Genomic DNA, 41,097 nt, shown 5'->3' with positions numbered 1-41,097 from the left:
CCGCAGGCCCACCCTGGTGCTGCCGCCCGGCAGTTGCGACGCGCACTGCCACATCCTCGGCCCCGCCGCGGTCTTCCCCTACGCGCCCGAGCGCACCTTCACCCCGCTCGACGCCCCCAAGGAACAGGTCGCCGCCCTCCACACCCACCTCGGCCTGTCCCGGGCGGTCGTCGTCCAGTCGTCCTGCAACGGCCATGACCACCGCACACTCCTGGACGCCCTCACAGCAGGACATGGCAGGCTGCGCGGAGTGGCCCTCATCGGCGAGCGGACCACCCGGGCGGAGATCGAGGAACTCCACCGGGCCGGAGTCCGCGGATTCCGGCTCAACTTCCTTCCGCACCTGCGCACCGCGCCCACCAGGGAGGAGATCGACTCCGTGCTGGAGCGCGTCGACGGTCTCGACTGGGCGGCCGAACTCCACCTCACCGGCGCCGAGGTGGCCGATCACGAAGCACTCGTCCGCGCCCTGCCCGGCCGCGTGGTGATCGACCACCTCGCCCGGGTCGACCTCGGTGACGGACCGCACAGCCCCGCCCTGCGCAGCCTGCGCCGCCTCCTCGACACCGGCGACGTCTGGCTGAAGGTCAGCGGCGTGGACCGGGTCTCCCGGCAGGGCCCGCCCTACGCGGACGCCGTGGCACTGGCCGCGTCGTTCGTACGGCAGGCTCCCGACCGGGTCGTATGGGGCACCGACTACCCCCACGTGAACATCCGGGGCGCCGCTCCGGACGACGGCCTGCTGGTGGACCTGCTGGCCGACATCGCCCCCGACCCGGCCCACCTGCGCCGGCTCATGGCCGACAACCCGGCCGAGCTCTTCGACTTCCCGCCGGCTCCGACAGTCCCGGCCGACCCGCACGTGGAGCAGACATGACCGACTTCGACGGCACCTTCCTGACCCGGGGCGCCCCCGGTTACGAGGAAGCGCGGCTCGGCGCCGTCTGGAACCTGCGCAAGCCCGACCGCCACCCCGACGCCATACTCCTCGCCGCCGGCGACCGTGACGTCCAGGAAGGAGTCCGCTGGGCCGCGGCCCGAGGGGCGAATATCTCCGTCCGCTCCGGCGGGCACAGCTGGATCGGCAACGGGGTACGCGACGGCGGCCTGCTGATCGACCTCTCCGCCCTGGACGAGGTCGTCATCGACGCGCCCCGCCGTCGCGCCACCGTCCGCCCCGCCGTCCGGGGCAGCCACTTCAACGCGCTGCTCGCCGCCGAGGGACTCGTCTTCCCCAGCGGCCACTGCCCCTCCGTGGGCGTCGGCGGATTCCTGCTCGGCGGCGGCTACGGCTGGAACTCCCGCGCGCTGGGCCCGGCCTGCTTCAGCGTGGAGGCGGTCGACGCCGTCCTCGCCGACGGCACCCTGGTGCACGCCACCGACGAGACGCACCCGGAGCTCATGTGGGCGGTGCGCGGTTCGGGTCCTGGTTTCTTCGCGGTGGTGACACGTTTCCACCTGCGGGTGTATCCGGCGTACGACCAGATCCTGCGCAGCGCCTACGTGTTCCCCCACGAGCTGCGCGACGAGGTACTGGCCTGGACCTACGAGGCCGTGCCCGGGATCTCGGACTCCCTGGAGATGTCGGCGAAGGTCGCCCACACCCCGGGGGTGCCGCGGCCCACCACGATGATCACGGCGGCGGCCTTCTGCACGCCGGGGGAGGGGCCGCGGATGCTGGAGCCCCTGGAGAAGGCGCCCTTCCTGCGGCACGCGCTGCGCAGGACCGAGCGGGTGCCTTCGACACTGGACGACCTGTACGCCCTCTCCGACGGCCTCACTCCCCAGGGTCGGCGCTACGCCGTCGACGGGGTGTGGACGGACGCGCCGGTCCAGGACGTGCTCGACGCCGGCCGTGAGGTGCTGGACGGGCTGCCCAACCGCGACAGCTTCCTGCTCTGGATGCTGTGGGGCGGCCAGGCGACCCGGGAGAACGCCTGCTGGTCCACCCAGGCACGCCTGTACTTCTCGCCGAACGCGGTGTGGCACGACCCCGCCGACGACCTGCGCAACGAGACCTGGGCCCATGAGGCGCTGCGCGGCATGACGCCGGTCGCCCGCGGCACCCAGTTCGCCGACGCCAATCCCGCCGACCGGCCCGACCACGGCCTTGAGCCGGAGCAGACCGCACGGCTGGAGCGGCTGCGGCGCCGGTACGACCCCCAGGGGCTGTTCCACTCGTATCTGTCGCCCGACGAGTCGACCACGGCCCTGGCCGCACACCGGCGGCACGAAAACTCACCTCTAGTGTCGACAGAAAGCCGAAATTATCGACGTACAGCCCCTTGACCTCCGTTTTGTGTCGACAGTACCGTTCGGAATGTCTGCACCACCCAAGGAGCCACACTTGTCCAGGACGTCTGATCCCCATCCTGCCCCGTCTCTGCGCGGAGCTCTCGTCCGCCGTGACGATGCGAACTATGAGGAGGCCCGTCTCGGCGCCGTGTGGAACGCGCGCAAGCCGGACCGGTTCCCCGACGTGATCGTCGTCGCCGAGGACGAGCGGGACGTCGTCGAGGCCGTACGGATCGCCAGGGCCGAAGGACTGTGCGTCTCCGTCCGGTCCGGCGGCCACAGCTGGGTCGGCAACGGCGTACGGGAGGGCGGACTGCTGGTCGACCTCTCCCGCCTCCAGGAGATCACCGTCGACCCGCACGCCCGCACCGCCGCCGTCCAGCCGTCGGCCAAGGGGCCCGCGATCCAGCAGGCCCTCGCCCCGCACGGACTGTTCTTCCCGACCGGCCACGCACCCACCGTCGGCATCGGAGGCTTCATCCTCGGCGGCGGCTACGGCTGGAACTCCCGTCACCTCGGGCCCGCCTGCCTGAGCATCCGCGCGATCGACGTGGTCCTCGCCGACGGCACCCTGGTGCACGCCACCGACGAGACCCACCCCGACCTGCTGTGGGCGGCACGAGGCAGCGGCCCCGGGTTCTTCGGCATCGTCACCCGCTTCCACCTGGACGTCCACGCACGCCCGACCGAGATCCGGCGCACGGTGCACAGCTATCCCGTCGCCCTGCGCGACGAGGTGCTCGCCTGGTCGTACGACCTCCTGGAACGGCTGCCCAGCACCGTGGAGTTCTCCGCCAAGGTCGGCTTCACCCCCGGTCTCGGCACCCCGTCGATCTCCCTGACCGCCACCGCCTTCTGCACCCCGGAACAAGGCCCCGAAACCCTGGCTCCGCTGGAGGACGCACCCTTCCGCGACCAGGCCCTGCGCGCGGTGGTCGCCGAGCCGACCACCATCGAGGAGCTGTACGACATCGCGGACCGGCTCAACCCGGAGGGCCTGCGCTGGGCCGTGGACGGTGTGTGGGCGGACGGCACGGCCCAGGAGATCATCGGCGCGGCCCGTCCCGTACTGGACACCATCCCCGACGGGACCAGCTTCGTGCTGTGGATGCTCTGGGGCCACTACCCGCCGCGCCCCGACGCCTGCTGGTCCACCCAGGCCAAGGCCTACCTCTCGCCCAACGCCGGCTGGCACGACCCGGCCGAGGACCTGACCCACGAGAACTGGGTGCACGGCTCACTGTCCGCCGTGCAGCACCTGTCCCGGGGACTGCAGTTCTCCGACAACAACCTCGCCGACCGCTTCGACCTCGGCCTCAGCGCCGAGAACGCCGAACGGCTGGAGAAGCTCCGCGGCGTTCACGACCCCGACGGGCTCTTCCGCACCTACATGACCCCGGCCGAGTCGACCACCGCCTACGCGGTCGCCGGCCGCGCGTAACACCGGACTCGGCGCTTACGGCCTCGGCGGCGCCCCATCCCATCCCATCCGTGCGACCGCGTCGACCGCTTCACCAAGAGAGCCGCATCCGCCCGTGGCCGTATCCACGGGCTGCCGCAACTGTGCAAAGGAGCACACCCTCATGCCGAAGAGCACGAGAAGCACGAGAAACCCGTTCGGTCGCCTGGCCATCGGCGTGGTGACGCTCGTCGTCGCCGCCCCGGTCGCCGCCTGCGGCTCCGGCGACTCCACGTCCGCCGGCAGCGACGGATCGGCGAAGATCACCGTGCTCCGCTCCAACGGCGCGCTGTTCGAGCCGCTCTACATCGCCGAGCAGCAGGGCTACTTCGAGGCGGCGGGTCTCGACGTCACCATCAAGGCGGGCGCCCAGGACACCTCGCAGAACGCCCCGTCCGTGCTCAACGGCGAGGCCCAGTTCGCGATGACCGACAGCTCCGGCTTCCTCAAGGGAGCCGCGAAGAACATGCCGATCCGCATCGCCACAGGGCTGGTGTCCGCCACCACCAAGACCGATCCCACCGACGGCCTGCTGGTCAAGAAGAGCAGTTCCGTCGACGGCTTCGCCGACCTGGAGGGCAAGACCGTGGGGCTGCCCGCCCTCGGCGGCACGATCCAGTTCATCGTCGAGTACCTGGTCGAGAAGGACGGCGGCGACCCGGGCAAGGTCAAGTTCGTCTCCCTGCCGGTCACCTCCCTCAGTGACGCCGCGACCTCCGGCAAGACGGACGCCGTCTACTCCTTCGGAGCCTTCTACTCGGCCGGCAAACAGGCAGGCCTGCGCACCGTCGGCAACGGCATGAACGACCTGCCCGGTATCAGCCAGGGCGTACTCTTCGCCACCCAGAAGTACCTGTCCACGAACGCCGGCACGGCGAAGAAGTTCACCGACGCCGTCGCCAAGGCGATCACCTACGCCAACGCGCACCCGGACGCGGTCAAGGCGATCGACAAGAAGTACACCCAGCTGTCCCCGGACTACATCGAGAAGTCGCAGATCGCGTACTACGACAAGAGCGTCAACACCACGGTGATGCGTACCGTCATCACGAAGATGCACGAATACGACCTGCTCAGCAGCACCCCCAAGGACGACGCCATCTACTGGGACAAGGCTCCGACGGTCACCGCCGGCAGCTGAGAACGGCAGAGGTACACCATGGCCATTTCCACGACGGACCGGCGGCCGGCGGCCCCGGACCGCAAGCGCCGCGCCCGCCCCGCCCGGCGCACCCGGGCCGGGGGACCGGGGCGCCGCGTGCTCCTGTTGCTCCAGCTCTCCGCCGTCCTCGCCGTCCTCCTCCTCTGGGCGGCGCTCGCGGCGGCCGGGCTGGTGAGTTCCACCGCGCTGCCCGGACCGACGGCGGTGTTCGGGACGTTCCCGGAGCTGTTCGGCACCTCCGCCTACTGGCAGGCGGTGGGGGACACCCTGAACGGGGCCCTGACCGGCTTCCTCGCCGCCGCAGTGATCGGCGTTCCGCTGGGCCTGGTCACGGGCACCTACGCGGCGGCCGAGCAGTCGTCCCGCCTGCTCGTCGACGTCCTGCGGTCCTTCCCGGTCATCGCCCTGCTGCCGGTCTTCCTGCTGGTGCTGGGGTCGACGCCCACGACGAAGACCACCGTCGTCTTCCTCGCCTGCGTCTTCCCCGTCTTCCTCCAGGCCCAGTACGGCGCCCGGTCCGTGACCCCGATGATCGCGGAGACCATGGACAGCTACCGCGTCCCCCGGCACCTGCGCTTCCGCAAGGTGATCCTGCCGAGCGCAACGCCCTCGGTCATGACCGGGCTGCGGCTGGCGGCGACGACCTCCGTGCTCGTGGCCATCGGCGTCGAGGTACTCACCACACTGCCCGGGATCGGCCACGAGGTCGTCCTTGCGCAGCAGGGCGGCGCGGCGGCGCAGGCGTACGCCTACATCATCACCGCGGGCACGATCGGCTACTCGATCAACCTGCTGTCCCAGTTCGCCGAACGACGTCTGCTGCGCTGGCGTCCGCCGGCGCACACCGACTGAGGAGGGGAGGCATCATGTCCACGCGTACTCCGGGCGCTCTCTGGAAGCCCCTGCTCAAGCAGTTGTGGCTGCCGGTCCTGTGTGTCGCCGTCCTGCTGGTCGCCACCGCCGGCAGCACCAGCTTCTACTTCCCGCCGGCCACCGACGTGCTCGCCACCCTGTGGCGGGAGCTCCTGCACGGCGGACTCGTCGGCGACCTGCTGTTCTCCCTGCGCAACATCGCACTCGGCCTTGGCATCGCCACCGTCGTCGGAGTCGGCGCGGGCCTCGTCATCGGCGAGGTCGACCTGCTGCGGCAGGCGACAGGACCGCTGCTGGACTTCGCCCGCGCCACCCCGACGGTGGCGTTCGTCCCGGTCATCATCCTGACCCTGGGCATCGGCTCGGGCCCGAAGGTCTTCCTCATCGCCCTCGGCTCGGTCTGGCCGATCCTGCTCAACACCGTCAGCGGCGTGCACGGCATCAACCCGGCCGTGCACGAGACCGCCCACAGCTACCGCATCCCCTGGCGGCTGCGGCTGCTGAAAGTGGTGCTCCCCGGCGCCCTGCCGCAGATCTTCGCCGGCATCCGCGTGGCCCTCTCGATCGCGGTGGTCCTCATGGTCGTCAGCGAGATCTACGGATCACCCGTGGGCCTGGGCAACTTCATCCTGCAGAGCGGCTCCAGCTTCGCCGTCCCGGAGACCTGGGCCGGCACCGTGCTGATCGGCATCCTCGGCTACGGCCTGAGCGTGCTCCTCCTGGCAGCCGAGTACGCGCTGCTCGGCTGGTACCACCAAAGGCCGCCGCGTGCCCGGCGGTCCCTGTCCCGGAACGAGGTCTAGACATCATGCAGCGACACGCGAAGACGGGCGGATCCAGCCTGGTCGTGGAGGACGTCGGCAAGACGTTCGGCCACGGCACGGACGAACACCGGGTGATCGAGGGCCTGTCGCTGCGCGTCGACCCCGGTGAATTCGTCTGCATCGTCGGCCCGTCCGGCGCCGGCAAGACCACCCTGCTGCGCTGTCTGTCCGGTCTGATCAGGCCCACCTCGGGCACGATCCGCTACGGCGACGAACCCCTCACCCGGCCGCACGCCGACATCGCGGTCGTCTTCCAGGACTACCGCGGCTCCCTGCTGCCGTGGATGCGGGTACGGGACAACGTGGCCTTCCCGCTGGAAGGGATGGGCGTCAAGCGCGCCGAACGCAACCGGCGGGCCGAGGAATGCCTGCACGCCGTCGGCCTGGCCGACGTCGGCGACAAGTACCCCTGGCAGCTGTCGGGCGGCATGCAGCAGCGGGTGGCCATCGCCCGCGGACTCGCCTACGAAGCGCCCGTGCTGCTGATGGACGAGCCCTTCGGGTCGGTCGACGCCCAGTCCCGCTTCGACCTGGAGGACCTGACGCTCTCGCTCCGCGCCGACCTCGGCATCACCGTCATCCTCGTCACCCACGACATCGACGAGGCCGTCTACCTGGGTGACCGCGTGGTCGTCATCGGCGGCCGTCCGACCACGGTCGTCGACAACCTCCAGGTCGACCTCGGCACCGACCGCGACCAGATCACCACCCGCGCCGACCACCGCTTCACCGACCTGCGGACCCGGCTCCTGACCAGGATCCGCGAGGCACAGGCACCGGCCGAGCGGACTCCGGCGCGCCCGGAGCCGAAGCCGGCGCCGGACGAGACCCCGAGCGGCGGCACCGCGAAGGACGGCATCCCGAAGGACAGCCCGGCCCGGGAGAAGACCGCGCGGGCGGTGCGCTGACGATGACACGCTTCGACCACGTGGGCATCTCCGTGCCGGACCTGGAGGCGGCCACCTCCTGGTACTGCGACGCCCTGGACCTCACCGCGGCCCCGGTGTTCGCCATCCCGGGCACCGACCTGCGCGGGGTCATGCTCCTGCACGAGAGCGGCTACCGCATCGAACTGCTGCACCGCCCCTCGGCCAGCCCCGGCCCGACGCCGGACAGCGCCCTCGACGCGGCGGGCACCCACGGCTTCGGCCATATGTGCCTGTGCGTCGAGGACGTGGCGGCGGAGTTCGCACGGCTCGTCGAGGCCGGCGCCGGGGTCAGCATGCCTCCGCAGCCGGCGCCACGCCCGGGAGCGAGCATGGCCTTCGTCACCGACCCCTACGGCAACCTCATCGAACTGCTGGACCGCGCCTGACACGAAGACTCCGCACGCACTCCGCACGACAGGCTTCCACTCCCAGGCACGTCCGCTGCCGGCGAAGGAGCGGCTCTCGATCCGGTCCGGCTGCTAGAACTTGACCGTGAATCAGACGACGCCTTCCTTCGAGGAACTCCTGACCCTGATCGAGGACCGCTCCACCGCGCTGCGCAAGGCGGCCGACGCTGCCTCCGGGCTCGGTGTACGTGTTCCCAGTTGCCCTGACTGGTCGCTGTGGGACCTGATCGCGCACCTGACCGAAGTGCAGCACTTCTGGGCCGCTGCCGTGGCGGCCGGACCGAGCGAGCAGCCGCCGACTGTCGACGAGCCCCCGACCGAGTTGCCCGCGGCGACCGAGGCACTGGTCGCCGCGTTGCGCAGGTCCGGGCCCGAGTCGGGGTGCTGGACCTGGTGGGGTGGATCCGGGGCACCCATGACGGCCGGCGCGGTGGCCCGCCACCAGGTTCATGAGGCCGCCGTCCACGCCTTCGACGCCCAACTGGCCGCGGGAGTCCCGCAGCAGGTGCCCACCGTGGTGGCGCTGGACGGCATCGCGGAGTTCATCAGCGTGCTTCACGGTTCCAGCGGCGCCTGGCCGCACGACCCCGCCCGCATAGGCCTGCACACCACCGAGGGACCGGCGTGGCTGATCGGCCTCACCCCTGCCGGCGCGCGCCTGCTCGACGACTCGTCACCGACCGACGGGTGCCTGCGGGGTTCGGCGAGCGACGTGCTGCTCACTCTCTACGGCCGCCTCCCGCTGGACCGCTTGCGCACGGAGGGCTTTGCCCTGTCCGGCTACTCGTCGGACGAACCCGGCTCCGACCGCTCCGCCCACACCCGGGCCGCCAACGCGTCCGCGTCCTCCTGCGACGTGCCCGCCTTCACCAGGATGATCCCCCGCGACCCGTCCGGGAACGTCACCTTTCGCATCGCTGTACCCAACGGGCCTCCCGGCGTCGATTCCTCCGGCATGGCGGCTCCTCTCGATGACGAAACCCCCAGGTTAGCCGTCACAGACCCAGCGGTCGCCGTTCTCCGTCACCGAGTCACCGAGTCACCGAGTCACCGAGTCACGGCGCCCGGGCGTCCTTGCCGGGCCTCCGGGCGCCGCGGGATTCAGCACCCGTCGCGGACGACGATCAGCAGCGGGTCGGTTTCGGTGTGCTTGCCGTCGGTGGCCCAGATCTCGGCGGTGTACTCGCCGGCCGGTGCCGGTGCGATCGACAGCCCGACCAGGCCGTTGATGACGAGGGCGCCGTCGGGGGTGCGTTCGTTCGTACCCGGGTAAATGGCGCCGCCCGTGCTGGACGAGCCGGGCGGCAGGTTCCGGACCCCGGTGTGGATCAGGGTCGACCAGCTTCCGGTGACGGGGGAGAAGGCGTAGGTGTTGGGCCACCCGTGCTGCGGGCTGACGCATATCCGCTGACCGTCGGCCTCCAACGTCCATGTCGAGGCCGACGCCGAGACCGGGGCCGCGCCGACGAGCATCAGGGTGAGAGCCGAGAACAGACCGAGGAGCAACCCGGCCCCGCGGTGGCTTGTTTTCATCGATACCTCCTGGTGGGGGAGCCCGAGGTAGTACGAACCCGAGGTAATACGGAAGAGTCTCCCGGCCGATTCCGCCGACCGGCAGCCGTCAACGAGTGTCACTCGGGCAACAGCCCGTGAACAAGGGGTAGTTGCACTCTCAAAGACCTGTGTCCTGATGTCGCCGCCCGTTGTCTCGTTGTCCCGAAGGCACGAAGACCTCGGAGTCCGTTTGAACCCGGAGTGCCCCGCACACGTACGGTCCACTGAGGGCTGCGACCTGCACTCCGCGGTCCACGTCTCCCTCGTTCTCGTTCCAGCTGATTCCGTAGTGACACTTTCGAGGAGTACCGATGACCACTCCGCCCGTCGGCGACTGGCTCACGACACGTCAGCCCTTCGTGCTGGGCCTGTTCCGTATCGTCCTTGGCCTGTTGTTCACCTCCGAGGGCGCTGCCACGGTCTTCGGAGTGCTGGACCGCAAGGCCAGTTCGACGGGCGACTGGCCCTTCTGGTACGCCGGGGTGATCGAGTTGGTGTGCGGCGCCCTTGTTCTCCTCGGGGTCGCGACCCGCGGCGCGGCGTTCGTCAGCTCGGGCATCATGGCGTTCGCCTACTTCACGGAACACCAGCAGGACGGCCTCTTCCCCCTGCAGAACGGCGGACTGGCCCCGGTGCTCTTCTGCTGGGGATTCCTGCTCATCGTGTTCTTCGGCCCGGGTGCCTTCACCCTCGCGGGCCTGACCGCCGGTCGTGAGCGTGGCGCGCGCCCTGCCGTCGGCCCGGTGACCGAAGAGTCCCGGTGAGTGAAGGGGTCTCGATGAGGTGAGGGAAGGGCTCCGCTGAGTGAAGGAGTTCCGGTGCGCGAAGGTTTCGGTGCGCGAAGGGTTTCGGTGACCAGACCCTGATGTGCCGTCAGATAGGAGCCAACTCCCCTGCCCCTAGCCCCAGTTCCGTTTCCGCGACGGCCCGGGCCAGGTGGACGATCGGAGCCCCGCGGCGGTCGGCGCTGGTGTTGATGTAGGCGCTGGCTCCGTCGACCGCGACCAGGATGCGCAGCGCCGACGCCCACGCGTCGGCGCAGGAGAAGTCCCCCGACTCCGTACCGGCGGTGATCGTCTGCTCGACGCGCCCGCACCAGAGCAGCTCCTGCGCCACGACGTGGTCGCGCAGTTCGGGGCGGTAGCGCGACAGGTGCCGCGCGTTGAGCCAGAGCCGGCTCACGTTGTCGAACTCGGTGCTGGACGTCAGCGTGAAGAACCGCCGCAGGACCGCCCGCGGGGTGTCGTCGCCCCCGGGGCCGTCCGGCCGCTCGGGAAGCAGCGAGTCGAGGTCGGCCATGGTGGCCGCGGTGAAGGCCTCGGCCACCAGCGTGTCGGCCGCCGGGAAGTAGTGGCCGACGAGTCCGGGCCGGACGCCGAGCTCGTCGGCGACCCGGCGCAGAGTGACGCACTCCAGTCCCTCGGTGAGGCCGACGTGCGCGGCGGCGGCGACGATCTCGTGGCGGCGCTCGGCAGGGGCCTTGCGGACCCGCTTGCTCGGACCTCTTGACGTCATGCCGTGAATGCTATTGAGTATGCGACCAATAAGCAATTGGTCATGCGCCCAATAAGCGTTGCCGTCCGAAGAACGCCGACCGCGGTCCGAAAACCGTCCCTCGTCGAGCCCCACGGCCCAGGGCTCACCCCACCCGTGATCCGCGACACGCGGACCGGGACGGCCGCACGCGCAGCACTGTCAGGAGACGAACGTGGACGACACCCGCACCGATGCCGGTGAACTCGCCGAGTACGGCTATGAGCAGGAGCTGAAACGGACCCTGTCCGCGTGGGCCGTCTTCGCGATCGGGTTCGCGACGATCTCGCCCGTGGTCGGCATCTACGCCGTCGTCCAGCTCGGTTTCGCCTTTGCCGGCCCCACCTGGATCTGGGCGGTCGTCGTGGCCTTCCTCGGCCAGCTGCTGGTCGCCGTGGTCTACGCCGAGCTGTCCTCCCAGTTCCCGATCACAGGAGGCGTCTACCAGTGGGTGCGCCGCCTGGGCGGGCCGCGCCTGGGCTGGCTGGTGGGCTGGATCTACCTCGCCTCCGCCGTCGCCTCGCTGACGACGGTGGCCTACCTGGGGGCGACCTGGCTCTACATGCTGGCCGAGGACGGTGTCCCCTCGGCCGCCGTCCACGTACTCCTCGGAGTGGTCTTCGTCGCCGTGGCGCTCGGGATCAACCTCCTCGGGGTGAACCCCGTGAAGCACTTCCTGAACGCGGGCATCGTCGCCGAGGGCGTCGCGTCCATCGCGGTGAGCCTCATCCTGCTGCTCTTCGTACGCCACAACGGCTTCGGGCTCCTCTTCGAGACCCTGGGCGCGCAGGACGTCTCGGGCGGATCCGTGACGGCCGGCCTGCTGACCTGCCTCGCGGTCGCCGGCTGGGCGTTCCTCGGGTTCGACGCGACCACGCAGGTGGCCGAGGAGACCGAGCAGCCCCGGCGCAGCGTGCCGCGCGCCCTGCTGCGCGCCTACCTCTTCGTCGCCTTCACCGTCCTGCTGACCGGCCTCGCCGTGACGCTCGCGCTGCGCCGGCCCGAGGACGCCGTCTCCGGCGCGATCGTCGACCCCGTCTTCGAGGCCGTGACCCAGGGACTCGGCGGCTGGAGCGAGAAGCCGTTCATCGTCGTCGTCCTGATCGCGTTCTTCGCGTGCGCCGTCTCCATCCAGACCTACATCGGCCGCGCCGTCTACGCCTTCGCCCGCGACCGCCAGCTGCCCTTCTCCAGGACGCTGGCGACCGTCGGCCCGCGGCAGATCCCGTACGTCTCCCTCATCGCGACCGCCGTCCTCGCCGGGCTCGGCCTGCTGCTGGGGCTGAACGGCAACGCGGCGGCCACCCTGATCGCGTTCGGCTCCGGCGGGTTCTACTTCGTGTTCCTGGCGGTCGCCGTCGTCGCCCTCGTCGCGCGGCTGACCGGCCGCTGGAACCCCGCCGCCGGACAGCTGAGGCTCGGCCGAACCGGGCTCGCCGTCAACGTACTCGCCGTCCTGTGGCTGCTGTTCGAGGCGGTCAACATCGCTTGGCCGCGCACCGAACTCGCCCCCGTCGACGGCAGTTGGATGCAGGTGTGGGCCGTGATCCTGGTCTTCTCCGCGCTCTTCGTCATCGGCCTCGTGTACGTCGTCGTCGCCAAGCCCCACACCGAGCTCGCCCCGAACCCGGCCGCAGCAGACCCGGCCGCGGGGAGTTCGACCGCGGGAAACCCGACCGCACAAGAAACGAAGGCCTCCTGATGTCGTCGAAGCTCTCCCCGGCCGTCGTCTTCGACCCCGAGGCGGGGCTCGGCACCCGCGAGGTCTCCCTGCGGGCCGCCGGTCCGGGCGAGGTCGAGATCGAGGTCCGCGCCGCCGGTGTGTGCCACTCGGACCTGCACATCGTGTCCGGCGACTGGCCCACCGACCGGCCACTCGTCCTCGGGCACGAGGCGGCAGGCGTGGTCACCGGAGTCGGGCCCGGCGTCACCTCGGTCCGGCCCGGCGACCACGTGGTGCTGTCCTGGTTCGCGCCGTGCCGGCGCTGTCGCAAGTGCGTGGCGGGCCAGGGCTGGCTGTGCACCGGGACCAAGGCCGTCGCCAACACCCTCCCCGACGGCACGACCCCGTTCACCGACGCCGACGGCGAGGCGGTCTGGCCCTATCTGGGCCTCGGCGCCTTCACCGACCGCCTGGTCGTCCCGGAGACGGCCGCGGTGCGGGTCCCCGACGAACTGCCGTTCAGCATCGGGGCGTTGCTCGGCTGCTCCATCACCACCGGGGTCGGCGCCGTCGTGAACACCGCCGGGGTACGGCCCGGCGAGTCCGCGGTCGTCATCGGCACCGGCGGCGTCGGGCTCTCCGTGGTGATGGGCCTCTCCCTGGTCGGCGCCGACCCCATCGTGGCCGTCGACCTCTCTCCCGAACGCCTGGCCGCAGCGAAACGGTTCGGCGCCACCCACACCCTCGACGGCGCCCGCGACGACGTGGCCGCCTGGTGCCGGGACGAACTCGGCGGAGTGGACTACGCCTTCGAGGCGATCGGCAGCCCGAAGGTCGTCGAGACCCTGCCCGCCATGCTCACCTCCGGAGGCGCCGCCGTCCTCGTCGGCATGGCAGCCACCGGCGCCACCGCCGCGTTCGACCTCTTCGACCTCGCCGACCAGGGCAAACGCATCCTCGGCTGCAACTACGGCTCCAGCGTCGGGGAACTCGACATCCCGAAGCTGGCCCGCCTCTACCTCGCGGGCCGGCTGCCGCTGGACGACCTCGTCGGGAAGGTCCGCCCGCTGGGGGAGGCGGCGCAGGCCCTGGACGACCTCCGGTCGAACACCGGCGTGCGGACGATCCTCGAACCCTGACGGCGCCGCCGGTCCCGTACCACGCACGCGGGCCGAGCGCCCCGCCCGCCCCTTACGCAGCACCACCGACCCGTAGCACCTGGAGATCGCATGTACGCCGTCACCGACCCGGCCACCGCAGAGGTCGTCGCGACCTACCCGACCGCCACCGACGCCCAGGTCGCCGCGGCCGTCGACGCCGCCCACACCGCGGCCGCGTGGGGCCGCGCCACTTCCGTGACCGAACGGGCCGCCCTGCTGCGCCGCCTCGGTGACCTGCACGCCGAGCGCCAGGACGAACTGGCCGCGAGCATCGTCCGCGAGATGGGCAAGCCGCCCGCGGAGGCCGAGGGCGAGGTCGGCTTCTGCACGGAGATCTACCACTACTACGCCGACCACGCCGAGGAGTTCCTCGCCGACGAACCGCTCGACGTCACCTCAGGACCGGGCGGCGCCGTCATCCGACGCGGCCCGGTGGGCGTGCTGCTCGGCATCATGCCGTGGAACTTCCCCGCCTACCAGGTCGCCCGCTTCGCCGCCCCGAACCTCGCGATCGGGAACACCGTCGTCCTCAAGCACGCCCCGCAGTGCCCCGCCACTGCCGCCCTGCTGGAGAAACTGTTCGCGGAGGCCGGCTTCCCGGCCGGGGCCTATGTCAACGTGTACGCCACCAACGAGCAGGTCGCCGACGTGATCGCCGACCCGCGCGTCCAGGGTGTGTCGCTCACCGGCTCGGAGCGGGCCGGCTCCGCCGTCGCCGAGATCGCCGGCCGTCACCTGAAGAAGGTCGTCCTCGAACTCGGCGGCTCCGACCCGTTCGTCGTGCTGTCCACCGACGACCTGGACGCGGTCGTCGACTCCGCCGTCGCCGCCCGGCTCGACAACACCGGCCAGGCCTGCAACGCCGCCAAGCGCTTCGTGGTCGTCGAGGAGCTGTACGAGCGGTTCGTGGAGAAGTTCACCGCCCGGCTCCTCGCCGGCGAGACCGGCGCACCCCTGTCGTCCGTGGCCGCCGCCGAGAACCTCGGCCGGCAGGTCGACGCGGCTGTCGCCGAGGGCGCGACGCTGCACAGCACCGGCCGGCGGCACGGGGCGTACTTTCCGGCCGGGGTCCTCACCGGACTCACCACCGGGCACAGCGCCGCCCGGCAGGAGCTGTTCGGCCCGGTCGCCATGGTCTTCGCCGCCGCCGACGAGGACGACGCCCTGCGCATCGCCAACGACACCCCGTACGGCCTCGGCTCCTACGTGTTCACCACCGACCCGGCCCAGGCCGAGCGGGTCGCCGACCGGATCGAGGCCGGCATGGTCTTCGTCAACGGTGTCGGGGCCGAGGGCGCCGAACTGCCCTTCGGCGGCATCAAGCGCTCAGGCTTCGGACGCGAACTCGGCCGCCCCGGCATCGAGGAGTTCGTCAACAAGAAGCTGATCCGGACCGTGGCGTAGCGGAGCGCGCGGCGTTCCGGTCCGCGTTCCGGTCCGCGTCCCGGTCGGCGTGGCCCGGAACCCGTCGTGCTCGCGCTCACGCTCCGATCATGTTGTAGCCGCCGTCGGCGATGAGGAATCCGCCGGTGATGTGGTGCGCGTCCTCGGTGGCCAGGAACAGCGCGGCCCCCGCCAGCTCCTCGGGACCCGGGATGCGGCCCATCGGAGTCGCTTTGCGCAGCTGCTCCCCGCGCCCGTTCCGCCAGTCCTCCCGGCCCAGTGTCGCGGTCGTCTCGATGAACCCGGGAGCGAAGACGTTGACCCTGACGGCGGGGGCGAAGGCATGCGCGTACGACTTCGTCAGGCCGATGATCCCGTACTTCGCGGCGGCGTACTGCGGTGCCCGCGCGCTGCCCCGGGCCACCACCGTCGAGCCGATGTTGACGATCGCGCCGCCCCCTTCCTGCTCCAGCATCCGCGCGCCGAACTCGTGCGTGCACAGCAGTGTGCCCTTGATGTCGACCGCGAGGACGTGGTCCACGGACTCCTCGGTGAGGTCCCGCCAGGACATCTGCTCGCGGGCCACGTCGCCGACGTTGTTGACCGCCACGTCGAGCCGGCCGAACGCGCTCCACACCTCGTCCGCCATGCGCCGGATCTGGTCGTGCTCGGCTATGTCGGCCTGGACGACGAACGCCTTGCGGCCCAGGGCGGTCACCCGCTCGGCGGTGGCCTCGGCGCCCGCGCGTGAACTGCGGTAGTGGATCGCGACGTCGGCGCCCTCCTGGGCGGCCCGTACGGCGATCTCGGCACCGAATCCGGTGCCGGCACCGGTGACGAGCACGGTCTTGTCGGTGAAGCGCTGGGAGTTGGTGGAATTGGCCATGACGGCTCCTTCGGGCTGTGGGGACGGTGGATCGGGGTCGTGCGCGTGCGGCCCGCCGGTGGGCGGGCGGCGGCCAGACAGGTCACACAGGTCAGTCAGTCAGGTCAGACGAGGGTCCGGCCGCCGTCCGCGTACAGCACCTGTCCGGTGATGAAAGCGGCCTCGGCGGAGGAGAGGAACAGGGTGGGGCCGACCAGGTCGTCGGGGCGGCCGAGCCGTCCGGCGGGCACCAGTGCCTCCATCGAGGCACGCATGCCCGGTGTGGCGAGGTAGGCGCGGGTGAGGTCGGTCTCGGTGTAGCCGGGGGCGACCGCGTTGACGGTGACGCCGTGGGCCGCCCATTCCCGGGCCATGACCCGCATGAGCTGGTTGACGCCGCCCTTGGTCGCCGCGTACGGCGCGTGGTCGCGGTGGGCGAGCAGCCCGGACACGGATGACAGGTAGACGACGCGGCCGTAGCCGCTCGGCACCATGACGTTGCCCACCGCCCGGCCCAGCCAGAAGCCGCTGCTGAGGTTGATGGCGACGACGCGGTCCCAGACATCGTCGGGTGTCTCCAGTACGGGGCGGCGGTCGTTGGTGCCGACGGCGTGCACGAACACGTCGAGACCGCCCAGGAATCCGGTGGCGTCGGTGACCGCGTCGTGGCAGGCGTCGGCGGAGGTGAGGTCCACGTTCAGGCCGCGCACCGTGCCGCCTGTGCCGCCTGTGCCGCCTGTGCCGTCCGTGGCCCCGGCGCCGCCCGTGCGGGTGAGTTCGGCCAGTTGTGCGGCGTCGCGGTCCAGGACGACCACGTCCGCCCCCGCGTCCGCCAGGGCCCGGACAACGGCGGATCCTATGCCGCCCGCACCCGCCACGAGCGCACGCGTGCCGGTGAAGTTCCACATCGTCTTCATGCTCCGGACCGTAATCGACCTCCGAACAATGTGTCCACACTTGACGCCACTGTTGACGTGAATGCCGGAATCAAGGAGGGTGAGTGTCGACAGTTACTAGGAGGTCTGATGAAATTGGTGACGTTCGACGAAGGGCTCGTGGGCCGCCTCGACGGGGACACGGTGATCGAGCTCGACGTCCCGTCGACCCGGGTGTTCTTCGAGCGTGAGGGCCAGGTCGCCGAGACGGGGCGGACGTATCCGCTCGCCGATGTCCGGCTGCGTGCGCCGATCGTGCCGAAGAAGTTCTTCCACACGGCGGGCAACTTCCGTGAGCACCACGAGGACCTGGAGCGGGTCGACTGGTCGCACCCGGTCAACAAGGGCATCGTGTTCTTCCAGAACGTGGACGCGATCATCGGCCCCGACGAGCCCATCGTGTACCCGGCCAACCTGACCCGGGAGATGGACTACGAGCTGGAACTCGCCGTGATCATCGGCAAGCCCGGCAAGTTCTTCACCGCCGAGCAGGCCGCCGAGCACATCGCCGGCTACCTGGTCTTCAACGACATCACCGCGCGCGACATCCAGCGCAGGGAGATGGAGTCCGGGGTCTTCTCCTTCTCCAAGGCCATCGACACCTTCTGTCCGATCGGCCCCTACATCGTCACCGCGGACGAGATCGGCGACCCGCACGACCTCGACATGGAACTGCGTGTCAACGGCGACGTGCGGCAGAAGTCGAACACCTCCCGCCTGTCGGTGTCGATCCCGCAGCTGGTCGCCTACCACTCCCCGCAGATCTACAGCGCGGGCGACATCATCACCACCGGCACCATCGCCGGAGTCGCGGCGAGCACCGAGGACCCGTTCGCCAACTACCTCAAGCCCGGCGACGTCGTGGAGGCCGAGATCGAGAGTCTCGGTGTGCTGCGCAACCGCGTCGTCTCCTGGCAGGACGCGTACGGCACGCCCGAACCGTCCGCTGAACAGTGGGCGTGAGGGCATGCGGATCGCCAACCTCGCGGGCCGGCTCGCCCTGTTGACCGGCGACGGCGCCGTGGACGTGTCCGACGGCGGCCTCGACGCCGACCCGGACACCGTCTTCGACCAGTGGGAGGCGCTGCTGCGCTGGTCCGCGGGCGTCGACCCGGCCACGGCCGTGCCGTACAAGGAGTCCGACCTGCGCGCACCCGTGCCCGAGCCGCGCCAGATCTTCGCGGTCGCCCTCAACTACCGCCCGCACACCGCGGAGGCCGGTTACGAGGAGCCGGCCGAGCCGCTGGTCTTCACCAAGTTCCCCAGCTGCCTCACCGGCCCGTACGCCACCATCGACCTGCCGCCCGGTCATGTCGACTGGGAACTGGAGATGGTCGCCGTCATCGGCCGCGACGCCTACCGGGTGCCGGAGGAGCAGGGCTGGGACCCGGTCGTCGCGCTCACCGTGGGCCAGGACCTGTCCGAGCGGATCGTCCAACTCGCCGGGCGCCCGGCCCAGTTCTCGCTCGGCAAGTCCTTCCCCGGCTTCGGCCCGGTGGGGCCCGCCCTGGTCAGCGTCGACGAACCGGCCGACCGCGACGACCTGGAGCTGACCTGCGAGCTAGTGCCGCGACAGGCAACGTTCGCCCCGTCGCGACGCCCGGCACGCCCTCTCGCTGCACCGGCCGAAATCCCAAGTACGTCCAGTACGAGGGCTTCCGGCCGGCACACCGATAGCACGCACCGGACGCCGCTCCTTCACGGGCAAACGTTGCCTGCCGCGGCACTGGACGGGGAGATCGTCCAGCACGACCGCACCTCGAACATGATCTTCCCGGTGCCGCGGCTGGTTGCCCACCTCAGCGCGATCTGCCCGCTGCGTCCCGGCGACCTGATCTTCACCGGGACCCCCGCGGGGGTCGGCAACCGCCGCACCCCGCAGCGCTTCATAGGTCCCGGTGACACCCTCGTCAGCAGGATCGGAGAGCTGGGCGAGATGCGGCACACCTTCAGGAGCGCACGATGAGCGACAGGACTGACAGGACTGACAGGACTGACAGGACTGACAGGACTGACGGGAGCGGCAGCACCGGCAGGACCGTTTTCACCGGGGTCCGGGTCTTCGACGGCACGGGACGTGATCCCTTCCCCGCCGAGGTTCTGGTCGAGGGCGAGCGGATCACCGCCGTCGCGTCGCGGATTCCCGCCGCCCGCCGGCTCGGGGCCAGGGTCGTGGACGGCGGAGGCGGCACCCTGATCCCCGGCCTGGTCGACTCCCACACCCACCTCGGCTTCGGCTCCACCGTCGAGCACAGCTCCCGCCGCCGGGACGAGCCCGAGGAGGAGAAGGCCCTGCTGGTGGCGCACGCGGGCCGCGTCCTGCTGGACCAGGGCTTCACCAGCGCCTACTCCGGGGGCAACCGCCTGCCCCGTACCGAAACGGCCGCCCGCAAGGCGTTCGCGGAGGGCTGGATGCCGGGCCCGCGCTTCAAGGCCGCCTCCTGGGAGGGCACCGCGGGCATGGTCGAACCGGGGGTCTACGACTTCCCCGGCATCGACGGCCGGGCGTCCGACCCCGAGTCGGTGAGCCGGTTCGTCGGGGAGATGGCGGACCTCGGTGTCGACATCGTCAAGTTGTCGCTGTCGGGCGAGAGCGCGGTGGTGCAGGGCACCTCGCGGATCGTCCAGTTCACCGAGGAAGAGGTCGCGGCGGCAGCGGCGGTGGCCCGGGAGCGCGGTGTCTGGCTGACGGCCCACGCGCACGCGGCCGAGTCGATCAAGATGGCCGTACGGCACGGTATCCGCGCCGTCTACCACTGCACCTTCGCGGACGAGGAGGCCCTCGACCTCCTGGAGGCCGCCCGCGACCGGCTGTTCGTCGCGCCCACCCCCGGCATCATCTACGCCAACCTGCACGAGGCCGGCAGCGAGCCCGAGCCAGGCATGGAGGTCGAGGCCACCCAGAAGGCGGTCCGTGAGGTGGTCCCCGAACTGGTCCGCCGCGGCATCCGCGTCGTCCCGGGCGGCGACTACGGCTTCGCCTGGAACCCGGTCGGCCGCAACGCCCGCGACCTGGAACTGTTCGTCGACTGGTTCGGCTTCACCCCGGCCGAGGCACTGCGCGCCGCCACCGGGCACGGCGGCCAGGTCATGGGCATGGGCGACGAACTGGGCCTGATCCGGGAGGGGTTCCTCGCCGACCTCGTCCTCGTCGACGGCGACCCGCTGGACGACATCCGCATCCTCCAGGACCGCGACCGACTCGCCGCGATCATGAAGAACGGTTCGCTGCACAAGGCCCCGGCATGAGCGGCCCGTACGGCGTGACGCAAGGAACGGGCGGCCCCCGGGTACGGGCGGGCGGTGCCGGCGCTCCCCGGGCGCATCCCGGCGCCGGGCGGCTGGTGGGGGAGTGGGACGGCCCGGTCGCCGTCTTCCGCGGCATCCCCTTCGCCGCACCACCGGTCGGCGACCTGCGCTGGCGCCCGCCCCGGCCCGCCGCCCGCTGGGACGGCGAGCGCAGAGCCGAGCAGTTCGGTCCTGCGCCGCTGCAACCGCAGCCGCCGAGCGACTCGGTCATGTACCGGACCAACTTCGCCGACCGGCACGCGCTGGTGATGAGCGAGGACTGCCTCTACCTCAACGTGTGGACACCCGACCCCGCACCGGGCACGGGCCTGCCCGTCATGGTCTGGATCCACGGCGGCGGCAACCGCTACGGACACGGCTCCCAGGACATCCACGACGGCCGCGCCCTGGCCGGCCGTGGTCCGGTGGTCGTCACCCTCAACCACCGGCTCGGCGCCCTCGGCTTCCTCGCCCACCCGGGCCTGGCCGCCGAGGACGACCTCCACGCCTCCGGCAACTACGGCCTCCTCGACATCGTCGCCGCCCTCACCTGGGTCCGTACCCACATCGCGGCCTTCGGCGGCGACCCGGACCGGATCACCCTCGCGGGCAACTCCGCGGGCGCCGCCCACATCTGCCACCTGATGGCCGCCGCACCGACGGCCCGTCCCCACTTCCGGGCGGCCCTCGGCCAGAGCGCCTCCGGCGTGGGCCGGGCGGAGGGCCCGCTGCCCGGCCCGGCCGAGGCACAGAAACGAGGGCTGGCCTACGCCGAAGAGTTCGGCGGCCGGGACGTCGAGGGGCTGCGCCGGATCTCCGGAGTCGAACTGATCGTGCGCGGTCACTTCGGGCCCGTCGTCGACGGCAGGATCCTGACCGAACCGACCGACGCCGTATTCGCCACGGGCCGCCAGCACCGCGTCCCGCTGCTGGTGGGCTCCAACCGCGACGAGGGCACGGTCTACGCCTCCGCCGACGAGGACGCCGGCACCGTGGGCGACGCCCGGTTCGTGGGCCCCGTATGGCAGTGGGCGCGATCCCACGCCGCGACCGGTACGCCCACCTGGATCTACCGGTTCGACCGGCGGCCCCCGCTGCCGCCTGGCCTGCCCGACCCGGGCGTCCACCACACCGCCGAACTCCCGTACGTCCTCGACAACCTCGACCGCCGGCCCGACTGGCCCTGGCAGGACACCGACCGGCGACTGGCTGCCCTGATGGCCGACACCTGGGCGCGCTTCGTCGCCACGGGTGATCCGGGCGGCCCGGACCTGCCGCCCTGGCCGCGGTTCACCGGGCCCCGCACCTCCCCCGCCATGTTCTTCGGGGACACCGTGCGCCAGGACGTCCTGAGCCGGCCCGCCCCACCCGACTGATCCCAGAACCCATCCCACAACCCATCCCAGAAGGGAACGGCACGTGGCACGACTTCCCGGTACCGACGGAGCCGGTGACATCGCGGAGCGCATCCGCGAGCGGCGCGGCGGAACTCTGCGGCCCCTCGACCGGATGCTGCTGCACAGTCCGCCGGTGGCGGACGGCTGGAACAGCCTGCTGGGCGCTGTCCGGCAGCGGATGACCCTGCCCGCCGACATCCGCGAACTGGTCGTCCTGCGCATCGCCGTGCTCAACCGGGCCCCCTACGAATGGGCCGCCCACGAAGGCGACGCCCGGGCCGCCGGACTCGACGACCGGCACCTCGACGCGCTCCGCGCCGAGGGCGCCGCCACCCACCCCGACCTCGACGAACGGCGGCGCGCGGTCGTCGCCTACACCGACGCCATGACCCGGGACGTCCATGTCCCCGCCGACGTCTTCGACGCCCTGCGCGCGCACTTCGGCCCGGCCGAGCTGGTCGAACTGACCGTCACGGCCGCCGCGTACAGCATGGTCTCCCGCTTCCTGGTCGCGCTGGAAGTGGAGCTGCCGGCCCGCACCGGAGGATGACCGTCCAGCCCGGTCTCCCTGTGTCACCTCCGCCCCGCCGACAGGCCGGGCCATCACCCTCTCCCGTACGCCGTTCTCAGGAGGACAACGTGACCGCTCCCCGCTCCGGGCCCACGGCAGAGCCCGGTACAGGCAGGCTGCACGGCAAGGTCGCCCTCGTCACCGGTGCCGGTGCGGGCATCGGCCAGGGATGCGCGCTGCTCTTCGCCGAGCAGGGCGCCACCGTGGTCGGCTGCGACCTGGACCCGGCCGCCGCCGAGCGCACCCGCAAGCTCGCCGCCGACCGCGGTCTCACTGTCGACGTGCTCGCCCCGCTGGACATGACCGACCCGATCGACGCCCGCTGCTTCGCCGACGAGGCGTTCGCACTGCACGGCCGGGTCGACGCCCTGGTCACCGCCGGTGCCATCGCCCCGCACATGGCCACCGCCGCCGAGATGGACTTCGACACGCAGTGGACCCCGACCATGCGGGGCGAGGCCGACGTCGTCTTCCTGCCGGTACAGGCCGCCTGGCGGCACCTGGTGGCGTCCGGAGGCGGTTCGATCGTCAACTTCGCCTCGGTCAACGCCTTCCGCGGCAGCGGCACCTTCGGAATGGTCGCGCACTGCGCGGGCAAGGCCGCCGTGCTCGGGATGACCCGCCAACTCGCCGTGGAGGGCGGCCCTTCGGGCATCCGGGCCAACACCATCTCGCCGGGCATGGTCCGCACTCCGGCCACCGAGTCGGCGGGCGCGCACGAGGGCGCGGCGCAGCAGGCGCTGCTGGCCCGTATCCCGCTGGGACGGGTCGGCCGGCCCGAGGACATCGCCTGGTGCGCTGTCTATCTGCTGTCCGACGAGTCGACATGGGTGACGGGCGGGAACTTCCCCGTGGACGGCGGCGTACTCGCCAAGTGAGGCGGTCAGCACCTCGCACGGACGGCTCAGGTGGTGGGAGAGCGGTGGATCAGCCGGCGGCGCGGCGTTTGCGGGCGGGCCTGCCGCTGTCCGGGGTGTCCTGCTCGATCTGCTCCTCCACGGCCCGCAGCGCGCGCACGGTCGCACCCGCGATCAGCGCCGAGGCGAGCTCCCCGTCCCGTTCCTCGCAGGCCTGGATGAGCCGTTCCTGGTCGTCCACGCTGTAGGCCAGCCGACCGGGGCGGGTCAGGCTCAGGTGTCGCAGCATCAGGGTCCGCAGGGCGAGCGAGTCCAGGATCTGCTTCAGGGTGGTGTTGCCCACGATCTCGGTCATCCGCTCCTGGAGCAGGACATGGCTCCAGAAGTACGCGTCCACGTCCGCGGCGTCGGCCAGTTCGCGCATCGCCTCCACCCGGGTGCGCAACTCGGTCAGCTCGGCGTCGGTGGCCCGCTCGACGAGCAGGCCCGCCAGCATCGAAAGCAGCTGACGGCGTACCTGGTAGATGTCCTTGATGTCGGTGAGGGAGGGGGCGGCGACGCGGGGCCGGCGCCGTGCCTTCATCTCGACCAGACCCTCCTGTTCGAGAAGCATCAGGGCTTCGCGTACGGGGGTGCGGCTGGTGTCGAACCTGCGGGACAACTCGACGCTGTTGAGGTCCTGCCCCGGCTGGAGCCGGCCCTCGATGACGCCGGCGCCGACCCACTCGGCGATCTGCGCCACCAGCGGTTCCCGCCGGTCCCGGAGCCGCAGGAGCCGCTCCAGTACCAGGTGTGTGTCCTGATCCGACATGTGCCGCGTCCCCCTGTTTCGGGTCCGGATGTTTCGGGTCCAGATCTCAAAGATGGCTCAACGGTGTCGACACTACCGCATATGGAGATCATTCCCGGCGGTGGCCGAGCGGTAGCCGGGCGGTGATCGGACCCTCGGCCGGGCACCCGCTGTCGACACCTGGTGATCATGCCTCGCGGACCGCTCCCGCGGTTCGCGTCAGTGGAATGCATGGGAGGAAGAAAATGGGAGGAAGAAGAGTGGAGAACGACAGCAGGACTTCGGCGGCCCTCAGCAGACGGGCCGTGGTCGGTGGCGCCGCGGCGCTGGCCGCGCTGACGACGACCGGTGCCGTGGCGGGTACCGCCCGAGCCGCGTCCGGGACCGCCCGAGCGGTGTCCGGGTCCGGTACCGACCGACCGTGGGAGCCGGTGCCGGTGCCCGCCCAGCGGCCCGTCACCGAGTACCAGGTGCCCGTGGCCGGCGGCGGCAGCCTGTGGTGCTGGGACACCGGTGGGGCCGGCGAGCCCGTCGTGCTGCTGCACCCCAGGTCGGGCAGCGGGGAGAGCTGGCCGTACCAGCAGCCCGTCCTGGCCGGGGCCGGCTACCGCGTCATCGGCTACTCGCGGCGGGGCGCGTACCGCTCCGTCGCGGGCACCAAGGCGGAGGCCGACACTCAATCCGGGGACCTCGACACGCTCGCCGACCACCTGGGGCTGGACCGGTTCCATCTCTCCGGCTCGGCCGCCGGCGGCGTACTGGCGGCCGACTACGCGCTCTCGCACGAGGACCGGCTGCTCAGCCTCACCGTCTCCGGCAGCATCATGGGCGTACAGGACGCCGCCTACCTGGAACTGGCCGCGGCGCTCCAGCCGGACCCGTTCGGGGATCTGCCCGCGGCCTTCAAGGAGTTGGGACCCTCCTACCGGGCCGGTGACCTCGACGGGGTGGCGGCCTGGCAGGCCATTCAGACCCGGGCTCTCACCGCGGACGGCTTCGCGCAGCCCCTCGCGAACACCATCACCTGGGCGGCGCTCGGGACGTTGACGCTTCCGGTCCAGCTGATCACCGGTGACGGTGACCTCTACAGCCCGCCGTCGATCATGCGCCTGAACGCCCGTCACCTCCGCAGGGCGCAGACCCACGTGGTGGACGAGGCGGGCCACAACCCGCACTGGGAACAGCCCGCCGCGTGGAACCGCCTCCTGGTCGCCTTCCTCAGGAGGAACGGCGGACGCGGGCGGTAACCCGCCGACGGTTCCACGCGCCCCGCGGTGCGTGAACCGGCACGACGGACTCCGGCCCCCGGGATGTGGTGACATCCCGGGGGCCGGTTCACATCTGGCTTACATCTGGCTCACGTCCGGATCAGTTCCGGATCAGTTCCGGGTCACGCCACCGTCAGCGTGAGCGCCCCCGTGTAGGAGCGGCCTGCTCGGATGGCGGTGGCTGTGCCGTCGACCGTCAGAGTGACGGTCCTGCCCCGCGGGGCCTTGACGGCGGCGTCGGCGGCCAGGGTCAGGGCGCTCAGGTGGGAGGTGCCGGTGACCGTCCAGGTGGAACCGGTGCCCAGAGTCACGACGACGCCGTTGTTGACGACCGGGCTCGGGGTGTTGGTGACCTCGCTGATCTCCCGGTACCGCGCGACGGTGATGGTGGGGACCCGGTGCTTCGTGGTGGTCGCGGAGATGACGCCCTTGACGGTGGAACGGGTGAAGTCCAGGACCAGGTTCTGCCCCTGGAGGCTCGCGTTGCCGCCACCCCGGACGGCGTTGTAGAAGTCGCCGTTCAGCTCGATGTCGGTGAAGGAGCCGGTCGCGTCGGTGGCCTGGGCGCTGGTGGTGACCCAGGTCGACGACTTGGTGGCGGAGCCGGTGGGCTCCGTGTAGGTGCCGGTCATCTCGGTCTTCCAGGGCTTGTCCGTGACCGCGACGCTGCTGGGCCGGTCGGTGTCCATCAGCTGGAAGATGACGCCGTTGCCCGGGTTGAGGATGGCGCCCCGGGAGCCGTCGACGGTGACCTTGGCCGTGACGGCCTTGCACATGAAGGTGGTCTTGCCGGTGTTGACCCGGGTGCCGCCGTCGATGGCGACGGAGCCGGCCGCGTACCACAGCACCATGAAGCGGCCGGCGTCGATGACGGTCGAGCGCACCGGCAGCTTTTTCAACTCGGCCGCGGTCAAACCGAGTTCCAGGGACTCGTTGAGCGCCGCGACGGCTTCCTTGGTGCTGTCGCCGTAGTGGGCCGCGGCGCCCCAGTGGATGAGCGCGTAGTCGCCGACGTCGAAGGTGCAGCCGAGGAAGTGCTCGGTGACGCTGCCGATGGCGTAGGAACCGTAGCCCTGGCCCTTGGTGTTGGCGATGTGGCTGTTGATGGCGGTGAGCGTGCACTTGCTGCCGCCGTCGACGGACAGGGCGCCCCACTTCTCCGAGGAGATCGAGGAGTTGATGTACGACGCCCGGGTGCTCGCGCCGAGGAGGTTGGTGGTGCGGACGTTGCCCGACAGGCCCAGCATCCACGGCACGGTGATCATGTACCGGGTGTCGCCGGTGCCGGTCTCCGGGTACTCGGCGGGCACGTGACTGCCGTCGGCACAGTGGAGGGTGGAGTTCTTGACGACGACGTTGGCGGTGGCGTCGGCGATGACCGCGGTGCGGACCACGCCCTCGTTCTTGATGACGGCCCCGTCGATGACGAGGTTGGTGCCCTCTCCGGTGCCGACGACGGAGGCACCGTAACCGATGAAGTCGCAGCGGCCGTTGCCGTCGAAGGCGATCTTCGGCCGGGTCAGGGTGTAGGAGCCGCCACCGGTGACGTACACGCCGTTGAAGGACTCGCCGTCGGACAGCAGGGTGATGTCGCGCGCGCCGGTGTCGGTGACGGTGCCGCCGCGGACGCCGGAGGGGACGGACCTGGACTCGTCGACACCGGCGGCGTCGACGTAGAGGGCCTGGCGGAGCGGGAAACTGAGGTCGCTGTAGGCGACGTCGTTGGCCACGGCGACGTCCAGGACCACCTTGCCCCGGTAGGTACCGGCGGCGACGGCGGTGGCCAGTCCGCCGTGTCCGTCGGTGAGTTCACCCAGCTCGGCGCCCGTTTCCACGCCGTTGACGGTGAGGGTGAGGCGGTACCCCTCCGGGGCGGCGATGATCCCGCCCTCCTTGATGGTGAGTGCGCTCACCGTGGTGGTCTCGGTGAGTTCCAGGGTCTCTCCGGAGCCGACGGTGAGAGTCCTGCCGCCCTTCGCGGAGTGTGCGGCGGCCGGGGTGATCAGCGCGGGGGTGACCGCGAGGCCGGCGATCGCCACGAGGAGAGCGCGGGGGCGGGCGCGGTAGGTGACGTCCTGGTCCAGTACGGACGCCCCGGCCGGACGGTCCGCTCCTGTGCTGCTTCTGCGTACCACTGTGAACTCCCTTGTCTTCCAGAGCGTTTGGGCATGGCCGACCGTCACCGACGCGGTGAACGGCGACGGCGCGGACGGCGGGCGAACCAGTGGAGAAGGCCTGCAGGCGAGGTTCGACTGCACGGTACTGTCGACACTTATAGGCATACAAGGGGTGCGACGTAGATACACAGGCAACATCTGGCGACACTAGGCGTTCTGGTGTGCGCGACGGCTGCGCGACGGGTGCGGGCGGTGGTTGAACCGTTCGCGCTCCCTGGCCGTTGTCGCCAGTGAGGTTCTTGATTCGTGGCCATGGACCACCAGTGGCCAGACGCCAATCCCCTGCGAAACGGCGAACAGTGCTGGTACGTCTGGGGACATGACTGCCCGGCCGGTGAGTGATTCCTGGTGTGCCTGCTGACGGCTCCGTTGCCGTACTCACCGGCCCGGAGGATAGGAACAGGGGATGGCCACACCGTCGGACGGGGTCGGGCAGCAAGAGGAAGAGCGTTGGAGGCAGAGGAGCCCACGGCCGGAAAGCCGGGATCGGGACCGAAGCCCGGACCCGGAACGGAACCAGAGTCCGGACCGGGGCCCGGACCGGAACCCGGACAGCCCAGATCCAGATGACCCGAGCCAAGACGGCGTCAAGAAGAAGGACGCCCCCCCCGGCCGCTTGCAAAAGCTGCGGAAGGCCGTACGCCCCCAGGCCGAAAAGGCCATGAAGGCCGCAAAGGGACACAAGCGTCGGACTTCCGGTGCCCTTATTGGCGCGATCATGGTAATAGCCGCGCTTGCGCTGTTTGCACCGGCCTTGCTCCCATGGGCAATGCTGGGTGGCGGCGCGGCTTTGCTGTACAAGTCGCTCAAGGGCAGGGGTAATGCGATCCAGCCGGCAGGGACCCGGCAGGGGGGTCCCGGTCCCCTCCCGAGGCCGGGCGCAGCGCAGCAGCCGGACCAAACGCAGTCGAGGGAGGCGAATCAGGCGACGGCGGCTGCCCTACAGGCATTTGCTGTCGCCAAAATCCATGGAATGCCGGATGGCCAGCCGCGCATCTCTGAGGTGCAGCGCCAGCGTCCGGTACCAAGTGATTCACCTGAGCCCTCGCTGCTGCGGCAGGAGCAAGCAACACCAGAATTTGCATTCCAGGACGACGGGACTTTCAAGCGGGTAGCGGCGCTGCCCAGTCTGGGTTACGGCGGGGATCCCCGGACCGCGGGGTTTGATTCCGGAAGGTCTTCACCGGCCGAATCAGATTTGCTGTACCGAGATCGGTCTCCGAGTCCGAGCGACGCGCTTCGGTCGTATTCTTCCGAGCCGCCCCAATCACCCGTGCGTGATCCCACGCAGTACTTGCCGAGCGGTACCGGACGCGACCAACAGAACAACCGCACGTCAAGGGAACAGTCGAACCCGCAGCAGGTCCGCTCAGCTTCACCCGCCCCTACTGTGCGGGCACAGTCACGGGGGAGGAAATAGGTAAGGGAACTGCCTGCGGTTGCACCGGGGGAGGGCTGAGAACGAAGGCGAGGTGCAGCTGGCTGTACTCCGTACCCGGCAGCCAGCACTCTCGTTCGGGTCTCTCGGGCTGTCGTACTCTCCGGATCGGAGCCGGATCGGAGCCGGATCGGAGCAAGGGATGGAGGTGGGCCGACCCGCGATGAACCGAACGGGAGCAGAGGCGGACGAGTCGCGTGAGGTGTTCGTCCTTGACACCACCGCCCCGGGCGCCGCACCGCGAGGATTCGACACCTTCCGGCGCGGGTGGGAGGCACAGATCGGGAAGGACTTGCCCCTGGTGACCTACAGTCCGGCCACGATCGCCGACTTCCGGGTCAAGTTGCGCGTCACCAGGCTGCGGGACGTGGTGATCGGCGATCTCCACGCCATGTCGGCGATCCGGACCGCGGACCACCCGGGAGGCGATCAGGACCTGGTGGAGGTGCACATACTGCGGCGCGGCGCATGGACGGTGGGCGGCCTGCCCGATCGTGGCGAACACACCGTGTCGACAGGGCAGTTCCTCCTCCGGCACTTCGGGCGGCAGGTGCCCTTCGAGAGGCATGCGCAGACCAGGGAACTGTTGCTGTTCCTGCCCTCCGCGATGCTCAGACCCGTGCTCGGGAACCGGACGATCACCGGGCCGGGCAACTCGGCCGAGATGCGCCTGCTGAGGGCCCACACGGAAATGATCCAGCGGACGGTCACCGGCCTCGGCCCGGCCGGAGTGCACGCCGCCCACCGGGTCCTGATCGAGCTGACCAAGGCAGTGGCGGGGGGCGGGTTCGACGACGTGGAGCCCCGGTTGGCCCCCGCGCTCGTCCAGGCCGCGAAGGACCTGGCCGACAGCGGACTCGCCGATGCGGAACTCTCACCGACGGCGCTGGCGCGTCAGCTCAACGTCTCCGTACGCACCCTCCAACGGGCGTTCGCCAAGGTGGGGGAGTCGGTGACCGCCTACGTGCGCCACCGGCGGCTGGAAGAGGCCCGGCTCGCCCTCACCGCACCGCGCGGCCGGGTGAGCGTCTCCGAACTCGCCGCCCACTGGCAGTTCGCCGACAGCAGCCACTTCATCCGCGCCTTCAAGAAGCGCTACGGCCAAACCCCCACCGAATACGTCCGGTCCACGACGTGGAGGGACGTGGAGGGACGCGGAAGGAGGCGGAGCGACGGAAAGCCGGGCCCGGTCGAAACCGGGCCCGGCCCCTGAGACCTGGATCAGTTGGGCATCAGCTGAGCGGTTCCAGTCTGATGTTGCGGAAACGGACCTTGTTGCCGTGGTCCTGCAGGCGGATCGCTCCCGCCGACGGTGTCTCGGCCCGGCCCGAAGCGGTGGGGCCGTCGAGGGTGATGTCGTCGTGCACCTTCTGGCCGTTCCACACCACGGTCAGCCGGGCATCGGCGGTTTTGTTGCCACTGTCGTCGAAGCGGGCGGCGCGGAAGACGATGTCGTACGTCTGCCAGGTCTCCGGCGCCTTGGCCGCGTTCACGTCGGGTGCCTTCTTCAGATAGATGGCTCCGGCTTCATTGGTGTCCAACGAGGTGTCACCGTAGGAGTCGAGGATCTGCAGTTCGTAGCGGTCCTGGATGAAGATTCCGCTGTTGCCGCGGTTCTGTCCGGTGACGTCGGCAGGCAGCAGCGGCACGCGGAACTCGGCGTGCAGCTTGAAGTCCTGGTACGCGTCGATGGTCCGGATGTCACCGCAGCATACCTCCATCGACTTCTCGTCGGCGAGCGGCCACTCCAGTCGTCGCCCGTCCGTGTGCTGCCACTGCGACTGCGAGGCGGCGGTGCCGTCGAACAGAGCGAGCGGCGCACCGTGCTTGCGGAGCGTGATCAGGTCGAGGTTGACGTGCCCGGTGTCGCCGGCGTCGAACCGGTAGGAGAGGGTGTTGTTGCCCGCGCGCAGCTTCACCGCCTCGGTCTGCGTGGACCAGGAGTCCCAGTCACTGGTGGAGGCGAGCTTCACCTGCCGCAGCTTCTTCCCGTTGGCGTACAGGGTCAGCGACTTGGTCCCCTGGAACGGGTTCGGGCCGTTGGAGTACCGCAGGTTGACGTCGTAGGTGCCCGACTTGCGGACCTTCACGTCGAAGGTGGTGGCCGCCTTGCCCTCCGTGTTGTACCGGGCGACGAAGCCGCTGCCGGAGTGGCCGACATGGTCGGTGGCGACACCGGCCGTGCCCGTGAGACGGGCCTCCTCTGCCTCGTACTGGGTGGCCGGAGGCGGCTGCTTGCCGGGCATGGCGTTGAGTGTGTACCAGGCCTCGGTGTTCCACAGCGACTCACCGGACTCCGAGGTGAAGGGACGCGGCGACCGGAGGTGGACGACTCGCCCTTCCTTGAGGCCGTCCAGCCGCAGCCGCACGGTACGCGCGTCCTTCGACAGCTCGGCCGACCGTACGGGCAGTACCTCTTCGGCGATCTTCGGGCCGCCGTAGTCGGAGGTCGGGGTGTACCGCCACTGTTCGGCCCGGTAGTGCTTGGCCAGTTCCTCGGCTGTCTTCGCGGACACCGGCTGGGTGTACGTCAGGTCGAAGCCGCCCGGTACGGCGCGCATCGTCTTGATGTCGAAGGTGTTACCGCCGTTGGGCGTGAGCTTCTGCAGGCCGAACCTGAGCTTGCCCTCCTGGCCCCAGTTGCCGTCGGCGCCCAGACCGCCGGCGTAGATCGAGCCGTCGGGACCGAGGGTGAGGCGGTTGACTCCGGCCTCAAGGCCCTGCGTGTAGCGGAAGACCGCACCCTGGTACTGGCCCTTCACCTTCTCCAGGTACGCGCGCTGCAGGCCGCCGTAGGTCACGTCGCCGATCAGCATCTGGCCCGCGAACGTCCCCTTCTTCACATACAGCGGCGTGGACGGCGAGTTGGCGATCTCGTTCTGCGGCAGCCACAGCACCGGGTTGGTCGGCTGGGCGGCGTCGAAGGCGCCGGACGGCTCGGTGTAGTGGTTGAAGAAGCGGCCCTGCTTGACCTGGATGAGCTTCGACGAAGGAAGCCAGCCACCTTGGTTGTCCGTGGCGAAGAGCTCACCCTCCGGACCCCAGCCGATTCCGTTCGGCGTACGGAGCCCGCCCGCGATCGGGCTGATCTTGCCCGTCTTCTTGCTGACCTTGTACGTGGTGCCGCGGCCCGGCGCGGGCTGCGGAACCGTGGTTGCGCCACCGAGGTTGATGGAGACCGACAGGTTCACGTAGAAGTAGCCGTCGCGGTAGAGGAGTCCGAAGGCGAACTCGTGGAAGTTCCCTCCGTACGGAAAGGTCGCGACGGTGCGGTACTCGTCGGCCACGTCATCGCGGTTCCGGTCGACGAGCCGGGTCAGCTCGTGCTTCTGCGAGACGTACAGCGAACCGTCGACGTACTTGATGCCCATGGGCTCGCGCAGCCCACTCGCCACCTTCTTGACGGTGACCTTGTCCTTGCTGGTCTCACCGGTGACGTTGTCCAGCAGGTACACCTCTCCGGCGAGGTTGTCCGAACCGCCCCAGGTGCTGATTGCCAGCCGGCCGTCGGGCAGCCAGTCCATCCCGGTGACCTGCGGTTCGAAGCCGTCGGGGCGCAGGTCCGTGAGCGTCAGGTCGGGGCGCACCTCTGTGAGGGGCAGGCCGTCACCGGGGGTGTCGCCGCTCCCCTCGCACTCCTTGCGTCCCGGCGCCGTCACCCGGACGACGCCTGCGTCCGTGGTCAGCGCCTCACGGGGCACCACGGTGAAGTCGGCCGCGCCCGGCGGCTTCCAGGCCAGTTGCAGCTGCTGCCCGCCGTCCCGCTCGAAATGATCGATGCGCAGCGGGTGCGATCCCGCGGTGAGCGAGACGGAGCCGTCCTTCGGCTCCGCACCGTGGAGTCCGTCGTGGTCGACGATCGTGGTGTCGTCGATGGTCAGCCGGGAACCGTCGTCACTGATGAGACGCAGCGCGTAGATGCCGTCGCTCGGTACGACCAGATTGCCGGTCACCTCTGTCACGAAGCGGTCGGAGAAGCCGCCGAAGTCGTCCGTCGTCGACCAGTCCACCGTCGCTTTCACCGCGTCGTAGTTGGGGGTCTGGCCTGGTTTGAGGGTGCACAGCTTGCTCAGCGGCGTCTGCACGTCGAACACGCGCAGCGTGACACCGGGTTCCTGCGGTGGGATGTCCGCCGAGATGTCCGAGGCGCCTGAGGCGGCCGAGGACGCCGGAGCGGCCAGGAGGCCGCCGACCAGGACGGCTCCGGTCAGTAGGGAGGTGAGAAGTCTTCGGGCACGCAGGAACTGATGTTGAGACAACGGTCCTCCATGAAGCGGGACCGGATCGTGCCGGATTTCGTTCCGGTCTGCTGTGTCGTGACTGCGGTGCGCCGCCAACCTAAGGGGCTTTCACTCAACCTGTCCATACTTTGTCATGCGAGTGTTCAAAGTCCTTCGGTGTCTTCAGCGTTGATCGGCGTCGTTGTCGGCCAGCCGCATCTGCAGCATCTCGAACTCGATGTCGTCCTTGAACTCGGGCTCCACGCCCTCCTGTCGGACCAGCCGGGTGAGCGTCCCGTCGCGCCACCAGTAGACGTCCGGGCTGACCGGGCCCACGGCGTCCTCGTAGTTGGCGGCGGCGAAGACGGTCATGCCGTAGAGCGTCGGCATCAGGGTGGTGTCCCGCTCGGAGTCGATGGGACGGAGAGCCAGCTGATGGCGGTTCGGCATGGCCACCAGGGCACCGTCAGGACCGAGGGGCCGCCCGGTGAGGTCCCGGGCGAGTTCGTTCGTGGCCAGGACACGGCTGGAGGTGAAGAAGGAGTCCCCGGTCACCACGTCGAAGTGCATCTGCTGCGGGCCGTGAAGGATCGTGTGGCTCTCCATCGGGAGTTCCCGGAGGTTGTCCAGCGCCCGGGCCCGCAGCTCGACGATGTCGCCCAGCGGCGCCAGCGAGGTGTCGGGCAGCGTCATCACGCTCTCGCGCAGGTCCAGGGCGAGAACCTCGCACAGGCCGGGTGCGACGACGCGGGCATGGACGTACCGGTCGGCGTTCGGCTCGATGAAGTCCCGTGCGACCACCCAGGGACGCAGCAGCGCGAGGAGCTGGTCGGGTTCGAGGAACTCCAGCGGTGACGGCCCGTCGACCACCCGCAGCAGGCGGCCGACGTGTCCGCGGATCAGATGGGGCCACCGCTTCCGCCCGCGAGGCTCCTGGTGACAGATCGCCGCGAGGTTGCGCAGGCCGAACTGACGTCCCGTGTTGTCGCTCACCGTGCCCGAGTGGACGGTGACCTCCAGCCCCCGCTCGGCGAAGGCTGCACGGACGTGAGCCCGGAACTGCGCACCCTCGTCGACGGAGAAGAAGGAGTACTCGGCGTCACGGCCGGCGCTCTGCTGATCGCGTTCCGGCGAACGATGAAAGATCCTCATGGGGCAGCCTTTTCGGTCGGGCCGATGATGGTGATCGAGTCCCTTGCTGCGAGGACACAACGTCAACTGCCGTAAGAGGGTTCAAACGATCCGGCCACTCGGACGCCGCCGGGAATCCCCGACTGAACCCTCCCCGGGCCCACCCCGTAGTGACCCTCTGGACCGCGGTCGGCGGGAGATCCGCGCAAGGGGCCGGTCGCGGGCCGTCCGGTCGCGGGCCAGTCCGTGTCACTACCGCACCGGCCACGGAGGCCCGCATTGAGCTTCTCGCCCCGCACATCGACACGTTTCCCTGCCCAGTCGGCGCTCACTCGGTCGTCGCGGCCCGACCGTGTCCGGGAGGTCGACGTCCTGCGCGGGTTCGCGCTGCTGGGCATCCTCCTGGTCAACGTCCAGTTCACCGCAGGACCGCAGTCCGGCCTCGTGGGCGAGGTGGTCGAGTCACCCGTGGACGGGGCGGCCGGATGGCTCGTCACCGCTCTGCTGGTGAGCGCCAAGTTCTACCTGCCCTTCTCGTTCCTGCTCGGATACAGCTTCACGCTTCAGCTGGCCGACGCCGAGCACCAAGGGGCAGCGCAGGCACCGCGGCATCTGCGGCGGGTGATCTGCCTGTTCCTGCTCGGTGTCGCCCATGCCGTGCTGCTCTTCGTCGGCGACATCCTGATGGCGTACGCGTGCCTGAGCCTCCTGCTGTTCGCGGCCCGCGACCTCGCACCGCGCAAGGCGCTGCGGATCGCGGCCTGGCTCCTCGCCGGCCTTTTCGTGTTCCTCCTGGCCAGGGGCCTGCTCACCCTCGCCACCACCGAACTCGTCCACACGCCGGATGCCGTCGCGGCGGCGCGGGAGACCGCGAAAGAGACGGCGAAGGAGACCGCGGAGGCGTACCGGGGCGATCCCGTCTCGGTCGTCCGGGCCAATCTGCGGGCGCTGCGCGGCGCACTCGCCGCGAACATCCTCTACGCCGCCGACATGCTGGCGGCGTTCCTGGTGGGCCTCGCCGCGGGCAAGCACGCGGTGCTGGCCGAGCCCGACCGCCATCGCACGCAGATGAAGCGGATCGTCGCCTACGGGCTGCCGATCGGCCTGGCCGGAGGCGCGTTCCTGGCGATGTGCGCCCACGGGCCGCTGGACGCGCGCTGGTACGACGTCGCCATGGCCGCCGGAATGGTCACCGGACCGGCGCTGGTCGCCGCCTACTGCTGCGGGCTGCTGCTTCTCCTGGGCCGCGGCCGTTTCGGCCGACGGGTCGGGGACGTACTGGCACCGGCCGGCCGGATGTCGCTCACCAACTACCTCACCCAGTCGCTGGTGATGGCGCTGGTCTTCACCGGCTACGGACTCGGCCTGTACGGCCGGGTCGGCACGGTGGCCGTCCTCGCCGGGTGCCTCGTCCTCTACGCGGCACAACTGGCGTTCAGCGCCTGGCTGATGGGCCGCACCCGCTACGCGCCCGTCGAGTGGCTCCTGCGCACCGCGACGCTCGCCCGCAAGCCGTGAGCCGGAGCCCCGTTCGGGACTCCGGCTCCAGGCACGACGGGGGCGGCGTCGCGCGCTATCCGCCGCCGTGCTGCGGCACCGCTCCCCTCTCCCACATGCTCACGTTCACGTCGGCGGCGGCTTCGACACCGGTGTTCCCGGTCCAGGCCCGCGCCGCCCGCTCGGTGATCGCCTCCACCTCGGCCTTGGCCTGCGCGGAGATACGGCCCGCGTCGGCCTCCTTGTACCAGGGGCGCAGGCGGATCAGGGCGGGCCGCACACCGGTGGCCAGGAGCAGCGCGGTGCCCTTGGGCAGGGCCCTGATCCGGTCCGCGGGCAGCACAGGGTCCAGCCGGTAGGAGTACGAGCGGGAGGTGCCCTCCTTGCCCTTGGAGACCGACGCGGTACGTACGTCGTGGTTGCCCACGAGCTTGGATATCTTCTCCACGAAGTCGGCGTCGTCCAGGCCGGCACCGAGCAGTTTGATCGTCGCCGCGCTCCACATGGCGTCCATGCCCGCCTCGCCCCACACCCGGCTGCCCTGCTTGTAACTCTGGAGCAGGGTGACGACGTTGATGCCGCGCGAGCCGAAGTGGCTGTACAGGTCGGGCAGGTCGGAGATGCGGCAGACGTTGGCCGCCTCGTCGAGGACGGCGGTCATCGGCGGGTCGAGCCTGCCGCCCATCCGCTCGGCGGCGACCACTCCCGCGCGCATCGTCGCGTCCGCGAGCCCCGCGATCACCCCTGCGGCCGAACCGCCGCCGTCCTTGGACAGCAGGTAGAGAGTGTCCTTGCCGAGCACATGTACGTCCGGCCTGAACTGTGGAAGACGCGGGTCGGGCGTCACCCAGGTCACGATCTCCGGGTCGAGCAGGCAGGCCACACACTGCCGGGCGGTCTCGTAGATGCCGTCGCGGGTCTCCACCGCGCCGCGGACCGTGCCCTGCAACTGCTCCGCCATGGCGCCCATGTTGACGTCGCGCAGCAGGTCGATCGGTGTGCGGTCGGCGGGATCGGCGAGCCAGGCCAGCAGGTCGAGCACGGAGGCCTTGCCGCGGGCCGCGGCGAGGAACAGGGCGGTGAGGGTGTTCTGGGCGGCGGAGATCCAGAAGTCCTTCTTCGACGAGTCGTCGTTCACCGATGCCACGAAGTGTCCCGCCAGGCGGCGGGCACCCTCGATGGTGTGGCAGTCGGCGAGGATGTCCCACCACATCGCGCGCGGGGCATGGGCGATGCCCTGCGGGTCGAAGGTCCACACCGTGCCGGCCCTCTCGCGTTCGGCGCGGGTGACGGCGTACACGTCGGACTTGTTGGAGGTCAGCAGCACCGCGCCCTGCGCCCGCAGCACGCGGGGGACGGCGATGCCGGTGGACTTTCCCGCGCGCGGGGCCATCAGGTCGAGCTCCACGTCCTCGTACGAGGAGCGCAGTTCGGGGCCGCTCGGGTCGAGGTCGCCGAGGAGGTTGCCGGTCTCGTCGGGGTGCAGGTGCTCCCGGCCCTTGAGCGAGGGGCGCAGGTCGCGGGCGCGCTCCGTGATGCCGGCCGGGCCCATACTGGCCAACTCCCGCCGCTGCGCGAGCCCCTTGGGCTGGGACACGAAGCGCATCACCTTGCGTGTGACGAGGACGCCGACTGCCGTGACGGTGCCGTAGAGCAGGACGATCCCGGCCGCCACGCCGACGACCGACGTGTCCGGCCACAGTTTCCCGGGCCCACTGGTGGTGAAGGTGGCGAGCGTCTCCAGGGCGAACGGCGGGGGATTCCAGCCCGCCCCGGTGACCGCGGCGCCCATGGTCCCGCCGAGCCAGATGCCCCCGAAGATCACCAGGAAGCAGCCCGTCACCAGCATGACGGCCCACGGCGCCAGTTCGCTGCCGTACATCCGGCCCTTGCCCGTGTTGCCGCTCATGGGGCCGCCCTCCTGACCTCTGCCGCGTTCGTCATCACGCGGTTCACCCCCTGTTCCGTGCTGGTTTGGAAAGATCGGGGAGGTGCCCGTACGGATCGTCGGGAATGTACTCGTACGTGCCCTCGTCGACCGCCTTGTTCGGTACCCAGCGCTTGTTCGTGTCGTGCAGATGGCGTTCCGTGTCGGTGATGGCGACCTTGATCGGGATGCCCGGCCGGCCACCGACCTTGATCAGGAACCGGCCACGCCCGGGCGGCTCCTCACGGTCCCCGTGCGCGGCCCAGCCCGGCGGCGAGGACCAGGAGGAGACCAGGCTGATCTCCCGGCGGGACAGGCCCACGATGTGGCCCAGTTCCTCCATCTCCTGGCGCGGCAGACCGGCGACCACCACCATGCCGGCGCGTTCGACGAAGCCGCGCGCCTTGACGCGGTCGGTGTCGGAGCCCAGCGACTCGGCGTCCTTGAGGGTGTGCGTGATTTTGGCGTCGCCCAGGCCGAGGGTGCGGTTGAGGCGGGTCAGGGCGTCGATGCGGTCGACGATGCCGGAGGCCGCGCGCAGTGGCCGCCACAGCTCGTCGAGCACCGTGAAGAACCAGCGCCGGGGCGCGAGTCCGGCGTCCGCCAGCGCGTGCGAGGCGGCCACCGTGCCCAGCCCGTCGGACCACGCCGCCAGCATCGCCGCCGCGGTGAGCTGGGTGTCCGCCTCCCCGATCCGGGAGATGTCGATGCACACCGCGGACGAGTTGAGGTTGATGCGGGTGGAGGTCTCCGAGGCGAAGGTGTCGCCCAGGGGCCCGTCCAGGATGCCCAGCAGCGAGCGGTGCAGCGGGTCGACGGCGTCGCGGTAGCGGCTCTCGTCCCCGCGGTCCAGGGTCACCGCCCGTACCCGGTCCGGCCCTTCGACGAGGACCTTCACCAGGTCGGGCAGCAGCGGGGCGCGGTCCGGCGGGGTGCGCTCGCGCAGGTGGTGCAGGGCCGCGGACAGCACGGACTGCTCATGGTCGTCCATGGGGCGGTCGCGCACGATGGTGATGAGCGCGGCGACCATGTTGAGGACGCGCCCATGGGTCTCGGAGTGCAGCACCCGGCCCCCCTCGCCGCCGATGCGCCGGGCGGCGGCACCCATGGCACCGGGGTCCAGGACGTTGATGCCGCCCACGCCGCGCCCGATGGAGATGACCTGGCCGCCCAGGGCGCGCACGGTGTCGGCGTAGTCGGGTTTGAGGTCGCCCAGCACCAGCGGCACCACACCGGTGGCGGCCAGGCCGATCAGCATGCGGTTGATCAGCGTGGACTTGCCGAGGCCCGGCATGCCGAGCATGAACAACGAGGGGTTGGAGATGTAGTGGGCCCGGGTGAACCACGACAGCGGGTCGCCGCAGACGGTGGCCCCGGTGTAGAGGTGCTGGCCCAGCGGGACGCCGGTCATGGGCGCGCCCGAGCCCGCCGCGAACGGCCAGAGCCCGCACGCCTGCACGGTGGTGGCCCGCCACATCGACGGCGGGTCCACGTTGGCGACCTGACCCCCGCCGGGTCCGTGCCAGCCGCGGTTGGGCGCCAGGACCTCCTTCTCGTCCCCGGGCTCGGCGGACTTCTTCCTGGACGGCGCCTTCTTCTTGTCGTTCTTCCGGTCGTTCTTCCGGTCGTTCTTCGTCGGGCTCAGGTCAGGACCCTCGTCCTTGTACCGGATCGGGGCCTCGTCCGCGTCCTCCTGGTACGTGGCCTGATTGCTGCGGCTGTTCCGGTCGTGCGTGCTGTTGGTCTTCACAGTGCTTCCTTCAGTTCACGCGGCACCAGGGTGTGCTCCCACGGGAGGATGCCGACCGGCAGCGTGCAACTGAACGCCGCCGCCTGCATCCGGTCGGCCGGGCGCATCAACAGCCGAGCTCCGGCGAGCAGGTTGCGCACCGTCACGTTCGCGTCCTCCAACTCGGCGTCGGAGTCGACCGTGACCGTGACCATGAGCGAGAACTCCACCAGGCCGGCGCCGGTGGCCTCCTCGACCGCTGTCTGCTCGGCGGCGCGCACCTCGTTGGCGGCACGTGCCTGCACCATGCCGCGCTTGGAGGTGGCCATGAACTGCGCGGCCCGCCGGTCGGCTTCGACGATGCGCGCGGAGGTCGCCGGGTCGATGGGCCGGTACAGCAGCGCCACCCGCTTGCGGCGGGTGCCGGGCGCGTCCTCCAGCAGACCGCGCAGCACCTGGGCGCGCACCGTGCCGCGCGGCGCGAGGGTGAGCATCCAGGTCCGTGACACCCCCGAGTCGTGCTGATACGCGTTGGCCTTCTCGATGGCCGCCGCGGGACCGGCGTCGTCCCACTCCAGGCCTGTGCCGCCGTGGACGGCGCGGGCTTCGAGGACGTCCCCCGCCACGGCCGGGTCGTAGGCCACGCGTACGACTTCGGCGATGCGCTCGGCCGACAGCGGGGCGGCGGGGCCGCCGCCGGCGCCCACCACTCCCGTCAGCAGGCCGGGGATGCGGATGGCCAGGTCGGTGAGGATGTCCTCGGTCTTGCGCTTCTGGCCGGCGGGCATGCCGTAGGTCAGGGCGAGGTAGGTGTGCATCTCCGACGACGCGCTCGGATACCGCTGCACCACCTCCTCCATCACGGCCCGCGCGGCCGGCGGAGCATCGGAGGTGATGCGCGGCAGCACCTCGTTGGCCAGCCGGGTGCCGGTGTCCGGGGCGGTCTCCACCACCACGGAGGCGCCGCGCAGACCCGGCTCGCTGGACAGCCGGGCCAGCCAACCTCCCCAGGCCGCCACCCAGTTGTCCACCTGATCGGGGTCGACGAGCGATCCGCCGTCGGGCTCGCAGCCGAGCACGATGGTGTACAGGTCGCGGCCGCGGTGGTGCAGCACGCCGAACGGCTGGTCGTAGGCGTCCCTGCCCTCCAGAACCCTGATCCGGCTGAGCAGTCCCGGCGGGCGGAACTTGCCGCCCGGCCGCTGGGACAGCGGTCCGGAGACATAGGCGGTCGACCCCTTGGCCTTGCGCCGGAACCAGCTGAGGCGCACGGCGAAGAGCTGGTAGATGTTGCGCCCGTCCTGCGTACGCACGGCCAGCGGCAGCAGGAAGAAGCACTGCAGGACGATGACGGCCGCCGTGAGCTTCAGCGAGATCAGCGACACCATCAGGTCGACGACGAGCCCGCCGAACAGCACGATGGTGCCGAGGAGACCGAACGGCCCGAAGCCGGGCCGCCTGGGCCTGCGCCAGTTCCCGTATGTGGGATCGGCGGCAGCGGTTTGGGTGGACATGGGTTACCTGTTTCCCTTTCGTTGGGGGCAACTCGGGGTGGCGGGGGAGAACGTCACTTGCGCTCTCCGTCGGCACCCTCGACCCCGCTCTTGGCGACGTCCGCGACGCCCTTGCCGACCTTCTGAGCCACTTCCAGGGCCATGACCACCGGGTTCGCTCCGGCCGCTGCCTTGGAGGCTCCCGCGGATGCGCCGCTCTCTGCCGCGCCCGCGGATTCGGCACCCTCGCTGGACCCGCCTCCGGACCCGCC

General features: G+C 70.5%; 34 protein-coding genes and 1 pseudogene. 22 read left to right on the top strand and 13 right to left on the bottom strand.

The window, feature by feature from the left end:
* From AOK01_RS02815 to AOK01_RS40545, 9 genes and pseudogenes are all read left to right on the top strand, one after another.
* On the top strand, positions 1-877 hold an 877-nt coding region (locus AOK01_RS02815; protein ID WP_055508000.1), incomplete at its 5' end, for an amidohydrolase family protein.
* Positions 874-2,289, top strand: coding sequence for an FAD-binding oxidoreductase (locus AOK01_RS02810; RefSeq protein WP_055507991.1), 1,416 nt, complete (start codon positions 874-876; stop codon positions 2,287-2,289). The genes AOK01_RS02815 and AOK01_RS02810, both read left to right, overlap by 4 nt.
* Before the next feature lie 58 nt (positions 2,290-2,347).
* Positions 2,348-3,736 (top strand): FAD-binding oxidoreductase, encoded by a 1,389-nt coding sequence (locus AOK01_RS02805; RefSeq protein ID WP_245702058.1) that lies wholly within the window; start codon positions 2,348-2,350, stop codon positions 3,734-3,736.
* 142 nt (positions 3,737-3,878) lie between these two features.
* Positions 3,879-4,895, top strand: coding sequence for an ABC transporter substrate-binding protein (locus tag AOK01_RS02800; RefSeq protein WP_055507987.1), 1,017 nt, complete (start codon positions 3,879-3,881; stop codon positions 4,893-4,895).
* Positions 4,896-4,913: 18 nt separating this feature from the next.
* The gene (locus AOK01_RS02795; RefSeq protein WP_055507984.1) at positions 4,914-5,768 is read left to right on the top strand and encodes an ABC transporter permease; all 855 of its coding nucleotides are present in this window, start codon (positions 4,914-4,916) and stop codon (positions 5,766-5,768) included.
* Between the two features lie 14 nt (positions 5,769-5,782).
* On the top strand, positions 5,783-6,592 hold the full coding sequence (locus tag AOK01_RS02790; protein ID WP_055507982.1) for an ABC transporter permease: 810 nt from the start codon (positions 5,783-5,785) through the stop codon (positions 6,590-6,592).
* Positions 6,593-6,597: 5 nt separating this feature from the next.
* Complete coding sequence (locus AOK01_RS02785) at positions 6,598-7,521, top strand: ABC transporter ATP-binding protein (protein WP_055507980.1); 924 nt, start codon at positions 6,598-6,600, stop codon at positions 7,519-7,521.
* Between the two features lie 2 nt (positions 7,522-7,523).
* Positions 7,524-7,928 carry a VOC family protein gene (locus AOK01_RS02780; RefSeq protein ID WP_055507978.1) on the top strand — a complete coding sequence of 135 codons (405 nt, stop codon included), beginning with the start codon at positions 7,524-7,526 and terminating at the stop codon, positions 7,926-7,928.
* Between the two features lie 106 nt (positions 7,929-8,034).
* Positions 8,035-8,703 (top strand): annotated as a pseudogene (locus AOK01_RS40545) (maleylpyruvate isomerase family mycothiol-dependent enzyme); the annotation flags it as partial.
* 26 nt (positions 8,704-8,729) lie between these two features.
* Here AOK01_RS40545 and AOK01_RS46055 read toward each other — a convergent pair.
* Positions 8,730-8,864, bottom strand: coding sequence for a hypothetical protein (locus tag AOK01_RS46055; RefSeq protein WP_281181290.1), 135 nt, complete (start codon positions 8,862-8,864; stop codon positions 8,730-8,732).
* A 186-nt stretch (positions 8,865-9,050) separates the two neighbouring features.
* Positions 9,051-9,482, bottom strand: a complete 432-nt coding sequence (locus AOK01_RS02770; RefSeq protein ID WP_055507975.1) for a DUF5980 family protein — start codon at positions 9,480-9,482, stop codon at positions 9,051-9,053.
* 332 nt (positions 9,483-9,814) lie between these two features.
* Between AOK01_RS02770 and AOK01_RS02765 the strand changes: the two genes are divergently transcribed.
* Positions 9,815-10,267: a DoxX family protein gene (locus AOK01_RS02765; protein ID WP_055507973.1), complete on the top strand. Its 453-nt coding sequence runs from the start codon at positions 9,815-9,817 to the stop codon at positions 10,265-10,267.
* Positions 10,268-10,376: 109 nt separating this feature from the next.
* On the opposite strand, the gene AOK01_RS02760 is transcribed toward AOK01_RS02765, so the two are convergent.
* Positions 10,377-11,018, bottom strand: coding sequence for a TetR/AcrR family transcriptional regulator (locus AOK01_RS02760; RefSeq protein WP_055507971.1), 642 nt, complete (start codon positions 11,016-11,018; stop codon positions 10,377-10,379).
* 193 nt (positions 11,019-11,211) lie between these two features.
* On the opposite strand from AOK01_RS02760, the gene AOK01_RS02755 reads away from it, so the two are divergent.
* From AOK01_RS02755 to AOK01_RS02745, 3 genes are all read left to right on the top strand, one after another.
* Entirely contained in the window at positions 11,212-12,738 is a 1,527-nt protein-coding gene (locus AOK01_RS02755; RefSeq protein ID WP_055507969.1) for an APC family permease, read from the top strand.
* Positions 12,738-13,838, top strand: coding sequence for an alcohol dehydrogenase catalytic domain-containing protein (locus AOK01_RS02750; protein WP_055507967.1), 1,101 nt, complete (start codon positions 12,738-12,740; stop codon positions 13,836-13,838). Before AOK01_RS02755 ends, AOK01_RS02750 begins: the two co-directional genes overlap by 1 nt.
* A 90-nt stretch (positions 13,839-13,928) precedes the next feature.
* Complete coding sequence (locus tag AOK01_RS02745; protein WP_055507965.1) at positions 13,929-15,263, top strand: NAD-dependent succinate-semialdehyde dehydrogenase; 1,335 nt, start codon at positions 13,929-13,931, stop codon at positions 15,261-15,263.
* A 76-nt stretch (positions 15,264-15,339) separates the two neighbouring features.
* Here the strand turns inward: AOK01_RS02745 and AOK01_RS02740 are convergent, their stop codons facing one another.
* Both AOK01_RS02740 and AOK01_RS02735 read right to left on the bottom strand, forming a co-directional pair.
* On the bottom strand, positions 15,340-16,128 hold the full coding sequence (locus tag AOK01_RS02740) for an SDR family NAD(P)-dependent oxidoreductase (protein WP_055507963.1): 789 nt from the start codon (positions 16,126-16,128) through the stop codon (positions 15,340-15,342).
* A 104-nt stretch (positions 16,129-16,232) separates the two neighbouring features.
* Entirely contained in the window at positions 16,233-17,024 is a 792-nt protein-coding gene (locus AOK01_RS02735; protein WP_055507961.1) for an SDR family NAD(P)-dependent oxidoreductase, read from the bottom strand.
* A gap of 108 nt (positions 17,025-17,132) precedes the next feature.
* Between AOK01_RS02735 and AOK01_RS02730 the strand changes: the two genes are divergently transcribed.
* From AOK01_RS02730 to AOK01_RS02705, 6 genes are all read left to right on the top strand, one after another.
* Complete coding sequence (locus tag AOK01_RS02730) at positions 17,133-18,005, top strand: fumarylacetoacetate hydrolase family protein (RefSeq protein WP_055507959.1); 873 nt, start codon at positions 17,133-17,135, stop codon at positions 18,003-18,005.
* Between the two features lie 4 nt (positions 18,006-18,009).
* The gene (locus AOK01_RS40540; RefSeq protein WP_055507957.1) at positions 18,010-19,008 is read left to right on the top strand and encodes a fumarylacetoacetate hydrolase family protein; all 999 of its coding nucleotides are present in this window, start codon (positions 18,010-18,012) and stop codon (positions 19,006-19,008) included.
* Positions 19,005-20,291 (top strand): amidohydrolase family protein, encoded by a 1,287-nt coding sequence (locus AOK01_RS02720; RefSeq protein ID WP_063792696.1) that lies wholly within the window; start codon positions 19,005-19,007, stop codon positions 20,289-20,291. Before AOK01_RS40540 ends, AOK01_RS02720 begins: the two co-directional genes overlap by 4 nt.
* Positions 20,288-21,706 (top strand): carboxylesterase/lipase family protein, encoded by a 1,419-nt coding sequence (locus AOK01_RS02715; RefSeq protein WP_055507955.1) that lies wholly within the window; start codon positions 20,288-20,290, stop codon positions 21,704-21,706. Before AOK01_RS02720 ends, AOK01_RS02715 begins: the two co-directional genes overlap by 4 nt.
* 43 nt (positions 21,707-21,749) lie before the next feature.
* The gene (locus AOK01_RS02710) at positions 21,750-22,277 is read left to right on the top strand and encodes a carboxymuconolactone decarboxylase family protein (protein ID WP_055507953.1); all 528 of its coding nucleotides are present in this window, start codon (positions 21,750-21,752) and stop codon (positions 22,275-22,277) included.
* 89 nt (positions 22,278-22,366) lie between these two features.
* Positions 22,367-23,176, top strand: a complete 810-nt coding sequence (locus tag AOK01_RS02705; RefSeq protein ID WP_055507950.1) for an SDR family NAD(P)-dependent oxidoreductase — start codon at positions 22,367-22,369, stop codon at positions 23,174-23,176.
* 49 nt (positions 23,177-23,225) lie between these two features.
* On the opposite strand, the gene AOK01_RS02700 is transcribed toward AOK01_RS02705, so the two are convergent.
* A complete protein-coding gene (locus tag AOK01_RS02700) occupies positions 23,226-23,966 on the bottom strand; it encodes a GntR family transcriptional regulator (protein ID WP_055507948.1) in 741 nt (246 codons plus the stop codon).
* Between the two features lie 239 nt (positions 23,967-24,205).
* On the opposite strand from AOK01_RS02700, the gene AOK01_RS02695 reads away from it, so the two are divergent.
* Positions 24,206-25,192: an alpha/beta fold hydrolase gene (locus AOK01_RS02695; protein ID WP_107099714.1), complete on the top strand. Its 987-nt coding sequence runs from the start codon at positions 24,206-24,208 to the stop codon at positions 25,190-25,192.
* Between the two features lie 143 nt (positions 25,193-25,335).
* On the opposite strand, the gene AOK01_RS02690 is transcribed toward AOK01_RS02695, so the two are convergent.
* Positions 25,336-27,348, bottom strand: coding sequence for a hypothetical protein (locus AOK01_RS02690; RefSeq protein WP_245702057.1), 2,013 nt, complete (start codon positions 27,346-27,348; stop codon positions 25,336-25,338).
* Positions 27,349-28,991: 1,643 nt separating this feature from the next.
* Here AOK01_RS02690 and AOK01_RS43320 point away from each other — a divergent pair.
* Positions 28,992-30,041 carry a helix-turn-helix transcriptional regulator gene (locus AOK01_RS43320; RefSeq protein WP_157871167.1) on the top strand — a complete coding sequence of 350 codons (1,050 nt, stop codon included), beginning with the start codon at positions 28,992-28,994 and terminating at the stop codon, positions 30,039-30,041.
* 19 nt (positions 30,042-30,060) lie between these two features.
* Here the strand turns inward: AOK01_RS43320 and AOK01_RS02680 are convergent, their stop codons facing one another.
* Both AOK01_RS02680 and AOK01_RS02675 read right to left on the bottom strand, forming a co-directional pair.
* Positions 30,061-33,087 (bottom strand): 3-keto-alpha-glucoside-1,2-lyase-like domain-containing protein, encoded by a 3,027-nt coding sequence (locus tag AOK01_RS02680; protein ID WP_055507946.1) that lies wholly within the window; start codon positions 33,085-33,087, stop codon positions 30,061-30,063.
* A 144-nt stretch (positions 33,088-33,231) separates the two neighbouring features.
* Positions 33,232-34,200: a hypothetical protein gene (locus AOK01_RS02675; protein WP_055507943.1), complete on the bottom strand. Its 969-nt coding sequence runs from the start codon at positions 34,198-34,200 to the stop codon at positions 33,232-33,234.
* A gap of 258 nt (positions 34,201-34,458) precedes the next feature.
* On the opposite strand from AOK01_RS02675, the gene AOK01_RS02670 reads away from it, so the two are divergent.
* On the top strand, positions 34,459-35,697 hold the full coding sequence (locus tag AOK01_RS02670) for a DUF418 domain-containing protein (RefSeq protein ID WP_063792694.1): 1,239 nt from the start codon (positions 34,459-34,461) through the stop codon (positions 35,695-35,697).
* Between the two features lie 55 nt (positions 35,698-35,752).
* Here AOK01_RS02670 and AOK01_RS02665 read toward each other — a convergent pair whose 3' ends face one another.
* From AOK01_RS02665 to AOK01_RS44295, 4 genes are all read right to left on the bottom strand, one after another.
* Positions 35,753-37,585: a type IV secretory system conjugative DNA transfer family protein gene (locus AOK01_RS02665; protein WP_079103116.1), complete on the bottom strand. Its 1,833-nt coding sequence runs from the start codon at positions 37,583-37,585 to the stop codon at positions 35,753-35,755.
* A gap of 43 nt (positions 37,586-37,628) precedes the next feature.
* On the bottom strand, positions 37,629-39,146 hold the full coding sequence (locus AOK01_RS02660; RefSeq protein WP_425424714.1) for an ATP/GTP-binding protein: 1,518 nt from the start codon (positions 39,144-39,146) through the stop codon (positions 37,629-37,631).
* A 203-nt stretch (positions 39,147-39,349) separates the two neighbouring features.
* Entirely contained in the window at positions 39,350-40,846 is a 1,497-nt protein-coding gene (locus AOK01_RS02655; RefSeq protein WP_055507942.1) for an SCO6880 family protein, read from the bottom strand.
* A gap of 53 nt (positions 40,847-40,899) precedes the next feature.
* The coding region (locus AOK01_RS44295; RefSeq protein WP_213862040.1) for a hypothetical protein at positions 40,900-41,097 on the bottom strand (198 nt) is incomplete at its 5' end.

The organism is Streptomyces aurantiacus (genome assembly GCF_001418335.1).
Lineage (GTDB): Bacteria > Actinomycetota > Actinomycetes > Streptomycetales > Streptomycetaceae > Streptomyces > Streptomyces aurantiacus.
This window is presented reverse-complemented; position numbering and strand designations above follow the sequence as displayed.

Bases quoted from the DNA above. Each gene is read 5' to 3' on its own strand.
- AOK01_RS02745 (WP_055507965.1), top strand. From the start codon at position 13,929: ATGTACGCCGTCACCGACCCGGCCACCGCAGAGGTCGTCGCGACCTAC.
- AOK01_RS02780 (WP_055507978.1), top strand. From the start codon at position 7,524: ATGACACGCTTCGACCACGTGGGCATCTCCGTGCCGGACCTGGAGGCG.
- AOK01_RS02750 (WP_055507967.1), top strand. From the start codon at position 12,738: ATGTCGTCGAAGCTCTCCCCGGCCGTCGTCTTCGACCCCGAGGCGGGG.
- AOK01_RS02730 (WP_055507959.1), top strand. From the start codon at position 17,133: ATGAAATTGGTGACGTTCGACGAAGGGCTCGTGGGCCGCCTCGACGGG.
- AOK01_RS02715 (WP_055507955.1), top strand. From the start codon at position 20,288: ATGAGCGGCCCGTACGGCGTGACGCAAGGAACGGGCGGCCCCCGGGTA.
- AOK01_RS43320 (WP_157871167.1), top strand. From the start codon at position 28,992: ATGAACCGAACGGGAGCAGAGGCGGACGAGTCGCGTGAGGTGTTCGTC.
- AOK01_RS40540 (WP_055507957.1), top strand. From the start codon at position 18,010: ATGCGGATCGCCAACCTCGCGGGCCGGCTCGCCCTGTTGACCGGCGAC.
- AOK01_RS02740 (WP_055507963.1), bottom strand. From the start codon at position 16,128: ATGGCCAATTCCACCAACTCCCAGCGCTTCACCGACAAGACCGTGCTC.
- AOK01_RS02765 (WP_055507973.1), top strand. From the start codon at position 9,815: ATGACCACTCCGCCCGTCGGCGACTGGCTCACGACACGTCAGCCCTTC.
- AOK01_RS02735 (WP_055507961.1), bottom strand. From the start codon at position 17,024: ATGAAGACGATGTGGAACTTCACCGGCACGCGTGCGCTCGTGGCGGGT.
- AOK01_RS02655 (WP_055507942.1), bottom strand. From the start codon at position 40,846: ATGTCCACCCAAACCGCTGCCGCCGATCCCACATACGGGAACTGGCGC.
- AOK01_RS02785 (WP_055507980.1), top strand. From the start codon at position 6,598: ATGCAGCGACACGCGAAGACGGGCGGATCCAGCCTGGTCGTGGAGGAC.
- AOK01_RS02795 (WP_055507984.1), top strand. From the start codon at position 4,914: ATGGCCATTTCCACGACGGACCGGCGGCCGGCGGCCCCGGACCGCAAG.
- AOK01_RS02810 (WP_055507991.1), top strand. From the start codon at position 874: ATGACCGACTTCGACGGCACCTTCCTGACCCGGGGCGCCCCCGGTTAC.
- AOK01_RS02720 (WP_063792696.1), top strand. From the start codon at position 19,005: ATGAGCGACAGGACTGACAGGACTGACAGGACTGACAGGACTGACAGG.
- AOK01_RS02760 (WP_055507971.1), bottom strand. From the start codon at position 11,018: ATGACGTCAAGAGGTCCGAGCAAGCGGGTCCGCAAGGCCCCTGCCGAG.
- AOK01_RS46055 (WP_281181290.1), bottom strand. From the start codon at position 8,864: ATGCGAAAGGTGACGTTCCCGGACGGGTCGCGGGGGATCATCCTGGTG.
- AOK01_RS02790 (WP_055507982.1), top strand. From the start codon at position 5,783: ATGTCCACGCGTACTCCGGGCGCTCTCTGGAAGCCCCTGCTCAAGCAG.
- AOK01_RS02700 (WP_055507948.1), bottom strand. From the start codon at position 23,966: ATGTCGGATCAGGACACACACCTGGTACTGGAGCGGCTCCTGCGGCTC.
- AOK01_RS02675 (WP_055507943.1), bottom strand. From the start codon at position 34,200: ATGAGGATCTTTCATCGTTCGCCGGAACGCGATCAGCAGAGCGCCGGC.
- AOK01_RS02770 (WP_055507975.1), bottom strand. From the start codon at position 9,482: ATGAAAACAAGCCACCGCGGGGCCGGGTTGCTCCTCGGTCTGTTCTCG.
- AOK01_RS02665 (WP_079103116.1), bottom strand. From the start codon at position 37,585: ATGAGCGGCAACACGGGCAAGGGCCGGATGTACGGCAGCGAACTGGCG.
- AOK01_RS02800 (WP_055507987.1), top strand. From the start codon at position 3,879: ATGCCGAAGAGCACGAGAAGCACGAGAAACCCGTTCGGTCGCCTGGCC.